At 68.7% G+C, this 56,613-nt stretch carries 50 protein-coding genes (2 of these 50 running past the window's edge); 37 read left to right on the top strand and 13 right to left on the bottom strand.

From position 1 onward, the window contains the following. The 5 genes from hmgA to ASC67_RS15860 all read left to right on the top strand — a co-directional run. On the top strand, positions 1 to 389 hold the final stretch of the coding sequence (gene hmgA, locus ASC67_RS15840; RefSeq protein ID WP_056323400.1) for a homogentisate 1,2-dioxygenase. It extends 925 nt beyond the left edge of the window; 389 of the gene's 1,314 nt are visible here — the last part of the coding sequence; its start codon lies off the left edge, out of view; its stop codon occupies positions 387 to 389. A gap of 220 nt (positions 390 to 609) precedes the next feature. Beyond that, positions 610 to 1,005, top strand: a complete 396-nt coding sequence (locus ASC67_RS15845) for a VOC family protein (protein ID WP_056323405.1) — start codon at positions 610 to 612, stop codon at positions 1,003 to 1,005. A gap of 110 nt (positions 1,006 to 1,115) precedes the next feature. Then, a complete protein-coding gene (gene gloB / locus ASC67_RS15850; protein WP_056323409.1) occupies positions 1,116 to 1,895 on the top strand; it encodes a hydroxyacylglutathione hydrolase in 780 nt (259 codons plus the stop codon). Between the two features lie 10 nt (positions 1,896 to 1,905). After that, positions 1,906 to 3,129 (top strand): PAS domain-containing protein, encoded by a 1,224-nt coding sequence (locus tag ASC67_RS15855; RefSeq protein ID WP_056323413.1) that lies wholly within the window; start codon positions 1,906 to 1,908, stop codon positions 3,127 to 3,129. Positions 3,130 to 3,159: 30 nt separating this feature from the next. After that, positions 3,160 to 4,203, top strand: a complete 1,044-nt coding sequence (locus tag ASC67_RS15860) for an NAD(P)-dependent alcohol dehydrogenase (RefSeq protein WP_056323420.1) — start codon at positions 3,160 to 3,162, stop codon at positions 4,201 to 4,203. 31 nt (positions 4,204 to 4,234) lie between these two features. On the opposite strand, the gene ASC67_RS15865 is transcribed toward ASC67_RS15860, so the two are convergent. From ASC67_RS15865 to ASC67_RS15910, 10 genes are all read right to left on the bottom strand, one after another. Next, complete coding sequence (locus ASC67_RS15865; RefSeq protein ID WP_056323425.1) at positions 4,235 to 4,462, bottom strand: hypothetical protein; 228 nt, start codon at positions 4,460 to 4,462, stop codon at positions 4,235 to 4,237. Between the two features lie 231 nt (positions 4,463 to 4,693). Continuing rightward, entirely contained in the window at positions 4,694 to 5,200 is a 507-nt protein-coding gene (locus ASC67_RS15870; RefSeq protein ID WP_056323430.1) for an SRPBCC family protein, read from the bottom strand. A 16-nt stretch (positions 5,201 to 5,216) separates the two neighbouring features. Beyond that, complete coding sequence (locus ASC67_RS15875; protein ID WP_056323433.1) at positions 5,217 to 5,717, bottom strand: SRPBCC family protein; 501 nt, start codon at positions 5,715 to 5,717, stop codon at positions 5,217 to 5,219. A 19-nt stretch (positions 5,718 to 5,736) separates the two neighbouring features. After that, on the bottom strand, positions 5,737 to 6,528 hold the full coding sequence (locus tag ASC67_RS15880; RefSeq protein ID WP_235566358.1) for a transporter: 792 nt from the start codon (positions 6,526 to 6,528) through the stop codon (positions 5,737 to 5,739). Positions 6,529 to 6,687: 159 nt separating this feature from the next. Beyond that, a complete protein-coding gene (locus tag ASC67_RS15885) occupies positions 6,688 to 8,013 on the bottom strand; it encodes a DUF1329 domain-containing protein (protein WP_056324194.1) in 1,326 nt (441 codons plus the stop codon). A 21-nt stretch (positions 8,014 to 8,034) separates the two neighbouring features. Beyond that, on the bottom strand, positions 8,035 to 9,621 hold the full coding sequence (locus ASC67_RS15890) for a DUF1302 family protein (RefSeq protein WP_056323437.1): 1,587 nt from the start codon (positions 9,619 to 9,621) through the stop codon (positions 8,035 to 8,037). A 92-nt stretch (positions 9,622 to 9,713) separates the two neighbouring features. Further along, complete coding sequence (locus ASC67_RS15895) at positions 9,714 to 12,089, bottom strand: RND family transporter (protein ID WP_056323442.1); 2,376 nt, start codon at positions 12,087 to 12,089, stop codon at positions 9,714 to 9,716. Between the two features lie 25 nt (positions 12,090 to 12,114). Then, the gene (locus ASC67_RS15900) at positions 12,115 to 13,125 is read right to left on the bottom strand and encodes a YCF48-related protein (protein ID WP_056323447.1); all 1,011 of its coding nucleotides are present in this window, start codon (positions 13,123 to 13,125) and stop codon (positions 12,115 to 12,117) included. Between the two features lie 132 nt (positions 13,126 to 13,257). Beyond that, the gene (locus ASC67_RS15905) at positions 13,258 to 14,826 is read right to left on the bottom strand and encodes a GMC family oxidoreductase (protein WP_056323452.1); all 1,569 of its coding nucleotides are present in this window, start codon (positions 14,824 to 14,826) and stop codon (positions 13,258 to 13,260) included. A 48-nt stretch (positions 14,827 to 14,874) separates the two neighbouring features. Next, positions 14,875 to 15,501, bottom strand: coding sequence for a twin-arginine translocation signal domain-containing protein (locus ASC67_RS15910; protein ID WP_235566359.1), 627 nt, complete (start codon positions 15,499 to 15,501; stop codon positions 14,875 to 14,877). 383 nt (positions 15,502 to 15,884) lie between these two features. On the opposite strand from ASC67_RS15910, the gene ASC67_RS15915 reads away from it, so the two are divergent. The 16 genes from ASC67_RS15915 to glcF all read left to right on the top strand — a co-directional run bounded on the left by ASC67_RS15915 (position 15,885) and on the right by glcF (position 33,213). After that, positions 15,885 to 16,904: a GTP-binding protein gene (locus ASC67_RS15915; protein WP_235566360.1), complete on the top strand. Its 1,020-nt coding sequence runs from the start codon at positions 15,885 to 15,887 to the stop codon at positions 16,902 to 16,904. A 31-nt stretch (positions 16,905 to 16,935) separates the two neighbouring features. Continuing rightward, entirely contained in the window at positions 16,936 to 18,060 is a 1,125-nt protein-coding gene (locus ASC67_RS15920; RefSeq protein WP_056323457.1) for a WD40 repeat domain-containing protein, read from the top strand. Next, on the top strand, positions 18,057 to 18,260 hold the full coding sequence (locus ASC67_RS15925; protein WP_056323461.1) for a hypothetical protein: 204 nt from the start codon (positions 18,057 to 18,059) through the stop codon (positions 18,258 to 18,260). Before ASC67_RS15920 ends, ASC67_RS15925 begins: the two co-directional genes overlap by 4 nt. 313 nt (positions 18,261 to 18,573) lie before the next feature. After that, complete coding sequence (locus tag ASC67_RS15930; RefSeq protein WP_056323465.1) at positions 18,574 to 20,241, top strand: aromatic/alkene/methane monooxygenase hydroxylase/oxygenase subunit alpha; 1,668 nt, start codon at positions 18,574 to 18,576, stop codon at positions 20,239 to 20,241. A gap of 65 nt (positions 20,242 to 20,306) precedes the next feature. Continuing rightward, positions 20,307 to 21,368, top strand: a complete 1,062-nt coding sequence (locus ASC67_RS15935; protein ID WP_056323469.1) for an NADH:ubiquinone reductase (Na(+)-transporting) subunit F — start codon at positions 20,307 to 20,309, stop codon at positions 21,366 to 21,368. Between the two features lie 13 nt (positions 21,369 to 21,381). Next, positions 21,382 to 22,479 carry an aromatic/alkene monooxygenase hydroxylase subunit beta gene (locus ASC67_RS15940; RefSeq protein ID WP_056323473.1) on the top strand — a complete coding sequence of 366 codons (1,098 nt, stop codon included), beginning with the start codon at positions 21,382 to 21,384 and terminating at the stop codon, positions 22,477 to 22,479. A gap of 34 nt (positions 22,480 to 22,513) precedes the next feature. Further along, entirely contained in the window at positions 22,514 to 22,873 is a 360-nt protein-coding gene (locus ASC67_RS15945) for an MmoB/DmpM family protein (protein ID WP_056323478.1), read from the top strand. Positions 22,874 to 22,976: 103 nt separating this feature from the next. Next, entirely contained in the window at positions 22,977 to 24,614 is a 1,638-nt protein-coding gene (locus ASC67_RS15950; protein WP_056323483.1) for a molecular chaperone GroEL, read from the top strand. Positions 24,615 to 24,674: 60 nt separating this feature from the next. Then, positions 24,675 to 26,147, top strand: a complete 1,473-nt coding sequence (locus tag ASC67_RS15955; protein ID WP_255353688.1) for an Nramp family divalent metal transporter — start codon at positions 24,675 to 24,677, stop codon at positions 26,145 to 26,147. A 108-nt stretch (positions 26,148 to 26,255) separates the two neighbouring features. Further along, complete coding sequence (locus ASC67_RS15960; RefSeq protein WP_056323492.1) at positions 26,256 to 28,292, top strand: sigma-54-dependent Fis family transcriptional regulator; 2,037 nt, start codon at positions 26,256 to 26,258, stop codon at positions 28,290 to 28,292. Further along, on the top strand, positions 28,279 to 28,479 hold the full coding sequence (locus ASC67_RS20680; protein ID WP_156466798.1) for a hypothetical protein: 201 nt from the start codon (positions 28,279 to 28,281) through the stop codon (positions 28,477 to 28,479). The genes ASC67_RS15960 and ASC67_RS20680 overlap by 14 nt, the downstream gene beginning before the upstream one ends. Further along, complete coding sequence (locus ASC67_RS15965) at positions 28,479 to 28,832, top strand: ribbon-helix-helix domain-containing protein (protein WP_056323495.1); 354 nt, start codon at positions 28,479 to 28,481, stop codon at positions 28,830 to 28,832. Before ASC67_RS20680 ends, ASC67_RS15965 begins: the two co-directional genes overlap by 1 nt. A gap of 31 nt (positions 28,833 to 28,863) precedes the next feature. Then, positions 28,864 to 29,349: a hypothetical protein gene (locus ASC67_RS15970; RefSeq protein ID WP_156466799.1), complete on the top strand. Its 486-nt coding sequence runs from the start codon at positions 28,864 to 28,866 to the stop codon at positions 29,347 to 29,349. A gap of 6 nt (positions 29,350 to 29,355) precedes the next feature. Next, complete coding sequence (locus ASC67_RS15975; protein WP_056323504.1) at positions 29,356 to 30,861, top strand: FAD-linked oxidase C-terminal domain-containing protein; 1,506 nt, start codon at positions 29,356 to 29,358, stop codon at positions 30,859 to 30,861. A 2-nt stretch (positions 30,862 to 30,863) separates the two neighbouring features. After that, on the top strand, positions 30,864 to 31,970 hold the full coding sequence (gene glcE, locus ASC67_RS15980; RefSeq protein ID WP_056323508.1) for a glycolate oxidase subunit GlcE: 1,107 nt from the start codon (positions 30,864 to 30,866) through the stop codon (positions 31,968 to 31,970). 7 nt (positions 31,971 to 31,977) lie between these two features. Beyond that, positions 31,978 to 33,213 carry a glycolate oxidase subunit GlcF gene (glcF, locus tag ASC67_RS15985; RefSeq protein WP_056323511.1) on the top strand — a complete coding sequence of 412 codons (1,236 nt, stop codon included), beginning with the start codon at positions 31,978 to 31,980 and terminating at the stop codon, positions 33,211 to 33,213. Here the strand turns inward: glcF and ASC67_RS15990 are convergent. Beyond that, positions 33,198 to 35,027 (bottom strand): sigma-54-dependent Fis family transcriptional regulator, encoded by a 1,830-nt coding sequence (locus ASC67_RS15990; RefSeq protein WP_056324209.1) that lies wholly within the window; start codon positions 35,025 to 35,027, stop codon positions 33,198 to 33,200. The genes glcF and ASC67_RS15990 overlap by 16 nt on opposite strands. 318 nt (positions 35,028 to 35,345) lie before the next feature. Here ASC67_RS15990 and ASC67_RS15995 point away from each other — a divergent pair, with 318 nt between their 5' ends. The 14 genes from ASC67_RS15995 (at position 35,346) to ASC67_RS16060 (ending at position 53,078) form a co-directional block, all read left to right on the top strand. Then, the gene (locus tag ASC67_RS15995) at positions 35,346 to 36,398 is read left to right on the top strand and encodes an aromatic ring-hydroxylating dioxygenase subunit alpha (RefSeq protein ID WP_056323514.1); all 1,053 of its coding nucleotides are present in this window, start codon (positions 35,346 to 35,348) and stop codon (positions 36,396 to 36,398) included. Positions 36,399 to 36,646: 248 nt separating this feature from the next. After that, complete coding sequence (locus ASC67_RS16000) at positions 36,647 to 38,356, top strand: DUF1302 domain-containing protein (protein ID WP_056323517.1); 1,710 nt, start codon at positions 36,647 to 36,649, stop codon at positions 38,354 to 38,356. An 11-nt stretch (positions 38,357 to 38,367) separates the two neighbouring features. Next, positions 38,368 to 39,747 (top strand): DUF1329 domain-containing protein, encoded by a 1,380-nt coding sequence (locus tag ASC67_RS16005; protein ID WP_056323522.1) that lies wholly within the window; start codon positions 38,368 to 38,370, stop codon positions 39,745 to 39,747. A 95-nt stretch (positions 39,748 to 39,842) separates the two neighbouring features. Continuing rightward, a complete protein-coding gene (locus ASC67_RS16010) occupies positions 39,843 to 40,931 on the top strand; it encodes a YCF48-related protein (RefSeq protein ID WP_056323527.1) in 1,089 nt (362 codons plus the stop codon). Between the two features lie 33 nt (positions 40,932 to 40,964). After that, positions 40,965 to 43,406 (top strand): RND family transporter, encoded by a 2,442-nt coding sequence (locus ASC67_RS16015; RefSeq protein ID WP_056323530.1) that lies wholly within the window; start codon positions 40,965 to 40,967, stop codon positions 43,404 to 43,406. A gap of 97 nt (positions 43,407 to 43,503) precedes the next feature. Then, entirely contained in the window at positions 43,504 to 44,547 is a 1,044-nt protein-coding gene (locus ASC67_RS16020; protein ID WP_056323535.1) for a LacI family DNA-binding transcriptional regulator, read from the top strand. A 109-nt stretch (positions 44,548 to 44,656) separates the two neighbouring features. Continuing rightward, positions 44,657 to 45,625 carry a tripartite tricarboxylate transporter substrate binding protein gene (locus ASC67_RS16025; protein ID WP_056323538.1) on the top strand — a complete coding sequence of 323 codons (969 nt, stop codon included), beginning with the start codon at positions 44,657 to 44,659 and terminating at the stop codon, positions 45,623 to 45,625. Between the two features lie 113 nt (positions 45,626 to 45,738). After that, positions 45,739 to 47,091 (top strand): glucarate dehydratase, encoded by a 1,353-nt coding sequence (gudD, locus tag ASC67_RS16030; RefSeq protein ID WP_056323542.1) that lies wholly within the window; start codon positions 45,739 to 45,741, stop codon positions 47,089 to 47,091. 131 nt (positions 47,092 to 47,222) lie between these two features. Continuing rightward, on the top strand, positions 47,223 to 47,984 hold the full coding sequence (locus ASC67_RS16035) for a FadR/GntR family transcriptional regulator (RefSeq protein ID WP_056323546.1): 762 nt from the start codon (positions 47,223 to 47,225) through the stop codon (positions 47,982 to 47,984). 115 nt (positions 47,985 to 48,099) lie between these two features. Further along, on the top strand, positions 48,100 to 49,062 hold the full coding sequence (locus ASC67_RS16040; RefSeq protein ID WP_056323549.1) for a tripartite tricarboxylate transporter substrate binding protein: 963 nt from the start codon (positions 48,100 to 48,102) through the stop codon (positions 49,060 to 49,062). Continuing rightward, on the top strand, positions 49,059 to 50,024 hold the full coding sequence (locus ASC67_RS16045; protein WP_056323553.1) for a 2-hydroxyacid dehydrogenase: 966 nt from the start codon (positions 49,059 to 49,061) through the stop codon (positions 50,022 to 50,024). The genes ASC67_RS16040 and ASC67_RS16045 overlap by 4 nt, the downstream gene beginning before the upstream one ends. A 44-nt stretch (positions 50,025 to 50,068) precedes the next feature. Further along, positions 50,069 to 50,857 (top strand): HpcH/HpaI aldolase/citrate lyase family protein, encoded by a 789-nt coding sequence (locus ASC67_RS16050; RefSeq protein WP_056323558.1) that lies wholly within the window; start codon positions 50,069 to 50,071, stop codon positions 50,855 to 50,857. Positions 50,858 to 50,882: 25 nt separating this feature from the next. Next, a complete protein-coding gene (locus ASC67_RS16055) occupies positions 50,883 to 51,782 on the top strand; it encodes a 2-hydroxy-3-oxopropionate reductase (protein WP_056323562.1) in 900 nt (299 codons plus the stop codon). Between the two features lie 6 nt (positions 51,783 to 51,788). Further along, on the top strand, positions 51,789 to 53,078 hold the full coding sequence (locus ASC67_RS16060; protein WP_056323565.1) for a glycerate kinase: 1,290 nt from the start codon (positions 51,789 to 51,791) through the stop codon (positions 53,076 to 53,078). A gap of 13 nt (positions 53,079 to 53,091) precedes the next feature. Here ASC67_RS16060 and ASC67_RS16065 read toward each other — a convergent pair whose 3' ends face one another. Both ASC67_RS16065 and ASC67_RS16070 read right to left on the bottom strand, forming a co-directional pair. Beyond that, positions 53,092 to 53,853 carry an ABC transporter permease gene (locus ASC67_RS16065; RefSeq protein ID WP_056323568.1) on the bottom strand — a complete coding sequence of 254 codons (762 nt, stop codon included), beginning with the start codon at positions 53,851 to 53,853 and terminating at the stop codon, positions 53,092 to 53,094. Positions 53,854 to 53,855: 2 nt separating this feature from the next. Then, entirely contained in the window at positions 53,856 to 54,785 is a 930-nt protein-coding gene (locus ASC67_RS16070; protein ID WP_056323573.1) for an ABC transporter ATP-binding protein, read from the bottom strand. 133 nt (positions 54,786 to 54,918) lie between these two features. Between ASC67_RS16070 and ASC67_RS16075 the strand changes: the two genes are divergently transcribed. Together ASC67_RS16075 and ASC67_RS16080 are read left to right on the top strand one after the other, a co-directional pair. Then, positions 54,919 to 55,995: a phosphotransferase gene (locus tag ASC67_RS16075; protein ID WP_056323576.1), complete on the top strand. Its 1,077-nt coding sequence runs from the start codon at positions 54,919 to 54,921 to the stop codon at positions 55,993 to 55,995. 12 nt (positions 55,996 to 56,007) lie between these two features. After that, positions 56,008 to 56,613, top strand: the 5' portion of a protein-coding gene (locus tag ASC67_RS16080; RefSeq protein ID WP_056323577.1) for a VOC family protein. Its footprint extends 81 nt past the window's final position; the window shows 606 of its 687 coding nt (coding positions 1-606); its start codon is at positions 56,008 to 56,010; its stop codon lies off the right edge, out of view.

Below are 56,613 nucleotides of genomic sequence, written 5' to 3' on the forward strand. Positions count from 1 at the left end.
CCAGCGCCATCGACTTCGTGGTCTTCCCGCCGCGCATCCTGGCGATGCAGGACACCTTCCGGCCGCCCTGGTTCCACCGCAACGTCGCCAGCGAGTTCATGGGGCTGATCCACGGCGTGTACGACGCCAAGGCCGAGGGCTTCCTGCCCGGCGGCGCGAGCCTGCACAACTGCATGACCGGCCACGGGCCCGACGCCGAGACCTTCGAGAAGGCCAGTCGCGCCGATCTGTCGACGCCCGATGTCATCCAGGGCACCATGGCCTTCATGTTCGAGGCGCGCCACGTGTGGCGCCCGACCGCGCGCGCGCTGGCCTCGCCGCTGCGCCAGCCGGACTACGCGCGCTGCTGGCAGGGCCTGCAGAAGCACTTCGATCCGGCGCGGCGCTGAGGGCACGCGGCCCATGTTCCCGGCCTGATGAACCGGGTCGTCTTCCCAGCGCGCCCGGAAGCGGCGCACGAGCTCCCGCCGTCGCTACCCGCGTACTACCCGCTGCGGGGCCGTTGATGAAAAACTGTCGACCATCCCCCGGGAGCGAGATCGCCGGATCCGCGTGCGTCCATCGACGTCTTCGACGCGCACTCGCGCCCCGCCAGTCACAGGAGTACACGTGGCAAAGCTCATTCACACCATGATCCGGGTCCGCGAGCTCGAGCGCTCGCTGAAGTTCTACGAGGCCGTCCTCGACATGAAGGAGTCCCATCGGCTGGACTTCCCGGAGTTCACGCTGGTCTATCTGCGGGCCGACGGCTGCCATTTCGAGATCGAGCTGACGCTCAACAAGGGGCGTGAGGACGAGTACACGCACGGCACGGGCTACGGCCATGTCGCCGCCGTCGTGCCGGACGCGAACTCGAAGCGCGCGCAGGTCGATGCGCTCGGCTACGCGCCGACCGCGGTCAAGGAGTTCAAGCGGGGTGAGGAACTGCTGGCCCGGTTCTTCTTCGTGCAGGACCCCGACGGCTACAAGATCGAGGTGCTGGAGCAGCACGGGCACTACCGCTAGCGATCGTCGAACGCCCGGGCCGACGGCCCGGGATGGATGCGTCGCGCGTCCGACCTCGATCAGGTCCCGCGCGGCTCCGTGAGATTGCTCAGCGCTGCCAGGAGAGCACCGTGCACGCCCTCGTGTCGATCAAGGCCTTTGCCGACAACTACATCTGGCTGTTTCGAGTCGGGAACCGCGCGTGGGTCGTCGACCCGGGCGAGTCGGCCGGCGTGCTCGGCTACCTCGACAAGCACCACCTGATCCTCGAAGGGATCCTGCTGACCCACCACCACGACGACCACACCGGTGGCGTCGACCACCTCCGATCGGTGCGTAACGCCAGGGTCTACGGACCCGCGCGCGAGCGCCTGCCCGAGCCCGTCATCCGGCTGCTGCACGGCGACGAGGTGGACGCCCTGGGCGTGCGCTTTCGCGTGATCGACGTGCCCGGGCACACCGCGGGGCACATCGCCTACTACGCGGAAGACTTCGACGGCCGTCCGCTGCTGTTCTGCGGCGACACGCTGTTCTCCGGCGGTTGCGGGCGCCTGTTCGAGGGCACGCCGGCGCAGATGTTCGCGTCGCTCGATCGGCTCGCCGGCTTGCCCGGCGACACGCTGGTGTGCTGTGCCCACGAGTACACGGTGGGCAACCTGCGGTTCGCTAACGCCGTCGAGCCCGGCAATCGCGACGTGATGGAGCACCTCGATCGCTGCCTGGCGCTGCGAGCCCGCGACGAGCCCACGCTGCCCAGCTCCATCAAGCAGGAGCGCCTGATCAACCCCTTCCTGCGCTGCCAGGATCCGGGCGTGGCGAGCGCGGCCCGGCGCCGGGCCGCGCTCGGCCATGCGATGGACGACGTGGCGGTCTTCGCCGCACTGCGGGCCTGGAAGGACCGCTTCGCATGAGGGCCCGACCATGGCGATGAGAGTTTCCTTCTTCCGCGCTCGCAGGGAAGCGCCGCAGGAACCGGACGAGAAGGGCGCCGAGCTGGAGCTGCTGCGTCGGCAGGTTGCGGCGTCGCAGGCCGAGATCGAAGGCCTGCGGATGCGCTTCGACCTGATCCGCCGCGCTTCGGGAGAAGGCCTGTGGGACATGGAAGTGCCCGCCGATGACGCGGCCGGTGCCGGCAACCCGTTCTTCTGGTCGGCGCAGTTCCGCAGGCTGCTCGGCTATCAGGACGAACACGACTTTCCCGACGTGCTGTCCAGCTGGTCGGACCTGCTGCACCCGGAGGACAAGCAGCGCACCCTGCAGGCCTTCGCCGCTCACATGGGTGACCGCTCCGGACGCACGCCGTACGACGTGACCTACCGCCTGCGCTGCAGGGACGGCGTCCATCGCTGGTTCCGCGCACGCGGCGAGACGCTCCGGTCGGCCGACGGCACGCCTTTGCGGGTGGCGGGCACGCTCATTCCCATCGACGACGACCTGAAGCTCCAGCGGGAGCTCGACGTGACGCACACGCGCTTCGAGCTGTCGCGGGAGATCGTCAACGACGGCGTCTGGGACCTGGCCGTCGTCGCCGGCGATCCGGTCAACCCCCGCAACGCGTTCTGGTGGTCGCCGCAGTTCCGCCGCTTGCTGGGCTTCGCCGACGAGGCCGAGTTCCCGAACGTGCTCGACAGCTGGGCATCGCGTCTGCACCCGGAGGACAAGGACGGGACGATGACGGCCTTCCTGCAGCACCTGACCGACAAGACGGGTCGCACGCCCTACGACGTCTGCTACCGGCTGCGATGCCGGGACGATCGGTACCGCTGGTTCCGGGCCCGTGGCCAGACCCAGCGGGCCGCCGACGGCACCGCGCTGCGCGCCGTCGGCGCCCTGGCCGACATCCAGGCCGAACGGGATCGGGAAGAGGCCGAGCGGCAGCGCCTCAAGTACAACGCCCAGCTCGAATCGAGCCTGAAGGACATCGGTGACATCGTCGGCACGATCCAACGGATCGCCCAGCAGACCAACCTGATCGCGATCAACGCGGCGGTGGAAGCCGCGCGGGCCGGCGATGCGGGCCGCGGCTTCTCCGTCATCGCCGGCGAGATCCGTGCGCTGTCCAAGCGCACCAGCGATGCGACGACCGACGCGACGCACATCCGGCAGAAGCTCGAAGACGGTCGACGCGAGTTGATCGAACGCTGACCGACTCAGACCACGACACCGGGAGACGCCATGAAGGCCGCCGTGCTTCACCAGTACAACGAGTCGCTGAGCGGCGACAGCTTCGTGCGCTACGGCGACGTGCCCGATCCGAAGATCGAGGGCCCGACCGACGTCATCGTGCGCATCGGCGGCGCCGGCGTGTGCCGCACCGACCTTCACGTGGTGGAAGGCCTCTGGCGCGGCAAGGTGAGCGTCGAGCTGCCCTACATCATGGGTCACGAGAACGCCGGCTGGATCGAGGCCATGGGTTCGGCGGTGAGCGGCATGAAGGTCGGCGACCCGGTGATCTGCCACCCGCTCGTGACCAGCGGCCACTGCTTGGCCTGCCGGCGCGGCGATGACATGCACGCCGACGGGAGCCGCTTTCCCGGCATCAATGCCGATGGCGGTTATGCCGAGTACCTGCGCACCGACCAGCGCTCGCTCATCAAGCTGCCGAAGACGCTGGCTCCCAAGGACGTGGCTCCCTACACCGACGCCGGGCTCACCGCCTACCGGGCGGCCAAGAAGGCGTCCCGTCACCTGCTGCCAGGGGAGTACGCGGTCGTCATCGGCGCCGGCGGATTGGGCCACATCGGCATCCAGGTGCTGGCGGCGCTGTGCGCCGCCGAGATCATCGTCGTCGACCGTGCCGACGCCGCGTTGCAACTGGCCAAGTCGTGTGGCGCCCACCATCTGGTGAAGGCGGACGAGCAGGCGTTGGAGCGCGTGCTCGAGCTCACGGCGGGCAAGGGCGCCCAGGCGGTCATCGACTTCGTCGGCGAGGGCGAGGCCATCCCCAAGGGCCTGGCGATGACACGCAACGCCGGCACCTATTACATCGTCGGTTACGGCGGCAAGATCGAGCTGCCCGCGATCGACATGATCACGAGCGAGAAGAGCATCGTCGGCAACCTGGTCGGCACCTATCCGGAGCTGGTCGAATTGATGGCGCTGGCCGATCGCGGGCGGGTGCACCTGGCGACGCGCGAGTACAAGCTGAAGGACGCCAACCAGGCGCTGCTCGACCTGCACCACGGCATGATCCAGGGGCGCGCCGTGCTCATTCCCTGAACGGGGCTCGCGGCCGCGGGCCGCGTCGGCGTCAGCAGGGGCGTCGGCGGGCGTACACGCGCGGCACGGCGAAATCGCGACCCACGAGCGCGCGCGCGTACAGGTAGCTGTTGCGCTCGTGCTCGCCGAGCCCGTCCATGCGCACCTGGCCCGCGGCGTCGCACGGGAAGGCGTAGGCACGGCCGGCATCGAACAGCGACTGGAATCGCAGCTGGTAGCGGGTGGCTTCGTCGGGGTCGTCGGCTGCGGGATCGGGCATGGTGGGCCTCCTGTCATGTCGGGTCGCCGGGTTTTCACCCTGAGCCGACCCGTGCGAATCGCATGCCAATGCTCCAGATGCCTAGGCGCGGTCCTGCTCAAGGGGAGGGCGCGCCGCGCGGCCGCGCTGCCTGCGGGGCGAGCGTCGTGTTCCAGGACGTGCTGCGGGTCCATCCGTCCGATTGCTGGACGCCGGCCATCGGCGCCGCAGGCGTCCGACCGACAAGCGGGCTTACGGTGCCTTCTCGAAATGGGTCGCCACCTTGCCCAGCCCGCCGTCGAAGGCGATGCCGACCCATTCGGTCGCGATGTCTTCGTCGACATCGACCGCATCGAAGCTGGCGCTCCAGGTCAGCAGCGTCTTGCCATCGGCCGTGGGACTCACCGAGAGGGTCGAGACGCAGTTCTTGATCGGGAACGGGCTCTTCAGCGTGGTGTAGGTGTAGCGGGTCTTCGCGGCGTCGTAGGCGAGCAGCTTCTCCACCATTTCGCCGTCGCTGACGAGTTTCAAGGTGCGGATCGCGCCCGGCCTGGTGCCGTTGCCCTTGAGCGTGCTGTTCCTGACCGAGGGGTGCCAGAGGTCGGTCGCGTTGAAGTCGCCGACGTACTTCCAGACCGTGGCCGGCGATCGATCGATCGTGATGTCGCGAGAGAACGAGATCGCGCCTTCGGCACGGCCGAGACCGGCCATGGCCATCAGCAGACCCGCCGCGGCGGCGTTGCGGAGGTGGGTGTTCATGTGCTGAGTCTCCTGATCATTGCGGCTTGAAGTTGGCACGCACCTTGGCCATCCCGGCGTCGTGGAGGCCGCCGATGATCGTGGTGGCCTCCTCGTCACTGACGCCGTTGGCGTCGAATGTCGCGCGCCACTTCATCAGGGTGCGACCCTCTTCGGCCGGTGTGAGCGTGAGGGTCGCCTTGTAGTTGGCGACCGGCAGGGCGCTCTCGACGATGGCGTAGCTGTAGCTGCGCTGCGCCGCGCTGTACGACAGCAGCTTCTCGAGCCGCGTGGCGCCATCGTCCAGCGTCAGGAGCCGCCGGGCGCCGGCCTGGCCGGCCTGGCCCTTGAGTTCGCTCTTGAGCACCGACGGGTGCCAGACGTCGATGGCGTTGAAATTGCCGACCAGCTTCCAGACGGTGGCCGGCGAGTTGTCGATCGTGACCTCGCGCTCGACCGACAGGGCGCCTGCAGCGAAGCAACTGCCGGTCGCGAGCAGGAAGCCCGCGACGCTGAGGGGGAGGGTGCGTATCTTCATGAGGAAGCAGTCTCCTGGGTTAGAACTTGATCGACAGTCCGGCACCGAACTCCCAGTCCGGTGAGGTGTGGGTGATCCCGCGCGAGACCACGGCATCGACCTGGACCGAGGGGCTCAGGAGATACGCGGTGCCCACGTCGAAGCTCACCACCGACCCCCCGTGGCGCGAGGAGGCGAGCTGCCGGCCCGCCAGTTCGACAAACGTGCGGAAGCGATCGGTCCAAGACCTGCCCACGGTCACTGCGAGGATGCCCGTAGCGAACCGCCCGCTGTCGGGGTTGCGATCCACCGCGAAACCGCCCATGGCGCCCACCGACAGTTCGTCGGCAAGCTCCCATTCGCCGACCACGCGCAAGGAGGGGCGGAGCCCGTTGCCGCGGAACGCGGCCGATCCCGTGTCCACGTCGACATGCAGAAGCCAGGCGATGGCGGGGCGCCCCGACGCCTGATCGCCATCCTGCATGTGCCACTTGATGCCGAGCGACGTGTCCGCAACGCCCCGTTCGCGCGTGACGCGCGAGGGGGCCGCGTCCACGGATCGGGACCTCTGGTAGCCGTCGGTCTCGATCCGCAGTTCGACCGTGTCGCTGACACCCAGGCGCAGCAACGTCGGTGTCGAGTCGACCCTCAGCCGGGTCCCCGACGCATCGTCGCTGCGCTCCCGGGCGAGTCCCGTCTCCAGCTGGAACCGGCCTTTGCCGACCACCTGGCTGGATTCGACGAAATCGGGCCGATCGGTGCTGATGCCGTCGTCGGCGTGTGCCGGCACCAGGTAGCACAGCAAGGCGGCTGCGGCGGTCAGGGGCTTCACGAAGTCTCTCTGTCTCATGTTCGGTCGTTGTGGCGCGGTGCCCGGCGCGCCGTGCGGCGGACGCCGGAGCCGTGCGCGAAGTGCAAAGGCCGCCGGGCCGGCGTTCGAGGCAGAGCCTGAACGCGGCGACCCGGCGGCCCCTGGCAGCAACGGAGCTGCTTACTTCCCGGTCCCGGTCGCGACCTCTTCCAGGATGTTCAGCGCCACGTCGGTTTCCTTGACGCCCTTGGGGTTGGACTTCATGTTCGACGACCAGTTGGTGGCATGACCGCGCTTCACGTCGATGATGTGGCCGATGACGGGCATGACCGCCTTGTAGCCGTCGTCGCCGACGTCGGGCCGGTTCTGGAAGATGAACATCTTCCAGAACTCACCCTTGCGGTCCAGCGCATAGCCGAGGTAGGGGCGCGGGAAGTCGACTTCCATGTACACCACCTTCTTGCTGTACGGGTGCTCGTCGGGGCAGGTGCCCTCCACCACGTACACCTCGCGCGGCTCCCAGCCGATGTCCGGTGCCGGGTTGAAGTGCGGCGGGATGTCGATGCCGATGCGCGGGAAGCGCTTGGCCGGATCGGTCCAGGGCTGCTTGACGTCCACGCTCATCTCCGGGCTGTGCGCGATGGCCAGCACCCAGCGCTTCTCGATCAGCTTGTTCGACTTGTACTTGGTCGGGGCGGCGTCCCAGATGTCCCAGTCGTCGTACAGCTGGTCGGTGCCACCGATCGGGTCCATCCACGCGCCGCCGGAGAGACGGCGTGTGCGGCGCACCGACTTCAGGTAGGCGTAGGAGTCGTCGGGCTTCTTCGAGTCGGCCTGGTTGTAGCGGACCGAGAAGAGCCCGAGCCCGCGGATGTCCTGCGGGTAGGTCGCGACGAAGTAGGTCTTCTGCGCGACCGTGCCGTCGCCCTCGGAGACCGGCCCGCCGTCGAGCCGGCCTTCCATGTAGTAGCGCCGCGACTGGAAGGCCTGGACGCGCTCGTAGCCCTTCTTCGCATCGAGGAAGGCCCAGGCGATGTCGCGCAGGTCCATCGTGGCGCCGTAGGTGGCGGCGCGCAGGTTCCAGATCACCTTGTCGCCCGCATGCGGGTCGTCCATCTTGATGGACTCGGGCGGGAACATCATGCCCGCCTTCCAGCCCGACACGGTGCGGTCGGCGGTGTTGAACTTCACGTCCTTGGCGCCGTCCTTGGTCGCCTGGACGTACTTCGGGTCCATCACGATCTTCTTCGAGTTCGCCAGCTTGATGGTCAGGTCGTAGTTCCTGATCATCCACTCCAGCTTCTCGGGGACCATGCTCGCGATGGTCTTGCCTTCGAAGGTGTCGTTCTTGATGCTGTCGAAGTTGCCCTTGTTGATGACGAAGCCTGCCTCGAGCTCCTTCGCCATCGCGGGGGTGGCCACCAGGGCCGCCGCCAGGGCCACGGCGCCGCCGAAGCCGGTGCGCAGCACGCTGCGTCGATTGGTCATGTTCGTTCCGGTTTTCATCTTCATGTCTCCTGTCTGTGATCAAAACTGCCGGGTCAGGCGGAACACCAGCTGACTGGCCTTGCTGAAGTAGCCGAACAGCTGCGAACCTTCGCCGCTGAACTGCGTCTTGTTGCTCTTGCCGCCGTCCCAGAAGAGGTCGGCTTCGACCTTGGCCACCCACTTGTCGGACAAGGTCATCGCCACGCTCGGGATCGCGAAGCCGCCGCCGTTGCTCAGGTCGAAGCCGATGGCGAAGCCCGGGTTGATCTCGTCGTTCTTGTAGTTCAGCACCGTGAAGGCCGTCAGGATGGTGCTGTGTTCCTTGATCTTCGAGCCGTACGCGAACAGCCGGACCAGGTCATCGCTGTCTTCGTAGTTGAGGATCTGCGTGTCGAACAGCTGAATGGACGAGAACGACGGCCGGCTCGTGCCCAGCAGCCCCTCGAACTTCAGGTTCTTGTCGATCCGCAGCATCGTGGTCAGCGTGTCCTTGAGCTTCACGCCGTTCAGGCCGATGCCCGGATTGCCGACGCCCGAGGCGAAGTTGCCGGCGTTGAAGGCCCCGCTGCCCACGTTGTACGGCTGGTCCTTCGTGTAGGCGACCTCGGCGCTCAGCACCGCGTCGAGCGTGTCGCTGTAGCCGCTCACCGTGGCGCCGAAGACGTCGATCTTCGGGTGGATCAGATCGAACACGCCGCCGGTGGCCGCCACGCCCTCGTAGCTCTTGCCGGGCGAGGCCGAATTGGCCACCGGGTCGGCCGAGAAGGTCTTCAGGTAGGCCAGCGAGTAGCTCAGGCCGAAGGCCTCGCCGCCCCATCGCACACCGCCCGTTGCATCGCGGAAGTCGCCCGCCGGGTGGCTGCAGTTCTTGTTGGTCACTTCGTGCAGGTCGAAGCCGCGGTAGGGCTGGAAGAACCAGCGACCGCCGCCGACGTCGTAGGTGTTGCCGATGTCCTGGCAACGGTCCCAGCCCGGGCGGATGTAGGCCGCCAGCATGCCGTTGGCCTCGGGGACGCGAATCTTGGTCGACAGCAGGATCAGCGGTTTGCGCCACTCCTCGTTCTCGCCCTCGAAGAACAGGCGCCAGCTCAGGTCGTAGCCGTGCACCAGGTCCATCGCGTGGAAGAAGTCGGACTCGCCCCACACCAGCTGCTGCTTGCCGAACTTGACCGTGGTGCGGTCACCGAGGTTGGTCTCGGCCCAGAACTCGCGCACATCGAAGTTGTTGTAGTTCTTGATGATGCTTTCGCCACCGGTGGTGCCGTTGGTGGCGCGCAGGTCCTCGAGGTCCTCGAGGTAGTTGGTCTTGTACTCGCGGTCCAGGCGGGTGATCGCCTTCCACTTGATCGGGCCGGTCTTCGCGTCGGCGTCGAGCAGCACGGAGCCGCGCACCATCGAGAGCTTGCCGCGGCTCTTCTTGCCCTGCTGCTCCAGCTCGGGCTGGTTCTGCAGGTTCATCGACACCCAGCCACGGGCGTAGCCGGACAGCGCGAAGGAGTAGTCGCCGTCGTCGGCATTGCTCTTGGCCTCCTCGGTGGCGGCGTGCGCCGTCGAGGTCGCCATGCCACCCAGTGCCGCTGCGAGAGCGATCCCCGGGATTTGCTTGAAGCGCTTGTTTCGTTTCATGTCTCCGTTCCTTTCGTCTTTTCACTAGAAATTAGCCAGCACGAATCCGCACGGCGCCGTCGGAGCGACGCCGTCGCGAGTGGCTGGCGCCCTCACACAACCACTGCGGAATCGGCGCGCTCGATCGGGCGCTGCTTGCTGCCCACGATGAAGGCGGGTCGGAACACGTAGACGATCGCCGGCATGATGAAGAGCGCGCTGAAGGCCGAGATGAACAGCCAGAGCGCGATCAGCAGGCCCATGTCGGCCTGAAGCCGCAGCGACGAAAAGCTCCAGAGCCCGACGCTGGTGATCAGCGTCAATGCGGTGATGAGCACACCGCGGCCGGCACTGCCGAGCGCCTTGATGATGGCGGCCTCGACGTTGTCGGAGTGGTGAAGCTCCTCGCGGATGCCGTCGACGATGTAGAAGGTGTAGTCGACGCCGAGGCCGATGCCCAGTGCGACGACGGGCAGGGTGTTGATGTTCATCCCGATGCCCTGCCACGCCATGTAGCTGAACGTGATGGTGTTGGACAGCATCACGGGGATCATGAAGAACACGCCGGCTACCGTGGAGCGGTAGGTCACCGTGCAGCACACCACCAGCACCAGCAGCGCCAGCGCGATGGCCTCGATCTGCCCGGCGAGGATGACCTCGTTCACCGCCGCCAGCACACCCACCAGGCCGCCGGCCAGCAGGTAGTCCGCCTTCTGCATCGCGTTCTGGGCCACGTAGTCCTGCACCCGGGCGATCGCGGTGCGGATGGTCTCGCCCTGGTGGTCGCGGAAGAACAGCGTCACCGCGCCGTTCTTCGCGTCGGCATCGGCGTAGCGGTCCATGTCGCCGGGGTCGGAACCGGAGACGAACATGTAAGTCAGCTCGCCGTTCTCGTTGGCGTCGTTGCCGAGCTCGGCGTACATCGGGTTGCCTTCGCGCAGCACGCGGCGCACCTGCGGCAGCACGTCGGCCAGCGAGATGCTGCCGCCGACCTCCGGCTGGGCCTCCATGTAGCGCTGGAAGTCGCTCATGCTCCTGAGCACTTCCGGCTCGCGCAGCGCGCCCTTCTCCTTGCCGGCGACCACCACGAACATGCGGTCCGAACCCTGGAACTGCCGGTTGATGTCGGTGGCGTCGCGGTTGTAGGAGGAGTCCGGCCACAGGATCGGCGAGCCGGGGTTCGCGTCACCCACCTTGAGGTTGAAGGCGTACCAGCCCGAGACGAAGAACACCACCAGCGCGGTGCCCAGCACGCCGTAGCGCCAGCGCGTGGTGACGATGCTTGCGCAGACGCGCAGCACGCCGTCGAGCGCCGGGCGGATGTTCAGCGGGTGCACGAAGCTCTGCTTCGGCTTGAAGTAGGACAGCATCACCGGCGTCAGCAGCAGCGCGCTGACGAGGATCGAGAAGATCCACACGGTGCCGATGTAGGAGATCTTCTCCAGCATCGGAATGGGCGTCAGAGCCACCACCAGCACGCAGCCGGCGTCGGCCACGATCGCCAGCATGCTGGGCTTGAACAGGTTCTTCGCGCTCGCCATGGCCGCCGCGGCCGAGCTGGTCGCGCCGTTGGCGATCTCGTCGTCGTAGCGGGAGATCAGCTGGACCGAATTCGAGATCGCCTGCGCGGTGATCAGGAAGGCCACCACGATGACCAGCGGGTCGAGGTGGAAGCCCATCAACTTGGCGGCCCCGAGCGCCCAGATCGCGCTCACCACGCCAGCCAGCAGCGGCAGCAGGGTGCCGTGCCAGGTGCGCGTGATCAGCATGAGGATGAGCACTAGCGAGGCGATCGCGGCGAAGAAGATCTGCAGCGTCTCGTCGAGGTAGAAGTTGACCCAGCCGTACAACACCGGCTCACCGACGACACGCACCTTCACGCCGTCGGCCGAGGCGTCCTTCACCAGCGACATGATCTGGTCGAAGGCCTTGCTGTAGTTGATCTCGCCGTCGAGGAAGTCGGCCGTGATCAGCGTGGCCTTGAGGTCCATCGAGACGTAGGGGCCGTAGATCAGCGGGTTGTTGAGCACCGCCTCCTTCAGCACGGCCATCTCGGCCGGCGACTGCGGCAGGTTGGGCCACATGATCGGGCGCGACTCCACCCCTTCGGTCGATGCACGCACCTCCTTGATCTTCTTGGAGGCGATCGAGACGATCTGGTAGGTGTCGACGCTGTCGACCTGCTGCAGGCCGACGGTCAGCTTCTGCACTTTCTGCAGCACCTTCGGGTCGAAGATGTCGCCGTGCTCCGTCTCGACCATGATGCTGACCATGTTCGAGCCGCCGAAGGTCGACTTGAACTTCTGGTTCACCGCCACGTAGGGGTGATCCTTCGGCAGCAGATCGCTGAAGATCGTCTTGACCTCGACGTGGGTGGCCAGGTAGCCCATCACCGCCGTCAGCAGCGCCACCGTCAGCACCACCCAGCGGCGGTAGCGGATCAGGCGCTCGAACGCCTTCTCGATTTTTCCGAACGTTGCATTCTTCACAGCCGTCTCCTCGGTTCTTTTCTTGTCAGCGACCGGCGACGGTCAGTGTTTCGCCCTCGAGCACGGCGAGGTTGGCGCCGGCCAGGTAGTAGCGCGGGCCGGACTTCGCGATCTGGGTGCGCCACGAGACGTCGCCGTCCGCGAGGCGGCGCGCCTTCCAGGCTTGCGCAGCGGCGTCGGAGCTCACCACGACCCCCTTGTCGCCGACCGCGGTCCAGCGGTTCTCGTCCCAGATGACGTCGAGCAGGTGCTCGCGCGTCGGGCGCTCCACGTCAGTCCAGGTCAGTCCACCGTCGTTCGTGACGAGCAGCGTTCCCGTCAGGCCGACGGCGACGCCGTGCTGCGCGTCGCGGAAGCTCACCGCCATCAGGCTGATCCTGTTCTTCGCCTCGATGTCGGTCCAGGTGGCGCCGCCATCGGTCGTGCGCATCACCGCGCCGAACTCGCCGACGAGCCAGCCGGTCTGGCCGACGAAGTGGACGGCGTTCCACGCGCGGTCCTTCTCGGGCAGCGCGCGCGTCCAGGTCTTGCCCTTGTCGTCGGAGCGCAGCAGCGCGCCGAACTCGCCGACCGCCCAGGCCACGCCGTCGAAGATGCGCACGCGGAACAGCTTGTTCGGGTTGCCCGAGCTCGGCAGCGTCGCGGCGGACCAGAGGCTGCCGCCGTTGCTGGTGACGAGGATGACGCCGTTGTTGCCCACCGCCACCGCATGCATCGCGTCCCACGCGGCGATGCCCTGCAGGTTCTCCAGCGTCGCGGTCGACTGCCGCTGCCAGCTCTTGCCGCCATCGACCGTGTGAACGATCTTGCCGCCGCTGCCCGCCGCCCAGGCCACCTGGTCGTTCGGCGTGGCGATGCTGAAGAAGTTGTCGCGGCGTTCGACCGCCTTCGGCTCGACCTTCTTGATCACGGCCTCGGCTTTCACGAAGAAGCCGGCGTAGAGCAGCCCGCCGATGATGGCGATGGGCAGGGCCGAGGTCAGGAGGTTGACTGCGCCGCGCGCGCCCCCTCCGAACTTCTCAAACTGGGAAAGCATGGTTCTGTCTCCTTGGAGCAGCGTGGCGCGCCAGGGCGCGTCCGATGTCATTCGTGTGGGGTCCGGGGGCCGGACCGGTCGGTAAGGCGGGCGTGTCGGTCCTGGTCGACGCGCCCGCCGTGCGGCTGTCGCTCAGATGGCCCGGGCGCTCATCTGCTTGGCGATGTACTCGGCCTGCCGGATCGCGAGCGTCACGATCGTCAGCGTCGGGTTCTCCGCGCCGCCGGTGGTGAACTGGCTGCCGTCCGAGATGAACAGGTTCGCGATGTCGTGCGTCTGCCCGTACGAGTTGCAGACGCTGGTGCTGGCGGAAGCGCCCATGCGGCAGGTGCCGAGGTTGTGCGTCGACGGGTAGGGCGGCGTGCGGAAGGACTTGCGGGCGCCGGCCGCCTCGTACACGCGCTGGCCCTGCGTGAAGGCGTGCTCGCGAAGCTTGACGTCGTTCTCGTGATCGTCGAAGTGGACGTTGGGGATCGCGCTGCCCCACTTGTCCTTCAGCGTCTTGTGCAGCGTGACGCGGTTGGTCTCGCGCGGCATGTCCTCGCCGACGATCCACATGCCGGCCAGCTGCGTGTAGTTCTCCATGTACTCGGTGAAGTCGGCGCCCCAGCCGCCCGGGTTCAGGAAGGCGGCCATGAACGGCAGTCCGAGCGACAGCGTCTCCAGCTCGTAGCCGCCGACGAAACCGCGCTTCGTGTTGTTGTGCGCCTCGTCGCGCACGATCCCGGCCATCGTCGTGCCACGGTACATGTGGACGGGGTTCTCGAACAGGCCGTACACCGAGCCGGTCACGTGGCGCATGTAGTTGCGGCCCACCTGGCCCGAGCGGTTCGCCAGTCCGTCCTTGAACATCTTCGAGGCCGACAGCAGCAGCAGGCGCGGGGTCTCGATCGAGTTGCCGGCGACGGCCACGATGCGGGCCTTCTGGCGCTGTTCCTTGCCGTCCTTGTCGAAGTAGACGACGCCGCTCACCTTGCCCTTCGCGTCGTGCTCGATGCGCGTCACGTGGCTCTCGGGGCGCAGTTCGAAGTTGCCGGTCGCCTCGGCCTTGGGCAGTTCGGTGTAGAGCGTGCTCCACTTCGCGCCGCTCTTGCAGCCCTGGAAGCAGAAGCCCAGTTGCAGGCAGCGCGCGCGATCGTCGCGCGGCTGGCTGTTGATCGCCATGTTGCCGGTGTGAACTTCCTTGTAGCCGAGCTTGGTGGCCCCGCTGTACATCACCTTGAAGTTGTTGTTGCCCGGCAGCCCCGGGATGCCGTGGGTGCGCGTCACGCCCATCTTGTCCTCGGCGCGCGCGTAGAAGGGCTCGAGCTCGGACAGCGTCAGCGGCCAGTCCTGCAGGTTCGCGCCGGCCACGTTGCCGTAGGTCGTTCGGGTCTTGAACTCGTGTTCCTGGAGACGCAGCGACGCGCCGGCCCAGTGGGTGGTCGTGCCGCCGACCGTCTTGCAGATCCAGGCGGGCAGGTTCGGAAAATCCTTGGCGACGCGCCAGTTGCCCGAGGTGGTGCGCTTGTCCAGCCAGGCGAGCTGGCTGAAGGACTTCCATTCGTCGTTGATGAAGCTGGCGTTGGACTGCATCGCGCCGGCTTCCAGGACCACGACCTTGATGCCCTTCTGGCACAGCTCGTTGGCCAGCGTGCCGCCGCCGGCACCGGAGCCGATGATGACGACCACCGCGTCGTCGTTGAAATCGAATGTCTTCATGGGGGTTCTTGCCTCGCGTTAGCTGGGATGTCTTGGCGACGAGCGAGCTCAGCCCATGTAGGGCGGCGGGCTCGCTTCGGTGGGAGGCGCAGGCAGCCAGGTCAGGTCCTGGAAGCCGCGCGTGATGTAGCCGCCCTTCTCCCAGGCGGAGCCGGGGTAGCCCAGCGCGGCGAAGGCCATGTCGTTGTCGTACAGCGAGGTGACGCACTGGCCGCGCACGGTGATGAAGAAGGGCGTCTTCTCGATCGAGCGCACGATCGACAGCTGCTTCTCCGCCGCGGCCTTCTCGAAGCGACCGCCGGCGAGCCGATCTAGGTTCGCGACGCCGTCCTTGAGCAGCTTGGCGAACTTCGGGTCGGCGGCCGCCTTGGCATCGAGGTCCTTGACGAGCAGGGCGTACACGGCGTCGTCGAGCTTCTTGTGCGGGTACAGGACGCGGCCCAGCGTCAGCAACGTGCGGCCTTCCGCCTCGTTGAGCTTGCCCATCGGAACGGCCCACACGGGGGACGGAGCCAGGGACGCGAGCAGGGTGCCGGTGGCGAGCGTGCCCATCAGCACGCCGGAGCCCTTCAGGAGCTCGCGCCGCGAGAGCGGCAGATCGAGCTTCGGGACGCGCCCGTCCTCTTCGTTGCACTCCCCGGTCGGCACGATCAGCGAGATAGCGATGGTCTTCATGGATGTGTCTCCTTCGTCGTTTCGTGCGAATCGCCGCACGACGCGAGACGAGTTTTCCAGCGCCCATCCGCCAGCAGGTGGTGGTCCGTTAATTACTAGGGAAAGCACCTTCGGAGAGCCCGCCGGAGGTGACCCGGCCGAGTGTCCGAAAACGCGACACGCATGCGACCCGGGGTCTAGGGGGAAACCGCGGGGCCCCGTGCGAATCCTGAGATCGATCAAGCACTTATCGCGCGATCGCCGCTGCGGGCGGCGGATGGCATAGCGATTGCGCATTGGGGCCGACCCTCGGCTTGCACAACGTGTGCCGACGGTCGACTGAAACGAAGAACGTGGCAAGCGGACGCACGACGCCGCTGTCCGGCAGACAAGGACCCCACAGCATGAGCATGAACTCGAGAATCCCCGTCACCGTGATCACCGGCTTCCTCGGTGCCGGGAAGACCACCCTGCTCAACCGCATCCTGCACGGCACCGTCGGCGGGCGCTACGCCGTGATCGTCAACGAGTTCGGCGAACTCGGGATCGACGGCTCGCTGGTCGTCGGCGCCGAAGAGGAAGTGCACGAACTGAACAACGGTTGCGTCTGCTGCCGCGTGCGCGGCGACCTGATCCGCGTCATGAGCGGGCTCATCCGGCGGCCCGGACGCTTCGACGGGATCATCATCGAGACCAGCGGGCTGGCCGACCCCGCGCCGGTCATCCAGACGCTGCACTTCGACGACTTCCTGCGCCAGCACACGCAGCCCGACAGCGTGATCTGCGTGGCCGATTCGCGCCACCTCGCGGCGCAGCTGCGCGCCGCCCCGGAGGCCGCCGCGCAGCTGGCGCAGGCCGACCTGGTGCTGCTGAACAAGTGCGACCTCGTCAAGGCGGACGAGCTCGCCGTGTCGGAGATCGCCGTGGAACGCGTCAACCCGACGGCCGAGCTGGTCCGATGCGAGCGCGGCAACATCGATCTCGACCGACTGATCGGACGCGGTGCCTTCGACCTCTCGCGCCTGCGCATTCCGCCACTGCAGATCCAGCGCGGCCGCATCGGTCGTGTGCCACACGCCTACGTCGAGGTCGAGGAGGGCCAGCACGGCGACGGCCTGCGCTGCGTGTCGCTCAGCATCGAGCAGGCGTTCGACCCGAGCCTGTTCGTCGGATGGCTGCTGCGTTTCGTTCGCGAGAACGGCGAGCACCTGCTGCGCGGCAAGGGCATCGTGTCGCTGCGCGGCAGCGAGAAGCGCTTCGTCTTCCAGTCCGTGCACATGACGGTCGACAGCGGCATGGACCGCGCCTGGAAGCCTGGCGAAGCGAGGGGATCGCGGCTGGTGTTCATCGGTCGCGACCTGAACTCGATCGCGCTGCGCGAGCAGCTGGAGCAGTGCCTGGCCCAGGTGGAGGTGACGCCGTGATGCCGACGATGCCACTCCGGAGGACGAAGCGATGAATCCGCCGCTGCTCGACGTGCTGGGCACGCAGTGGGACCTGAAGGCTCCGATCGTGTCGATCTGCTGGGGTCCGGACGGCCGCACCGCGGCCTACGCGATGGGAGACGGCCGCGTCGCGTTCGCCGATGCGCACTGGCCCCAGGGTCCGCGTCTCGAACCGCGCCAGGGCGGCGGCGTGAGCCTGGTGCCGGCCGACGCGGCGGCCGTGGCTCCGGCCGTCGTGACGGCCCATGCAGGAAGCTGCCACGCGCTCGCTTCCGATGGGTCGGGGGGCTTCGTGACCGGCGGTGACGATGGTCGCGTGGTGCGCGTGCGGCCCGGCGCCGAGCCCGAGGAGCTGGCGCGCATGGAGGGTCTGTGGATCGACGCCGTGGCCTGCGGACGCTCCGGCGACGTGGTCTATGCCGGGGGCAAGCGCGTGGCGCGCTGGCGCGACGGCGGCATCGACGAGATCGAGTTGCCGGCGTCGGCGACGGCGCTCGCGTTCTGTCCCGACGGGCGCACGCTCGGGGTCGCCCATTCCGGCGGGGTGACGCTGTGGCACGAGGCCTCGCTGCCACGCCGCCTGGTCTGGCCCGGTTACCACCGCGCGATCGCGTGGAGTCCGGACGGGCGCTACGTGGTCACAGGCATGCAGGAGAACGCGCTGCATGGCTGGCGCGTGCAGGACGGCGGCGACATGGAGATGGCCGGCTATCCGGGCCAGCCGCTGTCGCTGGCGTTCACGCCCGACGGCGAGCAGTTGGCCACCAGCGGGGCGCTGCGGCCGGTGTGCTGGGACTTCGCGCGGCCCGGTTCGTCACAGGCACCGCGCGAGTGCGGCATCCAGAGCAAGGCGCCGGTCGCGTGCGTCGCCTGCCATCCGCGCTTTCATGTGATCGCCGCCGGCTACCACAGCGGCGCCGTCACGCTGTGCCAGCCCGACAGCGACAGCTTCCTGCTGCTCAAGGGCGCGGGCGGCGGCGCGCCGTCGGCGCTGGCCTGGTCGCCCGACGGCCAGCGGCTGGCCTTCGGCACGCAGGACGGCTGGCTGGGCTGGATCGAACTGCCCGACCCCGTGTTCAGCAATCACCGGTCCGCAATGGCGCGGCCGCCATCAGAGAAGGAGTCATCGACATGAACGACGAACAAGAGACGCAATCGAAGGACAACTACTTCCAGCAGATCGCCGAGATCTCGAACGCGATGAGCGCGGCCCACGGCCGCGACTTCGCCATCGGCACGCTGGTGCTCGCGGCGCGCTATGTGGCACAGCATGCGGCGCCGGACGGCAGCGACAAGGCCGCCGAGGCGCCCGCCGGCGTCGTGGCCACGATCTGAAGGTCGTCGTCGTGCCACGCGCTGTCCCGCCGGCCGGCCTCGGGTGTCGCGCGACCCTGATGACGGCGCGTCTCACGCTCGGACGCACCGCGGTCGTCTCTGACCCAGAACGAAACGGCCGCGAAATGTCGAACGGCGCGCCGCTGGCGCCTTCTACGGGGAAGAAGGGCGGCTCGCTAGGGATTGCGAGCAGTGGCACAGCGATCGCTATGGAGAGGAGGGGCCGAGGCCCCAGGACAGGCTGGCGGCACGACCGCGCAGCCTCGACGCACAGCAAACCGATCCGAACGGATCAGCAGTAAAGGAGACCTTCATGTCAGCAGGTTTGACGCTCAACAAGATCACGTCCCAGAAAGGGATCAGCGTGGCCGAGGCGGCTCGGCGCATCGCCGACCTCGGATGGCAGCCCAGCTATGTCCAGGAGGCGATGACCTTCCCGACCGACTACAAGATCGGCAAGGCCCCTCGCGACCCGATGAAGCAGGTGCTGCGCTCCTACTTCCCGATGCAGGAAGAGAAGGACAACCGTGTCTACGGCGCGCTCGACGCGGCGCTGCGCGGCGACATGTTCCGCAATACCAAGCCGCGCTGGGTCGAGTGGATGAAGCTGTTCCTGGCGATCATCCCCTTCCCCGAGATCTCGGCGGCGCGCTCCATGTCGATGCTCGGTCGTCTTGCTCCGGGCGAGGAGCTGCGCACCGGCTTCACGATGCAGATGGTCGACGAGTTCCGCCATTCCACGATTCAGATGAACCTGAAGAAGTGGTACATGGAGAACTACATCGACCCGGCCGGCTTCGACATCACCGAGGCCGCGTTCGGCAAGTGCTACGCCACCACCATCGGCCGCCAGTTCGCCGAGGGCTTCCTGACCGGTGACGCGCTGACGGCGGCGAACATCTACCTGCAGGTCGTGGCCGAGACGGGCTTCACCAACACGCTGTTCGTCGCGATGCCGTCCGAGGCGGCGCGCAACGGCGACTACGCGCTCTCGTCGGTGTTCCTGTCGGTCCAGTCGGACGAATCGCGCCACATCGGCAACGGCCACTCGCTGCTGATGTCGGTGGTCAACGATCCGGACAACCACCTGCTGCTCGAGCGCGACATCCGCTACGCGTTCTGGCAGAACCATGCGATCGTCGACGCCGCCATCGGCACGATCATCGAGTACGGCACCACCGACCGCAGCAAGAACAAGGAGTCCTACGCCGAGCTCTGGCACCGCTGGATCTACGAGGACTACTACCGCACCTACCTGCTCCCGCTCGAGAAGTACGGCGTCAAGATCCATCACGACGACGTGTCGGCCGCGTGGGACCGCCTGGTCAAGAAGAACTACGTGCACAAGGTCGCGCAGTTCTTCGCGGTCGGCTGGCCGGCCAATTTCTGGCGCATCGAGGCCCAGACCGAGAAGGACTTCGAGTGGTTCGAGCACAAGTACCCGGGCTGGTACGCGGAGTTCGGTGACTTCTGGAAGTGGTACGAGCGCAAGAGCGTGCCGGGCGAGACCAACATGCTGTTCGACCAGGAGAACGGCTACGTCTACCCGCACCGTTGCTGGAGCTGCATGGTGCCCGCGGTGATTCGCGAGGAGCTGGTGGTCGACGAGGTCGACGGCAAGCTGTTCACCTACTGCTCCGAGCTGTGCCGCTGGACGCACAAGACCGCGTTCGCTGCCGAGTACGAAGGCCGCCCGACGCCGGCGATGGGCCGCTTCAGCGGTCGTCGCGAGTGGGAGGAGTGCTACCACGGCTGGGACCTGGCCGATGCGATCAAGGACCTCGGCTTCGTCCGTTCCGACGGCAAGACGCTGGTCTCGCAGCCCCACCTGCGCTTCGACGACAAGCACATGTGGACGCTGGACCACGTCAAGGGCCATCAGCTCCAGAGCCCGCTGGTGCTGCTGCGCGAGATGACGCCCGAGGCGCGCGAGAAGCACATCGCCTCCTACCGCGCCGGTTTCAAGATCAAGCCGTTCTGACGCGGTTCTCAGTGGTCCCGGGCGGCAGCGCCGCCCGGGACGGACAAGATTATTCGGGGACAGACATGTCTGCAAAAACAGTCCATACCGTTCGTTTCGAGCCGGTCGGCGTCGAGATGGAGGTGGAAGAGGGGGAGTGGGTCCTGGATGCGGCGTTCCGGCAGGGCATCGCCTTGCCCCACGGTTGCCGCGAAGGGCGTTGCAGCAGTTGCAAGTGCGTGGTGCTGGACGGCGACGCCGAGGTCGAGGGCCATTCCACGTTCGCCTTGCCCGACTACGAGCGGGATGCCGGCCAGGTGCTGCTGTGCCGGACCTATGCCTACAGCGATCTCACGGTCGAACTGCTGAACTACGACGAGGACGCGATGCGTCGCTCGATCGCGATCAAGTCCTTCGACGGATCGCTGGTGTCGGTGACCGCGCTGACGCACGACATCCGCATGCTCGAAGTGAAGATCGAGCAGCCGATCAAGTTCTGGGCGGGCCAGTTCGTCGAACTGACCGTGCCCGGGGCCGGTGTGACGCGCTCGTACTCGATGGCCAGCACGCAGAGCTCGGAAGACACCGTGCGCTTCATCATCCGCAAGTATCCGGAAGGGGCCTTCTCGTCGCTGCTCGACGGCGACCTGAAGCCGGGCACGCCCGTCACGCTGAAGGGGCCCTACGGCAGCTGCTTCCGTCGGGAAGAGCGTCCGGGTCCGATGGTCCTGGTGGGGGGCGGCTCCGGCATGTCGCCGTTGTGGTCGATCCTGCAGGACCACATCGAGAGCGGCGAACAACGGCCGATCCGCTTCTACTACGGCGCCCGCACGCGCAAGGACCTCTTCTTCGTCGAGGAGTTCGCGGCCATCACCGAGAAGCTCACCGACTTCGAGTTCATCCCGGTGCTGTCGCAAGCGACCGAAGAGGACGCCTGGCAGGGCGAGACCGGCTTCGTGCACGAGGCCGTCGAGCGCATCCAGCGCGAGCGTCCCCAGCCCGGCGAGGTCGATGCCTACACCTGCGGACCGCCGCCGATGGTCGACGCCTTGCTGCCGGTCCTGCAACGCCTCGGCGTCGCGCTGGACCGCACCTACGTCGACAAGTTCACCCAGGCCAGCGCGAGCGCACCCAACAACGTTCATTGATCAGGAGAGAGACATGAGCCAAGCCACCAGCAACACGACCCCCGAGACCCCGTCGACCGCGACGGGTGCCGCCGGCTCCGCGCGCTTCGCGGGCTGGGACAGCCGCAAGTACAACTACTTCACCCCCAAGGGCCGCAAGGCGACGCACTACGAGGACATGACCCTCGACGTGCAGCCCGACCCCAAGCGCTACCTGCTGCAGGACTGGATCATGTCCTTCGGCAACGGCGACACCACCTACACGGAGTCGTGGACGGCCGCGCGTTCGAGCGACTGGCACGTCTACCGCTCGGTCGACGAGGAATGGGAGCGCACCCACTACCAGCGCCAGTCGACGATCGTCGGGATGATCTCGCAGGCCATCGAGAACGCGCGCCGCTCGGGCGCCGCGCAGCGCTACGACAAGACCTGGGTCAAGGTCCTGGAGAAGCACCTCGGCGCGTACAAGCACGCCGAGTTCGGGCTCGGCACGTCGCTGATGCACGCCCAGCGCTACGGCTACACGCAGATGATCAACTCGGCGATCCTGACGAACTCGTCCTACAAGCTGCGCTTTGCCCAGGACATCACGCTCTACCTCGGCGACATCGGCCTCGACATCGAGGGCTTCGACGCCGAGATCGGGAAGACGCAGTGGCTGGAAGATCCGATCTGGCAGCCCACGCGCCAGCTGATCGAGGCCATCGGCGGTGCGACGGACTACCTCGAGAAGTACTTCGCCGTGAACGTGGTGTTCGAGCCGCTCATCGGCGAGCTGTTCCGCAGCGGCTTCTTCATGCAGGCCGCCGCCGCGCAGAACGACTTCCTGACGCCCACCGTGGTGTCCTCGGCCGAGGGCGATTTCCAGCGCAACCTCGCCAACTCCGTCGAGCTGTTCCACATGCTCACGGCGGATGCCGCTCACGGCAACCACAACAAGGCCTTGTTCGCCGACTGGCTGACGCGCTACGGCGATCTCGCGGTGCATGCCGCCAAGAACCTGCAGCCGATCTGGTCGCTGCCGCGGACCAAGGTGGCGCAGTTCGAGGAGGCCTATGCGGCGGCCGTCGAGCGCATGAAGGCCATCTCGCAGCAGATCGGCGTGGCGCTGCCGGCCTCGCTGTCCGCCTGACGTTCTCCGACCCCACTGAATCAAGGACAACACCATGTCAGCTACCACGAACAGCGGTTCGATCTTCAAGGCCTTCAAGGATCTGGCCTTCGAGGAAACCGTGTCCCACCAATGCGGTGTGACGATGAACGACAGCGTCGAGGCACGCGCGATCGCCGAGCTGATGGCTTCCAAGCCGGGCATCCGCGTGACCTACATGCCCGCGATGATCCGCATCGACGGCGAGGGGCGCATCGAGTTCAAGATGGACGAGATCGCCGAGACGCTGGGGCGCGAGATGACGCCGCACATCTTCGAGATCTCGACCTCGACCCACTACGGGCGCATGGTCATGGTCGACGAGAACACCGTGGTCCTGTTCGGGAACATGGAAGAGGCGATGCAGTACGAGTAAGCCGTACCGGATCCCCGCGCCGGCGCGTGCTGCGCGCGGGGACCGAGGCGATCAGCCAGCCACGAGAGACAGCCAGCCACACGAGAGACAGAGGAGACGAGCCATGCCCAACATCATGTTGCACGACGAAGAAGCCCGCCTGGCGCTGGGCCGGGGCGTAGCCAAGCTGGCGCGAGCGGTCCGCGGCACCCTGGGTCCGCGCGGGATGAACGCCATCATCGACCGGCCGATCGGCACGCCGATCATCTCGCGCGACGGTGTCAGCATCGCCGCCGAGATCGAACTCGAGGATCCGTTCGAGAACATCGGCGCCCAGGTCGTTCGCGAGGTGTCGAAGCAGACCAACGAGATCGCCGGCGATGGCACGACCACGGCCACGGTGCTCGCCGATGCGCTGGTGCAGGACGGCCTGGCCTGCCTGGCCAAGGGTGCGAATCCGGTGGAACTGGTGGAAGGCCTGGAGCGCGGCGCGGCCGCAGCGATCGCGCTGCTGAAGGCGGCGGCGACGCCGTTGGCCGGCGCGGAGGCTCTGCGGGCCGTGGCGGTGGTCGCCGCGAACGACGAGATCACGGGCCACCTGGTCGCCGAGGCGCTGGAGCGCGTGGGCGCCGACGGCATCGTCGATGTCGAGTTCGGCACCACCGTCGAGACGGTGCTGGACGTGGTGGACGGCATGGCCTTCGACCGCGGCTACCTGTCGCACCACATGATCACCGACGTCGAGAAGATGCAGGTGGTGCTGGATCAGCCGTTGATCCTGATGACGGACCAGAAGCTCCAGACGCAGGAAGAGGTGTCCTTGCTGCTGGCCCTGGCCGCCGAGGCCAAGCGCCCCTTGCTCATCATCGCCGACGAGGTGGCACCCGCCTGCATCGTCACGCTGCTGGCGTGGCGCGAGAAGTCCGGCATCACGGTCGCGGCCATCCATCCGCCCGAGTACGGTCACTGGCGCAAGGCGATGCTGGAGGACATCTCCATCCTGGCCGGCGGCCGCGTCATCGCACGAGACCTCGGCGGCAGCCTGGGCGCGGTGGAACTGCGCGATCTGGGGCGTGCGCGCCAGGTGCGGATTTCGTCCAACCAGACGGTCATCAGCGCCGGCGGCGGCGATCCGGCGCTGATCGCCGCCCGGCGCCAGCAGGTGGCCCGCCAGCACGAGCTGGCGCCGCCGAACATCGACAAGGACAAACTCAAGGAGCGGCTGTCGAAGCTGTCCGGCGGCACCGCGCTGCTGCAGGTCGGCGGCGCGACACCGGTCGAGCAGAAGCGTCGCCTTCACCTGGTGGAGGATGCGATTCACGCCGCGCGGGCCGCCGTGGCCGAGGGCGTGGTCCCGGGCGGCGGTCTGGCCTTGCTGCGGGTGTCCAGCGGACTGGATGCCGAAGTGGCGCGGACCGAAGGCGCGGTGCGCGAGGGGATCCGCCTGTTGCAGCGCGCGCTGCAGCAGCCGCTGCGGCACATCGCCGCCAATGCAGGGATCGACGGTCCGGCCGCGGTGCGCAAGGCGCTGGATTCGGCGCCCGGCGTGGGGCTCGACGCCCGTGACGGACGCTTCGTCGACCTCGCGGCCGTCGGGATCATCGATCCGGTGAAGGTGAGCTACAGCGCCGTGCGCAACGCGGTCTCGGTGGCGGCGCTGATCCTCACGACGCAGACGCTGATCGCCAAGAAGCCGGAAGACATGGATCCCACCGCAGGACCGGCGCTGGGAGGGGGCGCCGAGCGGCTGGGGCGGCAATGACGGGTCGCCGGCGCACCCGGCTCGTCTGCGGATTGGCGATCACGGGCGCAGGCCTCGTGATTGCCATCGTGGGGGCCGTCGGGCATTGGTTCTGAGCGCCGCAACGTCGAACGACGAACGAGACAAGAAGAAGGAGGGGACATGACGAACCTCGAGCAAAGCGTGGACATGCGTTGGCGTGTCCCGGGGCAATGGCGGATGTTCGGCTTCATCGGGCCGGCGGCGATGGTGAGCGTCGGCTACATGGACCCGGGCAACTGGGCGACCGATCTGGAGGGCGGCGCGCGCTTCGGCTACCAGCTGCTGTGGGTGCTGCTGGCATCGAACGTGATCGCCGTGCTGCTGCAAAGCCTGGCGGCGCGGCTGGGGATCGTGGGGCGCCTCGACCTGGCCCAGGCCTGCCGGGCCGGCTACTCGCGCCCGGTGTCGCTGTCGCTGTGGGTGCTGTGCGAGCTGGCGATCATCGCCTGCGACCTGGCCGAGCTGCTGGGCAGCGCGATCGCGCTCAACATGCTGTTCGGCATCCCGCTGATCTGGGGCGTGGTCATCACCGCCTTCGACGTGATGCTGATCATGGTGCTGCAGCACTACGGCATCCGCAAGCTCGAGGCCGTGGTCGCCGCGCTGGTGCTGACCATCGGCGTGTGCATGGCGATCGAGATGGTGCTGGTGCAACCCGTGCTGGGCGACATCGTCGGCGGCCTCGTGCCGAAGATCGACGCGAACAGCCTGCTGGTCGCGATCGGGATCCTCGGCGCGACGGTGATGCCGCACAACCTCTACCTGCACTCGTCGCTGGTGCAGACGCGCCGCATCTCGCACACGCCGGCGGGTCAGCGCGAGGCCATCCGCTACAACTTCGTCGACACGCTGCTGGCCTTGAACATCGCGTTCATCATCAATGCGTCGATCCTGGTGCTGTCGGCCTCGACCTTCTTCACCCACGGCATCGAGGTCAACGAGCTGCAGCAGGCGCACACGCTGCTGACACCGCTGGTCGGCACCACGCTGGCCGCGACCGTGTTCGCGATCGCGCTGCTGGCCGCCGGCCAGAGCTCCACGCTGACCGGCACGCTGGCCGGCCAGGTGGTGATGGAGGGCTTCCTGTCGCTGCGCATGAGCCCGCTGGCCCGGCGTCTGCTGACCCGGGGCCTGGCGATCGTGCCGGCCGTCGGGGTGCTGGCCTACCAGGGCGATTCGGGCGTGCTGCAGCTGCTGATCCTGAGCCAGGTCGTGTTGAGCCTGCAGCTGCCCTTCGCGATCGTGCCGCTGGTACGTTTCACGAGTGATCGTCAACTGATGGGGCAGTTCGCCAGCCCGACCTGGGTCCGCGTCGCAGCCTGGTCGGCCGCGGCGGGCATCGTGTCGCTGAACGCCTGGCTGGTGTGGCGCACCCTGACTGCGGGCTCTTCGGGCGGCGCACCGTGGTATGCGTACCTCCTGGTCGGCTCGCTGACCACCTTGCTGTTGTGGATCTCGTGCGTGCCGCTGAAACTGTCTGCGCCGGTGGCGCTGGAGGAGAGTCGGGCCTAGGGTGCGGCCCTGATGGCAATGGAGGGGTGCATGACGCCCAATCCCGGAAGAACCAAAGGACGCTGAGGCATCACGCCCGGACGTCCTAGCAGGTCGGAGGAGACAGCCATGGTGACCAGCCATTCCCCCAAGCCGCTGTCGACAACGCAGTTGTCGGCCGGGCCGCAGGGCGAGTTCGAGCCCCTGGGCGTTCGGGAGACCACGCAGGCCTGGGAGCAGTTCGTCACCGGACAGTCGCTCGTCCAGTCGGCCGTGCCCAAGCACGTGCTGTCGTCATGGCAGCGCAGCCGGCGCTTCGGCGTCGAGCCGGGGTCGCGCAAGGCGCCGCTCGCGATCCGAGGTGACGACGAACTCGAGCAGCTCCGCTTGCGCAACCGCGATCTGGTCTGGGCCGCGCAGGGCATCTTCATGTCGTCGGCGCACCTGCTCGCGAAGTCGGGCTCGATCATGCTGCTCACCGACGCCGCCGGCATCGTGCTCGAGTCGTCGGGCGATGCCCGCACGCTGGATGCGGCGCAGGACATCCACCTGACCAACGGCGGCAACTGGAACGAGAGCGTCGTCGGCACCAACGGCATCGGTACGGCCCTGGCGACCGGGCGGCCGATCCAGGTGCACGCAGCGCAGCATTTCTGCGAAGGCATCAAGAGCTGGACCTGTGCTGCCGCTCCGGTCTACCTCTCGGGGACCGACCAGCTTCTCGGGGTGATCGACATCTCGGGCCCGCCGGCGACCTTCCAGCTCAACAACCTCGCCCTCGCCGTGGCGTGTGCCCGGCAGATCGAATCGGTGCTGGCCGAGCGCATCAGCCGCGAACACAACGTCCTGCTGGAGGCCTGCCTGAACCACCCGGGACGGGTCGGCGCCGCCGCCATGGTCGTGATCGACCGCAACGCGCGGATCGTCCACAGCAGCGGCTGCCTCACGCCGGATCTGGCGGTGCGACTGGCGGACGGCCTCAAGGGGCGCCAGATCGCGGCCTGGAACAACCGCCTGCCTGACGGGCTGCTGGGCGAATGGATGAACCCGGTGCGTCTGGACGGCAGTCCGATCGGCGCGCTGCTGATCGTGCCCAAGCGCTCGATCGGCCGCATCCTGCAGCGCCCGGAGGGCGATGTGCCGCAGCTGCCGGCACCGGCGGCGCCGAGCCTGGCCGCCGCCCCGGCGCCGGAGTGCCTGCCGGGCGTGGTGGGGGCCAGCACGGTCTTCCTCGGCGCGATCGAGCGTACCAAGCTGCTCGGGCGGCGCCGGGTCTCGGTGCTGATCCAGGGCGAGACCGGGGCGGGCAAGGAGTTGTTTGCCCGCGCACTGCACGAGGAGGAGCGCAAGGGCGGCAGCTTCGTGGCCTTCAACTGCGGCGCGACGACCAAGGAGCTGATCGGCAGCGAACTCTTCGGGCACGTGCGCGGCGCGTTCACCGGCGCCACCAGCGAAGGGCGCGCCGGACGCTTCGAGCTGGCCCACGGCGGCACCCTGTGCCTCGACGAGGTGGGCGAACTGCCGCTGGACCTGCAGCCGGTGCTGCTGCGTGCGCTCGAGGAGGGCGTCGTCTACCGGCTCGGCGACACCACGCCGCGCCCGGTCGACGTGCGGCTGGTGGCGATGACCAACCGCGATCTGCTGCAGGAGGTCGAGGCGGGCCGGTTCCGTCGCGACCTCTTCCATCGCATCGGCGTCACGCGGATCCAGGTGCCGGCCCTGCGAGAACGCGATGGCGACGTCGACCTGCTCGTGGACCACTTCGTGCGGACGCTGTCGGTGCGCCACGGGGTCGCGAGCCGCGAGATCGGTCCGGACGTTCGGCAGCTGTTGCGGGCCTATGCCTGGCCCGGCAACGTGCGCGAACTGCGCAATGTGATCGAGTCGCTCCTGCTCACCTCCGATGAAGAGGTCGTGCGGAGGGAGGAACTGCCCGTGGAATTGCTGGCGACGATCGACGGCGCCAAGTCACCGACGCTCGACGCCGACCTCACGAGCCTGGAAGCCACGGAACGCCTGACCATCCTGCAGGCGATCCAGCGCGTGCACGGCAACCTGGCGCTGGCGGCACGCATCCTCGGCATTTCGCGCAGCACGCTGTACAGGAAGGTCGAGCGTTACCAGCTCGACGATATCGTGAAGGCGAGCAACGATGGCGAAGGCTGAAGCGGGCGCGGCGCGCGACGCGAGGCCGGGCATCGATGCAACGGAAGGCGAAGTTGCGACCGGCAACGCCACGGCGAGAGCCGATGCCGACCGGGCGCGTCATGCCTGCGTATTACCGATGACCGCCTTCGTCGTGAAACACTCAATCAAGCGGCCCGCATTCCATGCACCGCGAAGGATCCCGTGATGTGCAAGCTCTATGTTCAGGCCGATCCCCTCCACTACGAACCTCGGCAGCGATCCGTGCGCATCCACGGGGTCATTACCAGCATCCGGCTCGAGAACCTAATGTGGCGGGTGCTGTCGGACATCGCCTCGGAGCAGAAGTGCACGACGAACGCATTGATCACCAAGCTCTACGACGAGGCGACGACGCATCGATCGGAGTCGGCCAACTTCGCGTCCTTCCTGCGTGTCACCTGTGTCCGCCACCTGATCGACTCGGGCCGGCTGGTCCGGGAGCGCAGCGTGATCCGTTCCGAGGCGGACGAGGAAACCTGGGACGTCGAGGAAAGCCAGGCGGTGTCGTTCGCGCACTAGACGTCCAGTGAGCGCCGTGGAGGGCCATGCGATGCCGTCGGTGAGCGCTGAGCAGCGGGATGCGCTCGCTCGGCCGCAGCGTGCCGGACCGCCGCGCAGCTTCGACGAGTTCGAGCAGCGCCTGCCGTGCATCGCGGGCCGGGTGCCGCTCGCGCCCGCGGACTGGACCGGGCGGCGCGCCGCCACGCTGGCGCGCCGCGCCGGCGCCTGCGATCACCTGATCACCGCGGCGCTGGTGCACGACTTCGCGCGCTACTTCGACGGCCGCGAGGAGGCCTGCGTGGCCCGGCGCAGCGCGGACCTGCTCGTCGCGGTGTTCCCCGAACCGGTGCTCGAGCCGATGCGCTGTCTCGACGGCAGGCCGTCGGATCCCGGCGCCGCGCCGGCGCCGCGTGCCGTCACGCAGGGACGCCGGCTGCGTGCCTACATCGATTCGGCGAGCACGTGCAGCGACGACCTGCTGCTGCCGTGGCAGACGCTGCTCGGCATCGCGCGGCGCGCTTCCTTCGACGGCTGATTCGCGATGTCCGGATCTCCTTCGAGCCGGGCGGCCACCGCCTCGGCCTCTCCTGCTGCGCTCCAGGCGCAGGTCGTCGAGGCCCTGGCCGCGGTGCTGCCGCGCCACGCCATCCTGTTCCGCAAGGAAGAGACCGGGCCGTTCGAGTGCGACGGCCTGACCGCCTACCGCGCGGTGCCGCTGGTCGTCGTGCTGCCGGACAGCGAATTGCAGGTGGCCGACGTGCTGCGCACCTGCCACACGCTGGGGGTGCCGGTCGTGACGCGCGGGGCCGGCACCGGGCTGTCCGGCGGGGCGCTGCCGCACGAACGCGGGGTGACGCTGTCGCTGGCGCGGCTGAACCGCATCGTGTCGGTCGACCGCGCGAGCTGCACGGCGACAGTCCAGTGCGGCGTGCGCAATGCGGCGATCAGCGAGGCCGCGGCGCCGCACGGCCTCTATTACGCGCCGGACCCGAGCAGCCAGATCGCCTGCACCATCGGCGGCAACGTGGCCGAGAACGCCGGCGGCGTGCATTGCCTCAAGTACGGCCTGACGCTGCACAACGTGCTGCGCGTGAAGGGCTATGCGGCCGACGGCGAGCCGGTGGAGTTCGGTTCCGCTGCGCTCGACGCGCCGGGCCTCGACCTGCTGGCCGTGATGGTGGGCAGCGAGGGCATGCTGGCGGTGGCGACCGAGATCACCGTCAAGCTGGTCCCGAAGCCGGCCGTGGCGCGCTGCATCGTGGCGAGCTTCGCCGACCTCGAGACGGCCGGCCGGGCGGTCGCGGCGATCATCGCCGCCGGCATCATCCCGGCCGGTCTCGAGATGATGGACAAGCCGATGACCGCTGCGGTCGAGGACTTCGTTCACGCCGGCTACGACCTCGATGCCGCGGCCATCCTGCTGTGCGAGAGCGACGGCACACCCGAGGAGGTGGAAGAGGAGATCGCGCGCATGGTGGCGGTGATGGAGGGTGCCGGCGCGACGCGCTTCGACATCAGCCGCAGCGAGGCCGAACGGCTGCGGTTCTGGAGCGGGCGCAAGAACGCCTTCCCGGCCAGCGGGCGCATCAGCCCCGACTACCTGTGCATGGATTCGACCATCCCGCGCCGCAAGCTGGCCGAGATGCTGGGCCGCATCGCCGAGATGGGCGTCCGCTACGGCCTGCGCTGCTGCAATGTCTTCCACGCCGGCGACGGCAACCTGCATCCGATGATCCTGTTCGACGCCAACGACCCCGACCAGTTGCACCGCGCCGAGCGCTTCGGCGCCGAGATCCTGGAGACCAGCGTCGATATGGGCGGCAGCATCACCGGGGAGCATGGCGTGGGCGTCGAGAAGCTCAACTCGATGTGCGTGCAGTTCACGCTGGAGGAACGCGAGCAGATGCTGCGCCTGAAGGAGGCCTTCGATCCCCGCTCGCTGCTCAACCCCGGCAAGGCCATCCCGACGCTGAACCGTTGCGCGGAGTACGGGCGCATGACGGTGAGGGGCGGGCGCCTGCCTTTCGCGGACCTGCCGCGCTTCTGACGATGGACCCGCTCTCGCCAACCGATGCGGCCGAGCTCCGCCTGGTCGAGCAGGTGCTCGAGGCTCGCAGCGAAGGCCGCTGCCTCGAGGTTCGCGGCGGCGGCACGAAGCGGTTCTACGGCGGCGAGCCGCGCGGCGATGTGCTGGACCTGCGGGCGCTGTCCGGCGTGCGGAGCTACGAGCCGACCGAACTGGTCGTGACGGTGCGCGCCGGCGAACCGCTCGCAAGGCTGGAGGCGCTGCTGGCCGAACGGGGCCAGCACCTCGCCTTCGAGCCGCCGCGCTTCGCGCCCGGCGGCACCGTGGGCGGCGTGGTCGCCGCCGGACTGAGCGGACCGGGCCGGATCGCGGCGGGTGCGCTGCGCGACCATGTCCTCGGCGTGCGCCTGCTGAACGGTCGGGGCGAGTGCCTGAGCTTCGGCGGGCAGATGATCAAGAACGTCGCCGGCTACGACGTGTCGCGCCTGATGGCCGGGTCGCTCGGCGTGCTCGGCGTGCTGCTCGAGGTGTCGCTGAAGGTGCTGCCCCTGCCACCGGCCTCGGTCACGATCAGCCTCGACTGCGCGACGCAGGTCGACGCACTGAGACGGCTCTCCGTCTGGGCCTCGCAACCCTTGCCGATCGGCGCCACGGCCTGGCACGACGGGCAGCTGTGGGTCCGGCTCGACGGCGCCGCCGCGGCGCTGCGGTCGGCCCGCGCCGCGTTGGGCGGCGAGGCGCTGGACCCCCGGGCCGGCGCCTCGTGGTGGACCTCGGTGCGCGACCAGACACATCCCTTCTTCGACCTCGATGCCAACGCGCGGCTCCGTGGCGTGCGGCTCTGGCGCCTGTCGGTGCCGCGAGGCGTGCCGCCGCTCGAGCTGTCCGGCGAGACCTTCGTCGAATGGGGGGGCGCGCTGCGCTGGCTCCGGTCGAGGGAGCCGATCGCCTGTGTGCGGCAGGCGGTTGCCCGCGTGGGCGGCCACGCCACGCTGATGCGCGGCGACGGCCGGGAAGCCGGCCCGTTCTCACCGCTCTCGCCGGCGCTGCTGCAACTGCACCGCCGGCTCAAGCAGGCCTTCGATCCGGAACGGCTGTTCAACCCGGGCCGGCTCTACGAAGGCCTCTGAGACCGTCATGCAAATCCAGTTGAGTCCCGAGTTCCACGGCAATCGCGAAGCCGCCGAAGCCGAAGCCATCTTGCGCAGTTGCGTGCACTGCGGCTTCTGCACGGCCACCTGCCCGACCTACCAGCTCGAGGGCAACGAGCTCGATGGCCCGCGCGGGCGCATCTACCTGATCAAGCAGGTGTTCGAGGGCGGCGAGGCCAGCCGCAGCACGCAGCGGCACCTGGACCGCTGCCTGACCTGCCGCAACTGCGAAACCACCTGCCCGAGCGGCGTGCGCTACGGCCGGCTGGTCGACATCGGCCGCCAGGTCGTCGATGCCCGGGTGCAGCGGCCGGTGGCCGAGCGCGCGATCCGCTGGGTGTTGAAGGAGGGCCTGACCTCGCCGCTGGTCGGGCCGGCCGTGCGCCTGGGGCAGCTGCTGCGGCCGGCGCTGCCCGGGGTGCTGAAGAAGAAGCTGCCGCGGCGTGCGGGCGCGCGGGCGTCGGACTGGCCTCGCACCGAGCGTGCGCGCAAGGTGATGCTGTTGCAGGGCTGCGTGCAGCCGGCCATGCTGCCGAACATCAACGCCGCGACCGCGCGCGTGCTCGATGCGGCCGGGCTCCAGACCCTCGTTGCCGCAGAAGCAGGGTGTTGCGGCGCCTTGCGCACACACCTGGGCGATGCCGAAGGCGGGCTGGCGGACATGCGTCGCAACATCGACGCATGGTGGCCGGCCATCGAATCCGGCGCCGTGGAGTGCATCGTCGTCAATGCCTCCGGCTGTGGCGCGGTGGTCAAGGAGTACGGCGAGGCGCTCGCGCACGAGCCGGCCTATGCCGAGCGGGCCGCCCGGATCAGCGCCCTGGCCAAGGACCTGAGCGAACTGCTGCCCGAGCTGCTGCCGGCCCTGAAGGACAGGATGTCGCCGCAGGCGGCCGGGCGCAGGATCGCGGTGCACACGCCCTGCACGCTGCAGCATGCCCAGCGCCTGCGCGGCGGCGTCGAGGCCGCGCTCGTGATGCTCGGCTTCGACGTGACGGCCCCGGCCGGCGACGGGCACCTGTGCTGCGGCTCGGCCGGCGCGTACAGCGTGCTGCAGCCCGGCATCGCAACGACGCTGCGCGATCGCAAGCTGTCGAGTCTGGGCTCGCAGGAGCCCGACGTGATCGTCTCGGCCAACGTGGGCTGCATCCTGCACCTGCAGTCCGGCACGGCCGTGCCGGTGCAGCATTGGGTGGAGGTGCTGGATCAGGCTCTCGCCTGAGTCGTCGCGCCCTTCTTGTGCATGCGGTAGACCACCTGCGTCCGTGTCATGCCGATCAGCCGCGCCGCGGCGGCCATGTTGCCGTTGCAGCGCTGCACCGCTTCCTCGACGAGCTGGGTCTCCAGTTCGTCGAGCCAGGTGTCGGCCGCCTGCGGGCTCCGCACCGCGCCGCGCAGGCGCAGCACCCGGTCGAGCAGTGTCGCGTCGCCTGACGACTCCGACTGCGGCACGGAGGGCGCCGGTCCCTCGGCGCCGGCCAGCCGGCCCTGATCGCTGACGGCGAAGGTCGATTTCGCGTTGAACAGCTCATCGCGAAACAGGTGCACGGTATCGATCTGCGACTCGTCGCTGGCGGCGATCACGGCCCGTTCGATCATGTTCTGCAACTCGCGCACATTGCCGGGGAAGGTGTAGGTCAGCATCGCGCGCATCGCCCGCTGCGTGAAGCCGTGGATCTGACGGCCGTAGCGGGCGCCGTAGAGCTTGAGGAAATGCGTCATCAGCAGCGGCACGTCCTCGCTGCGGGCCCGCAGCGGCGGCAGGTGGATCGGGTAGACGTTGAGCCTGAAGAACAGGTCCTCGCGGAAGCGTCCCTGCCGCACTTCCTCGCGCAGGTCGACGTTGCAGGCCGCCACGACGCGCAGGTCGAGCGGGATCGGGCGCGTGCCGCCGACCCGCTCGACCTCGCTCTCCTGCAGCGCGCGCAGCAGCTTGCTCTGGGCGACCAGGCTCAGCGAGGAGATCTCGTCGAGAAACAGCGTGCCCCGATGGGAGCGTTCGAAGCGGCCCGGCCGTGAGGCATGGGCGCCGGTGTAGGCGCCGCGCTCGACGCCGAACAGCTCGGCTTCGACGAGGTTCTCCGGAATCGCCGCGCAGTTGACGGACACGAAGGGCCCGTCGCGCCGCTCGCTGATCTCGTGCAGCATCTTGGCGAACAGTTCCTTGCCGACCCCGGACTCGCCGAAGAACAGCACCGTGGCGGTGGTGGTGGCCACCTTGCGCAGCGAATGGCAGGCGGCGTTGAAGCTCGACGACACGCCCACCATGCGCGGAGCCGCTTCGGCCTCGGCGTCGTGCGCGCCGACGCGCGGGGCGCCGCGCTTCGGCGGAGCCGCGCTCGGGCGCTCGCCGACGAAGCCCTCGGCCTGCATGTAGCGCAGGTCCTCCTCGACGTTGTCCCAGTCCCTGGCCGCCTTGCCGATCACGCGGCAGACCGACGCACCGGTCGAGCGGCACTCGAGCTCGCGGAAGATGATCGACGTGCCCAGCAGCGTGGAGACATAGCCGTTCGCGTAGCCGATCGGCAACCAGCAGCCCGCATCGGTGCCGACGCCGAAGGCGTTGATGTGCTCGTCGTCCTCCAGCGAGTGATGCCAGAAGAACTCGCCGCTGAAGGCGATGCGCTCGGGGTCGTAATCGAAGTGCACCGCCTCGACGCGGGCCAGGCCCTGCAGGCCGAACAGGCGCGTTCCTGCCAGCAGCTTGCCGACCGGGTCTTCCTTGGGCCAGTGCGAGGCCACGAAGCGCGCATCGCGCATGCCGGCGATGTAGCCGCTGCGCGTGAGGATGCCGCGCGCCCGCTCGACACCGACGCCCTGGATCAGCTCGCTGCGCAGCGAGCCGAGCGTCTGGTGGTTCAGCATCACCATGCGTTCGTCGTCGAGCCAGATGCGCCCGGTGTCCGGGTCGAAGGTCAGCCATTCCGCCAGCTCGCGGTGGGTCGGCCGCAACTCCGTGGCCGACGAGCCGCTGCGGCTGGCCAGGTAGTGCGCGTGGAGAAAGTCGGCGGCGTTCGGTGCAGGTGAAGCATTCATCGGCGTGATCCCGTGCGCATGCGAATGGAGAGGATTGCTCATCGAGTCCTCGATGAGTGATGAATTTTGTTCGCTGGTGGCGTGTGCCCCGGGCAGCGCTTTCCACTACGAACGCGCTGCTGCGACGCAGCATCCGGTCATCGATGGCAGTGAGCGCCAAGACGCGGCGCCCCATGAAAGAACACCGATCTCGGTGAACGATGCGGTGCAACAGCCGGCACCCCCCGTGACCGCTTCGCGGCCGATGGCCTGCGCCTTGCGGTTGCGCTGCCTCGGACGGCCTTCGCGCCGCCGATGGACAGCCAACGAGGAGACGCAATGTTTGTGAAGAACGCGTGGTACTGCGCGGGGTGGGACAAGGACCTGAGCCTGGGCCGCGATGGCCTGCTGGCGCGGCGTATCGCCGGCGAGTCGCTGGTGCTCTATCGCCGGCCCGACGCCACGGTGGTCGCGATGGAGGACCGCTGCTGCCACCGGCACGCCCCGCTGTCGCTGGGGCGCAAAGAGGGCGACTCGATCCGCTGCATGTACCACGGCATGAAGTTCGGGCCCGACGGGCGCTGCACCGAGATCCCGGGCATGAGCCGGATCCCCGAGAAGGCCTGCGTGCGCACCTACCCGGTGACCGAGCGGGACAACTGGATCTGGGTCTGGATGGGCGAGCCCGCGAAGGCCGATCCGGCGCTGATCTGCGAGGCCATCGGTCCCGGCGACCCGGCCTGGAACCTGCGGCTCGGCTACGTCCGCGTCGACACCAACTATCGGCAGGAGATCGCGAACCTGGCCGACCTGAGCCACGTGGCCTGGGTGCACAGCCTCACGCTGGGCGGATCCGATGCGTGGTCGAACGTCAAGCCGCGCCACGTGCTGGGCGAGCGCGGGATCGACACCACCTACTGCGTGCGCCGGACGCCGGCTCCCAGCTTCGCCAAGCACCTGTTCCCGGAGGGCGCGCTGTTCGACATCCAGGTGCATGTCCGCATGAGCGTGCCGTGCAACTTCATCCTGCATTTCTCGGTGCACGAGGTGGGCAGCGCGACGGAGGGGCCGACCAACGGACGCCTGGTGCTCGACACCTTCTCCAGCCAGGCCGTCACGCCGCGCGATGCCCATTCCTGCGACTACTACTACTCCTGGGGCTGCAGCCGCGCCACCGACATGCCGGGTCTCACGGACCTGATGCACGAGGCCAACAACGTCGCCTTCCTCGAGGACAAGGTGATGCTGGAAGGGCAGTACCAGCGGATGCGCGAGCGTCCCGATGCCCCGAGCGTGGACATCGTCCACGACGCCGGGCCCGGCAAGTTGCTGTGGGTGCTGGACAGGCTGCTCAAGGAGGAAGCGCGTGCGATCGAGATCGTGCCGGCCTGAGCGACGCGCGCGCGGGGCCTCTTCTGTAAATGCAGAGATCGGCCCCGCGGCGATTCGACAAATGGCGAAGCGACGAGGGGCTTCGAGAGGCTCGGGTTTTCACTGAAGTTCGGCAGAAGCTCTTTGAAATCAAGCGCTTGCGATCGCCCTCCGGCATGGCATCGCGATTGCAATCCACGCCCTCACGCACCGGACGAAGTGCGGCGGTGATGCGTCAGTCAACAACACCCATCGACAACGGAGACAAGATGAGAAAGAAATCGACATCGGCCTTTCGGCGGTCGTGCGCGGCGTCGCGCGCGCTGTGCACGCGCTGCACCGCCGCGGCGGTCCTGGCCCTGCCGTTCGGCCTGCCGGGCGGCGCGGCGCACGCCTTCGAGATCCGGACCGACAACCCGGACCTCAAGCTGCGCTGGGACAACACCTTCAAGTACAGCAATGCGTTTCGCGTCAAGAGCCAGTCCGAGCGGCTGCTCCAGGACGTGAACCTCGACGACGGCGATCGCAACTTCGACAAGGGGCTGATCTCGAACCGTCTCGACCTGCTGTCGGAGGTCGACGTCGGCTGGAAGAGCCTGGGCTTCCGCGCCAGCGGGGCCGCGTGGTACGACAGCGTCTACAACCGCCGCAACGACCACGACTCGCCGGCCTCGGCCAATTCCACCAGCGTCGGCTACAACCGCTTCACCGATGCCACGCGCGAACTGCACGGGCGCAAGGCCGAGGTGCTCGACTTCTTCGCCTTCGGAAAGGCCGACCTCGGCTCGATGCCGCTGACGGTGCGCCTCGGGCGCCACACGCTGATCTACGGCGAGAGCCTGTTCTTCGGTTCGAACGGCATCGCGGCCGCGCAGGGTCCGGTCGACCTGGTCAAGCTGCTCACCGTGCCGAGCTCGCAGTTCAAGGAGATCCTGCGGCCGGTGGAGCAGGTCTCCGGCGTGCTGCAGATCAATCCGCAGATGACGCTGGGCGCGTACTACCAGTTCAAGTTCCGCGAGAGCATCATCCCGGCGGCCGGCAGCTACCTCAGCGCCTTCGATTTCGTCGGCGACGGCTCCGAGCGCTTCATCGTCGGCGCGCCGATCACGCCCGGCGGTGGCGCGGCGGCGTTCTGGCGCGGCCCCGACGTCGAGGCCAGCAATTCGGGGCAGGGCGGCCTGCAGTTCCGCTGGGCCCCGGCGGGCAGCGAATGGGAGTTCGGCGTCTACGCCGCGCGCTATCACGACAAGGGGGCGGCGCTGTACCTCACGCCGTCGGCCGCGCCCGACGTGGTGAGCGGCCGGGTCGGCGCGATCCAGCAGGTCTATCACGAGGGCATCAAGACCTACGGCGCCAGCGCGACGACCTCGATCGGCCAGCTCAACCTGGCCTTCGAGGGCTCGATCCGCCGCAACGCCTCGCTGGTGAGCGACCCGCAGGTGGTGCTGCCGGGGGTGCTGGCCGACAACGATGCCCGTCCGCTCTACGCCGTCGGCAACACGGCGCATGCGCAGGTGTCCGGCATCTACGTGCTGTCGGAGACGCGGCTGTGGGATGCGGGCGCCTTCCTCGGCGAGGTGGCGTGGAACCGCCGGCTCAGCATCGACAAGAACCCGGGGGCGCTCGATCCCAACACCACGCGCGACGCCGCGGCGCTGCGCTTCATCTTCGAGCCCTCGTACTTCCAGGTGGTCGACGGCATCGACCTCTCGCTGCCGATCGGCGTGGGCTACAACTTCTACGGGCGTTCGTCGGCGATCTTCAACTTCAACGGCGGCAGCTCCAAGGGCGGCGACTTCTCGATCGGCGTGAAGGCGACCTACCGCACCGTCTGGCAGGCCGGCCTCACCTACACCGGCTACTACGGCGGCGAGGACACCTTCCTCACGCCGGCCAACTCGCCCACGCCGGTGCTGTCCTACAAGCAGTTCTACAAGGACCGCAACTTCATTTCCTTCTCGCTGCAGCGTGCCCTTTGATGGAGACCGGCATGAACAAGAACCCCAAGATTTCGTTCGCCGTCGCGCTCGCGCTGGCGTCCTTCGCCGCGCAGCCGGCCCTCGCCGCGGTGAGCGCCGAAGAAGCCGCCAGGCTCAAGACCACGCTCACGCCACTGGGTGCCGAGAAGGCCGGCAACGCCGACGGCTCGATCCCGGCGTGGGACGGCGGCTACACCAAGGTGGCACCGGGCTGGAAGAACGGCCAGCCGAGACCCGACCCGTTCGCGGCGGAGAAGCCGGTGGCGTCGATCTCGGCGAAGAACGCCGCGCAGTACGACGCAAAGCTGAGCGACGGCGTCAAGACGCTGATGAAGAAGTACCCCGACTTCCGCATCGACGTCTACCCGACGCACCGCAGCGCGGCGGCGCCGGCCTGGGTCTACGAGAACACCTTCAGGAACGCGACTTCCGCGAAGGTGGCCGACAACGGCTATGGCGTCGTGGATGCCTATGGCGGCATTCCGTTCCCGATCCCCAAGACCGGCATCGAGGTGATGCTCAACGCGCGGCTGGCGTGGGAGGGCGTGGCGCAGAAGTACCAGCTCAACACCTGGGTGGTCACCGGCGACGGACACCGCACGCTGTCGTCGGCCGGGCTGATGTCGTGGCTGTGGCCCTACTACTACAAGGACGCGCGCGACAGCTATCTGGCCAAGCCGGCCCATTACAAGATGGGTTCCTTCGTCAAGTCCGATCCGTCGGCGGTGGCCGGTGAAGTGATCCTGCTGCATGAGACCGTCAACGAGGAGAAGGTGCCGCGTGGTGTGTGGCAGTACCTGGTGGGCCAGCGCCGCGTGCGCAAGGCACCCTCGATCGCCTACGACACGCCGGACACCGTGACCTCGGGCACCGGGCTGTTCGACGAGTCCTTCGGCACCATGGGTCCGATCGATCGCCACGAGTACAAGATCGTCGGCAAGCAGGAGATGTACATCCCGTACAACTCCAACAAGACGGCACTGGCCAAGGTCGACGAGCTGGTGACGCCGAAGTTCCTGAACCCCGACCACGTGCGCTGGGAGCTGCATCGCGTGTGGGTCGTCGAGGCGACGCTGCTGCCGGGCAAGCGCCATGTGATGACCAAGCGCCGCTACTACATCGACGAGGACGGCTGGAAGATGGTCATGGCCGACCACTGGGATGCGCAGGGGCAGCTCTACCACCTGCAGTACACGCTGCCCTACCTGGCACCCGACATTCCCGCCGTCGTCAGCACGGTGCAGTGGGGAATCATCAACCTGCTGACCGGCCAGTATTACTACAACTGCAACTTCAACGACCTGCCGCAGCACTTCCCCGTTCCGGAGGTGCCGAAGCAGCTCAACGAAGCCATGTTGAGCCCCGAGGCCATCGCCACCGGGGCGCGCTGAGGTCTCCTCGCTTCGGTCCGGCAGCAACAGGCACCCACGGGGTCCGGCCGGGCCGTCTTTTTCTTCTGCTTCTCTAGATATCCAGGGGTCTGCCGATGTCTTCATCGCGCTCGCTGATCGCGCTCGCCTGCACGCTGTGCCTGGCGATCGCCACCCTCCCGGGCAGCGCCGCGACGGCCGGGGCGCAGCGCTTCGGCGTGCTGCAGCAAGCGGCGCTCCAGTCGCCCCGAGCGCTGTCGTCCACGATGCTCGCGATGGCGGTCGCCGGGCAGCGGCTGGTCGCCGTCGGGGAGCGCGGCATCGTGCTGCTCTCCGACGACCGCGGCGCCAGCTGGCGCCAGGCGGCCACGCCGGTGCAGACCAGCCTGACGGCGGTGCAGTTCGTCGACGAACGCCACGGATGGGCCGTGGGGCATCTCGGCGTGGTGCTGCATTCCGGCGACGGCGGCGAGACCTGGACCAAGCAGCTCGACGGGCTGCAGCTGCCGGCGCTGTTCGAGCAGTCGGCGCGAGCCGACGCAGCGGCCGCGCCGGCCTATCTCGATTACGTGCAGCTGCTCGCCGACGACGGCCCCGACAAGCCCTTCCTCGCCCTGCATTTCCAGGACGCGAAGCGCGGCATCGTCGTCGGCGCCTACAACCTTGCGCTCACCACCGAGGACGGCGGTGCGACCTGGGTCCCGCTGAGCGCGCGGCTGCCCAACCCGAAATCCCTGCACCTCTACGGCATCGCCGTCAGCGGCCGTTCGATCGTGATGGCCGGCGAGCAGGGCCTGCTGCTGCGCTCCGACAACGGGGGCCGGGACTTTGCCGTGCTCGAGTCGCCCTACAAGGGCAGCTGGTTCGGCCTGCTGGCCACGCGCGGCGATCGCTTGCTGGTGTACGGGCTGCGCGGCGCGGCTTACGTGTCGGCCGACCGCGGCTCGAGCTGGACGCAGGCGAGCACCGAGCTGCCCGTCTCGATCAGCGGGGCCGCCGAACTGGCCGACGGCACGCTGGTGCTCGGCAGCTCGGCCGGCGACCTGTTGATCAGCCGTGACCAGGGCCGCAGCTTCCAGCGCCGCGGCGGGCCGCAGCAGCCGCCGATCACGGGCCTGGTGCCGACGCAGGACGGCGCCCTCGCGCTGGCCGGACTGCGCGGCCCGCAGCGCCTGGACCTGACTGCCCCGGTCGCTGCCCGCTGACGCCGCGACGCTGTTCTCTCACCGACGAATGCCATGCACGCAGACTCCAGCCTCGACCCGCATCCCGTGATCGCGCGCGTCGAAGACTTCGACCGCCGCTCGGGCACGCTGCTCGAACGCGCGTTCTTCAACTTCCGCCCGCTCGTCGTCATCGCCTGCCTGCTGGTCACGCTGCTGCTCGGCTGGCAGGCCGGCAAGCTGCAGCTGAATGCCAGCTTCGAGAAGATGATCCCGACCACGCATCCCTACGTGATCAACTTCCTCGAGTACCGCGGCAAGCTCAGCGGCCTGGGCAATTCGGTGCGCATCGCGGTCGAGACGACCTCGGGCGACATCTACGACAAGACCTACCTCGAGACGCTCGCCAGGATCAACGACGAGGTGTTCCTGCTGCCCGGCGTGGACCGTGCCTACATGAAGTCGCTGTGGACCCCGGCGGTGCGCTGGACGGCGGTCACCGAGGAGGGCCTCGAAGGCGGCACGGTGATCTCCGAGGACTACGACGGATCGCCGCAGGCGCTGCAGAAGGTGCGCTCCAACATCGAGCGCTCGGGGCAGATCGGGCAGCTCGTCGCGAACGACTTCAAGTCCAGCATCATCTACGTGCCGCTGCTCAGCCGCATCGAGGCGACCGGCCAGGCGCTCGACTACGCCGAGTTCGCGCGCCAGGTCGAAGCCCTGCGCGCGAAGCACGAGTCGGACACGATCCGCATCCACATCACCGGCTTCGCCAAGATCATCGGTGACCTGATCGACGGGCTGGCGGAGGTGCTGAAGTACTTCGCCGCCGCGATCGTGATCGCCGCGGCGATGGTCTACGCGTACAGCCGCGACCTGCGCAGCACGCTGCTGGTGGTGTCGGTCTCGCTGGTGGCGGTGGTGTGGCAGCTCGGCCTGCTGCCCACGCTGGGCTTCCGGCTCGATCCGTTCTCGATGCTGGTGCCCTTCCTGGTGTTCGCGATCGGCATGAGCCATGGCGCGCAGAAGATGAACGGCATCATGCAGGACATCGGCCGCGGCACGCACAAGCTGGTGGCGGCCCGCTACACCTTCCGCCGCCTCTTCCTCGCCGGCCTGACGGCGCTGCTGGCCGATGCGGTGGGCTTCGCGGTGCTGCTGGTGATCGACATCCCGGTGATCAAGGAGCTCGCGCTCGCGGCGAGCCTCGGCGTCGGCGTGCTGATCTTCACCAACCTGATCCTGCTGCCGGTGCTGCTGTCCTACACCGGCGTCAGTCGCAAGGCAGCCGAGCGCAGCCTGCGCACCGAGGTGGCGGACAGCGCCGGGGCCGGACGGCACGTTCTCTGGCACTCGCTGGTGCGCTTCACCGAACGCCGGTGGGCGCTGGGTGCGATCGCCGTGTCGGCCGGGCTGGCGGTGCTGGGTTTCGCGGCGAGCCTGCACCTGCAGATCGGTGACCTGGACCCCGGCGCGCCGGAGCTGCGCCCCGAGTCGCGCTACAACCGCGACAGCGCCTTCATGGTCGCCAACTACGCCGCCAGCGCCGACATCCTGGTGGTGATGGTCAAGACCGAGGACAAGGGCTGCGTGCGCTATCCGGTGGTCTCGCGCATCGACGAACTGGCGTGGGCGCTGGAGCAATTGCCCGGCGTCGACTCCACCAGCTCGGCCCCCGCGCTCGCGAAGCTGTCCTCGGTGGGCTACAACGAGGGCAATCTCAAGTGGTACGAGCTGGTGCCGAACGAGGCCGCGCTCGGCACGCTGCTCACCTATGCGCCGCGCGAGCTGCTGCCGGCGAGTTGCGACCTGCTGCCGCTCTACGTCTACCTCAAGGACCACAAGGCGGCGACGCTCGGCCGCGTGGTCGAGACGGTCGAGGCCTTCAAGGCGCGGCACGACTCGGACGAGGCGCGCTTCCTGCTGGCCGCCGGCAGCGCCGGCATCGAGGCGGCGACCAACATCGTCGTGCAGCGGGCCTGGTACGAGATGCTGGCGCTGGTCTACGGCGCCGTGGTGGTGCTGTGCTTCGTGACCTTCCGGTCCTGGCGGGCCGTGGTGGTGGCGGTGCTGCCGCTGATGCTGACCTCGCTGCTGGCCGAGGCGCTGATGGTCATGCTGGGCATCGGCGTCAAGGTCGCGACGCTGCCGGTCATCGCGCTCGGCGTGGGCATCGGCGTGGACTACGCGCTGTACATCCTGTCGGTGATGCTGGCCCGGCTGCGCGCCGGCCACACGCTGGCCGAGGCCTACTACGGGGCGCTGCTGTTCACCGGCAAGGTGGTGATGCTGACGGGGCTGACGCTGGCCCTGGGCGTGGCGACCTGGGCGTTCTCGGACATCAAGTTCCAGGCCGACATGGGCCTCCTGCTCGCCTTCATGTTCCTCTGGAACATGCTGGGCGCGCTGATCCTGCTGCCGGCGCTGGCCTGCTTCATGTTGAAGCCCACTGGCGTGATCGAGAGCCGGACGGTCGACCCCGCGGTGCCTGTCGAGCCGCACAAGCTGGCGGCCTGACGGCGTGAGTCCTGTTCCCGGCGCCGCGGCTGCGGTGGGCGGGTGGGCCCTGCGCCGCAGGTTTTGGTAGCGTTGTCATCTCCAATACACTCGGCGAATGGACACGCCCGACGTCACCGTTCCCCGCCGTTCACGCCGCGGCGGCGGCATCACGCTCGGTGACGTGGCGCGCATCGCCGGGGTCTCGCCGATCACGGCCTCGCGCGCGCTGAACACGCCCGACCAGGTGGCGCCCGAGAAGCTGGCGCGCGTGCGCGAGGCGGTGGCGCGCACCGGCTACGTGCCGAACCGGCTCGCCGGCGGCCTGGCGTCGGCGCGCAGCCGGCTCGTCGCGGCCGTCGTGCCGACGATCGCCGGGCCGGTGTTCATGGAGATGGTGCAGTCGCTGACCTCGGCCCTTGCCGACGCCGGCTACCAGCTGATGCTCGGCCAGAGCGGCTATGCCGAGTCGCGCGAGGACGCGCTGCTCGAGGCCATCATCGGCCGGCGCCCCGACGGCATCGTGCTGACCGGCATCCTGCATTCGCCGGAGGGCCGGCGCCGCCTGCTGGCGAGCGGCATCCCGGTCGTCGAGACCTGGGACCTGACGCCGACGCCGATCGACATGCTGGTCGGTTTCTCCCATACGGAAGCGGCTGCCGCCGTGGCCCGCCACCTGCACGCCAAGGGCCGGCGCCGCCCGGCGCTGCTGAGCGCCGACGACGAGCGCGCGCTGCGCCGCAACCGCGGCTTCGTGGACGAGGCGTTGCGGCTGGGCCTGGTGCGCGACGCGGCCGAGATCCCGGTGCTGCGCGTGCCCGCGCCCACCACCCTGGGCAGCGGCCGCACCGGCCTGGCACGCCTGCTGGCCGAGTGGCCCGAGGTCGATGCGGTGTTCTGCAGCTCCGACATGCTGGCGCTGGGTGTGCTGATCGAGGCCGCCGCGCGTGGCATCGCCGTGCCGCAGCAACTGGCGGTGGTCGGCTTCGGCGACCTGGGCTTCGCCGCCGACACGCAGCCCGCGCTCAGCACGGTGCGCATCGACGGCACCGGCATCGGCCAGCGTGCGGCGCGCTTCATCGTCGACCGGGCCGACGGCCGGGCCACGGGCGAGAAGGTCGTCGACCTGGGTTTCCGCGTCATCGAGCGCGGCAGCAGCTGATCAGGGTTTTCGCGCATCTGTGGTGTCTTGCAATCCAAAAAGGTAGCGCTACCATTGCAAGAAGATAGCGCTACCAAATGGCGCTCTGGCTCACAAGGAGACTGTTTCGATGAACAAGCTGCTGACCACGCTGTGCCTCGCGCTCGCCGCGCTGGGCCCCTTTGCCGCGCAGGCCGCGGCCTGGCCCGACAAGCCGGTGACGATCGTCGTGCCCTTCCCGCCGGGCGGCTCGACCGACACGCTGGCGCGTGCCATCGCGCCCAAGCTGCAGGAGCAGCTGGGCCAGACCTTCATCGTCGACAACAAGGCCGGCGCCACCGGCACCATCGGTGCCGGGCAGGTCAAGCGCGCGGCGCCCGACGGCTACACGCTGCTGCTGTCCTCGCTGGGCCCGTTCGTCATCGCGCCGCACCTGATCAAGGGCATGCCCTATGACGCGCTGAAGGACTTCGACCTGCTGACCGTCGCGGTGCAGGCGCCCAACGTGTTGGTGGTGCCCGCGGCCTCGCCGCTGAAGACCGTGGCCGACGTGATCGCCGCCGCGAAGAAGGAGCCCGGCAAGATGACGCTCGCGTCCTCGGGCAACGGTTCGCCCGATCACCTGACCGCCGAACTGTTCTGGCTGCAGACCGGCACGAGCGGCACGCATGTCCCGTACAAGGGCGGCGCGCCGGCGATCCAGGACCTGCTGGGCGGCCAGGTCGATGCCTCGTTCCAGAACGTCAACGCCGTGCTGCAGCACATCAACGCGGGCAAGCTGCGCGCCATCGCGGTCACCGGCGACAAGCGCTCGGCGGTGCTGCCGAACGTGCCGACGCTGGTCGAGAGCGGCGTGAAGGGCGTGGACGTCTACTCGTGGCAGGCGGTCGCCGCGCCCAAGGGACTGCCGGCCGACGTGAAGGGCAGGCTGCACGCCGCGCTCGTCGCCGCGCTCAACGATCCGCAGGTGAAGCAGAAGCTCGCCGAGATCGGCATCGAGGTGGTGGCCAACACGCCGGAGCAGTTCGCCGCCTTCCAGCAGGCCGAGTACGCGCGCTGGAAGAACGTGATCGAGACGCGCAAGATCACCGCAGACTGAATCACCCACCCCCGTTGCGCCTTCGGCGCTCCCCCTCGAGGGGGCGACGCTGGCGGGCCGGCGGAGCCGGACCCGCGGCGTCTGCTGGATGACTCTCCCTTGACCGGACCACGATGCCTAACGCCACCTTGTCTTCTACGCCGCGTGTCACTGCGATGCGCGTCATCCCGGTCGCGGGGCGCGACTCGATGCTGATGAACCTGAGCGGCGCGCACGGGCCGTTCTTCACCCGCAACCTGGTGATCCTGAGCGACAACGCCGGGCGCAGCGGCGTCGGCGAGGTGCCGGGCGGCGAGAAGATCCGCCAGACGCTGGAAGACGCGCGTTCGCTGGTCGTCGGCCAGCCGGTCGGCGACGTGCAGCGCGTGCTGCGTACGGTGCGCGAGCGTTTCGCCGACCGCGACGCCGGCGGCCGAGGGCTGCAGACCTTCGACCTGCGCACCACCATCCACGTCGTCACCGCCGTCGAGGCGGCGCTGCTCGATCTGCTGGGTCAGCACCTGGAACTGCCGGTTGCGGCACTGCTCGGCGAAGGCCAGCAGCGCGAGTCGGTCGAGATGCTCGGCTATTTGTTCTTCGTCGGCGACCGCAGCAAGACCGGCCTGCCGTACGCGACGCCCGCCGGCGAGCCGGCCGACGCCGACGACTGGCAGCGCCTGCGCCACGAGGCGGCGATGACGCCCGAGGCGGTGGTGCGGCTCGCCGAGGCGGCGCGCGCTCGCTACGGCTTCAACGACTTCAAGCTCAAGGGCGGCGTGCTGGCCGGCGAGGCCGAGGTCGAGGCGGTGAGGGCGCTGCACGCGCGCTTCCCCGAGGCCCGCGTCACGCTCGACCCGAACGGCGGCTGGCTGTTGAAGGATGCGGTGCGCCTGATGCGCGACCTGCACGGCGTGGTCGCCTATGCCGAGGACCCTTGCGGCGCCGAGGAAGGCTACTCGGGCCGCGAGGTGATGGCCGAGTTCCGCCGTGCCACCGGCCTGCCGACCGCGACCAACATGGTCGCCACCGACTGGCGTCAGCTCACGCACGCGCTGTCGCTGCAGTCGGTCGACATCCCGCTGGCCGACCCGCATTTCTGGACCATGGCCGGCTCGGTGCGCGTGGCCCAGACCTGCCGCGACTGGGGCCTGACCTGGGGCTCGCATTCCAACAACCACTTCGACGTCTCGCTGGCGATGTTCACGCACGTCGGCGCCGCGGCGCCGGGCCGCGTGACCGCGATCGACACGCACTGGATCTGGCAGGACGGCCAGCGCCTGACGAAGGCGCCGCTGCAGATCGTCGGCGGCCATGTGCAGGTGCCGAAGCGGCCGGGCCTGGGCATCGAGCTCGACATGGCCGAGGTCGAGAAGGCCCACCGCCTCTACCTCGAGCACGGCCTGGGCGCGCGCGACGACGCGGTGGCGATGCAGTCGCTGATCCCGAACTGGACCTTCGACCCGAAGCGGCCCTGCATGGTCCGCTGAGCGGGGGTGCCGGCCGAGGTGCTGTCGGCGATGATGTCGCCATCACTTGCTTTTGATCATCGGTTGTCATACAACTGATGCCGAATCATCCCCACCAGCCGCCGAGGCGGCCGTTTCCGGGCCTTGCCGACATGGACATGCCTTTCGCACCGCGCCGCCGCCCCCGCACCCTTGCGCTCGAACTGGTCGACGCGCTGGGCGACCGCATTCGCGACGGCCGCCTGGCCCCCGGTGCCAAGTTGCCCACCGAGGCGGCGATCATGGCGGAGTTCGGTGTCAGCCGTACCGTGGTGCGCGAGGCGATCTCCAAGCTGCAGGCCGGCGGGCTGGTGGCCACGCGGCACGGTGTCGGCACCTTCGTCGCCGGGCTGGGCGACGCGGTGCCGTTCCGCATCGCGCCGGAGCAGTTCGCGACGCTGCGCGACGTGATCGCCGTGCTGGAACTGCGCATCGGCGTCGAGACCGAGGCCGCGGGCCTGGCGGCGCTGCGCCGCAGCACCGACAACCTGGCGACGATGCGGGGGGCGCTCGACGCCTTTGCCGACGCGGTGGAGGCGGGCCGCGATGCGGTGGGCGCCGATTTCCAGTTCCATCTGGAGGTGGCGCGCGCGACGCAGAACCACCATTTCGCCGAACTGATGGGCACGCTGGGCTCGATGATCATCCCGCGCGCGCGCCTGGACGCGCCGGAGGCCGAGAGCGCGGCGCGGCGCGACTACCTGCGCCGCGTCAATGGCGAGCACGAGAGCATCTACGACGCCATCGTCAGCCAGGATGCCGAGGCGGCCCGCGCCGCGATGCGCACCCACCTGGCCAACAGCCGCGAGCGTCGGCGTCGGGCCAGCGCGGCGGCTTCGGTGGGTGAGGGCAGCAGCGGGGCCGCCCGCGGCTGAACGATCCGAGGGCAATTCCCAGTTGACGCCGTCGGCCTATGTTGTACGATGACGTACAACTAGTGAGGCGCAATCGCTGCGCGACCCGATCCGCTCAACGACCGAGGAGACCCCGATGATTCGACGCATCTTTGTCCGTACCCTGGCCGCCGCGATGGCGCTGGCCGCCGGTGGCGCTCAGGCCCAGGCCTGGCCTACCCAGACGATCCGCATCGTCGTGCCTTATTCGCCCGGCGGTTCGTCGGACATCATCGCCCGCGCGATCTCGGGGCCGTTGTCCGAGGCGCTGAAGCAGACGGTGATCGTCGAGAACAAACCGGGCGCCAACGGCAACACCGGCACCGATTTCGTCGCCAAGGCCAACGACGGCCACACGCTGCTGCTGTGCGACGTGGGCGCGCTGGCGATCACCGCCTCGGTCTATGCCAAGCTGCCCTTCGATCCGAGCAAGGACCTGCGCGGCGTCGGCATGCTGGCCTACTCGCCGCACCTGCTGGTGGTGCATCCGTCGGTCAAGGCCAACAACCTGCAGGAACTGGTGGCGCTGTCGCACAAGGAGCCGCTGAACTTCGCTGTCACCGCCATCGGCAGTGCGCCGCACCTGGCCGGCGTGGCCGTCGAGAAGGCGACGAAGGCCAACTGGACCTACATCCCCTACAAGGGCGGCGCCCAGGCGATCGGCGACACGGTGGCCGGCCAGACCCAGGTGCTGATGAACGGCATGCTGGCGACGCTGCCGCAGGTGCAGGCGGGCAAGCTGAAGGTTCTGGGCGTCTCCAAGGCCACGCGCGTGCCGCTGCTGGCCAACGTGCCGACCATCGCCGAGCAGGGCGTGAAGGGCTTCGAGTCGGGCACCTGGCAGGGTGTGCTGATGCCGGCGGCCACGCCGCCCGCGGTGGTGGCCAAGGTGGCGGCCGAGCTGTCGCGCATCATCCGTTCGCCCGAGGTGCGCGAGCGCCTGGTGTCGCAGGGCGCCGAGGTTTACACGATGACGCCCGCCGAGTTCGCCACCTTCTTCGAGCGCGAGCGCAAGAACTGGGCAGGGGTGGTCGCCCAGGGTGGAGTGAAGATCGAATGACGACCACGAAGCCCCGCGTGCTGCAGATCGGTCGCCTGCTGCCCTGGCTGGAGACGCGGCTGGCTGCGGACTACGAACTGCACCGCTTGGCCGACGAGGCCGACCCGCAAGCCTTCCTGGCGGCGCGCGGCGCCGAGTTCGTGGGCCTGGTCACTTCGGCCGGCGGCACCGGTGCGAATGCGGCGCTGATCGACGCGCTGCCGTCGCTGCGCGTGATCTCGAGCTTCGGTGTGGGGCTCGACAAGATCGACCTCGCGGCGGCTGCGCGGCGTGGCATCGCCGTCGGCTACACGCCCGACGTGCTGAACGACTGCGTGGCCGATCTCGCGATGGCCCTGCTGCTCGACGTGGCGCGCCGCACGCCCGAGGCCGACCGTCACGTGCGTGCCGGCCGCTGGGGAGCGCCCGGCGTGCCGGCCTTTCCGCTCGGGCGCCGCGTCAGCGGCGCGAAGCTCGGCATCGTCGGGCTGGGTCGCATCGGCCGCACCATCGCCCGGCGCGCGCTCGGTTTCGACATGGCGATCCGCTACCACGCGCGCCGGCCGGTCGCCGACGCGCCCTGGCCGCACGAGCCCTCGCTGGTGGCGCTGGCGGGCTGGGCCGACTTCCTGGTCGTCATCGCCGCCGGGGGCGCCGGCACGCGCCACCTCGTCGACGCGGCGGTGCTCGACGCGCTCGGCCCCGAAGGCTTCCTCGTCAACGTCTCGCGCGGCTCCGTCATCGACGAGGCGGCGCTGGTGAGCGCGCTGGTCGAACGACGCATCGCCGGGGCGGCGCTCGACGTGTTCGAGCACGAGCCGCAGGTGCCGGCGGAGCTGCTGGCGCTGGACAACGTGGTGCTGCTGCCGCACATCGGCAGCGCCACGCGCGAGACGCGCCAGGCAATGGGCCAGCGCGTGCTGGACAACCTCGCGCTGTTCTTCGCCGAGGGCCGGCTGGTGACGGCTGCGCCGCTGGACTGATCGATCAACCAACGAACGAACCATCCAACGCCGAGAGGAAGACCATGAGACCCAACCGCCTGCGCGAGATCTGGAAGAGTGGCGGCGCCGCCCTGAACGGCTGGCTCGCCATCCCCAACAGCTTCTCGGCCGAGACCATGGCCCACCAGGGCTGGGACGCACTCACCATCGACCTGCAGCACGGTGTGGTCGACTACCAGGCGATGGTCCCGATGCTGCAGGCCCTCTCCACCACGGCCACCGTGCCGGTGGTGCGCGTGCCCTGGCTCGAGCCCGGCGTCTTGATGAAGACGCTGGACGCTGGCGCCTACGGCGTGATCTGCCCGATGGTCAACACCCGCGAGGACGCGCAGAAGCTGGTGGCCTGGACCCACTACGCGCCGCGCGGCACGCGCAGCTTCGGACCGGTGCGCGCGCTGCTGTACGGCGGCGCCGACTACGCGCAGCATGCCAACGACACCATCGTCACCTTCGCGATGATCGAGACCGCGCAGGCGCTCGACAACCTGGACGCGATCCTGTCGGTCGAGGGCCTGGACGCGATCTACATCGGCCCGTCGGACCTGTCGCTGGCGCTCGGCTGCACCCCGACCTTCGACGACGTCGATCCGCCGGTGGCGCAGGCGATCGACCACATCCTGGCGCGCGCCAAGGCGCACGGTGTGGTGGCCGCCATCCACAACGGCAGCCCCGAGGCGGCGCTCGCGCGCATCGCCAAGGGCTTCCAGTTCGTGACCGTGAGCTCCGACGCGCGACTGATGGCCGCGGGCGCGCAGCAGGTGGTCGCGAAGATGCGCGCGCGCCCGGCGCCGGGCAGCGCGCAAGGCTATTGATCCCCAAGCAAAGAAGGACCACACCATGAAGATCGGATTCATCGGCCTGGGCATCATGGGCGCGCCGATGGCGCTGCACCTGGCGGCCGCCGGCCACACGCTGTTCGTCCACACCCGCGGCAAGCTGCCCGAGGCGATCGCCGCCTCGGCCGCGCAGGCATGCGCCAACGCGGCCGACGTGGCGCGCAAAGCGGAGGTGGTGTTCACCATGGTGCCCGACACGCCCGACGTCGAGGCGGTGCTGTTCGGCGACAACGGTATTGCCGCGGGGCTCTCGGACGGCGCCGGCGGCACGCGCAAGGTCGTCGTCGACATGAGCTCGATCTCGCCGATGGCCACCAAGGCGTTCGCGCAGCGGATCAACGCGCTGGGCGCCGACTACATCGACGCGCCGGTGTCCGGCGGCGAAGTGGGGGCCAAGGCCGCGTCGCTCACCATCATGTGCGGCGGCGACCCGGCGGTGTTCGAGCGCGTGCGCCCGCTGCTCGAGACGATGGGCAAGAACATCACGCTGGTCGGCGGCAACGGCGACGGCCAGACCACCAAGGTGGCCAACCAGATCATCGTCGCGCTCAACATCGCGGCGGTCGGCGAGGCGCTGCTGTTCGCCAGCAAGGCCGGCGCCGACCCGGCCAAGGTGCGCCAGGCGCTGATGGGCGGCTTCGCGGCCAGCCGCATCCTCGAGGTGCATGGTGAACGCATGATCAAGCGCACGTTCGCGCCGGGCTTCCGCATCAAGCTGCACCAGAAGGACCTGGGCCTCGCGCTGCAGGGCGCGCGCGAACTCGGCGTGTCGCTGCCGCAGACCGCCAGCGCGGCGCAGCTGATGCAGGCCTGCGCCGCCAACGGCATGGCCGACCTCGACCACTCCGCGCTGGTGCGGGCGCTGGAGCTGATGGCGGGCCACGACGTGGCCTCGGCCTGAGCGAGTGTGAGCGCTCCGAACAACGGCGACCGCCGGCCCCTGCTGCGCGCGCTGTTCGACGCGGCCGTGGCCGCGGCCCAGCCGGCGCTGTGCCTGCCGGCCCACCTGCCCGAGAAGCCGGCCGGCCGCACCTTCGTGATCGGCGCGGGCAAGGCCTCGGCCGCGATGGCCCGCGCGCTGGAGCAGCACTGGGACGGCCCGCTGCAGGGGCTGGTGGTCACCCGCTACGGCTACGGCGTGCCCTGCGAGCGCATCGAGATCGTCGAGGCCGCCCACCCGGTGCCCGACGCGGCCGGGCTGCGCGCGGCCGAACGCATCCGCGCGCTGGTGAGCGGTCTGCGCGCCGATGACCTGGTGATCGCGCTCATCTCCGGCGGCGGCTCGTCGCTGCTGGTGGCGCCGGGCCCCGGGCTCACGCTGACCGACAAGCAGGCCGTCAACACCGCGCTGCTGGAGAGCGGCGCGACGATCTCCGAGATGAATTGCGTGCGCAGGCACCTGTCAGCGCTGAAGGGTGGGCGGCTGGCTGCCGCCTGCCACCCGGCCCGGCTCGTGAGCCTGCTGATCTCCGACGTGCCGGGCGACAAGCCGATCGACATCGCATCAGGCCCGACCGTGGCGGACCCGACCACCTGCGCCGACGCGCTGGCGATCGTGCAGCGCTACCGGATCGCGTTGCCGCCGAGGGTGCGCGCGTTGCTCGAGAGCGGCGCCGGCGAGACCGTCAAGCCGCACGATCCCCGCCTCGCCCGCAGCGAAACACGCCTCATCACCGCGCCGCAGATCGCGCTCGAGGCGGCGGCGAAGGTCGCGCGCGACGCCGGCATCACGCCCTACATCCTGGGCGACAGCCTCGAGGGCGAGGCGCGCGAGGTCGGCAAGACGATCGCCGGCATCGCAAGGCAGGTGGCGCTGCACGGCCAGCCGTTCCGCCCGCCCTGCGTGCTGCTCTCGGGCGGCGAGACCACGGTCACCTTGAAGGGCCGGGGCCGCGGCGGCCGCAACGTCGAGTTCCTGCTGTCGCTCGCCATCGCGCTGGACGGCCTGCCCGGCGTGCATGCGATCGCGGGCGACACCGATGGCGTCGATGGTGTCGAGGAGATCGCCGGCGCCTGCGCGGCACCCGACACGCTGGCGCGCGCCTGGGCCCTGGGCCTGAACCCGCGCGCCAGCCTCGACGACAACGACGGCCACGGCTTCTTCCAGGCGCTGGGCGACTCGGTCGTCACCGGCCCGACGCTGACCAACGTGAACGACTTCCGGGCGGTGCTGATCGACGGCCCGGCCGCGGGCTGACGCACAGGCCTCGTCAGGCCTTCAGCCGGTAGCCGGTCCGGAAGATCCAGGCCACGACGGCCAGTGACCCGGCGAGGAATGCGAAGGTCACGCCCAGGCTCAGCGCGATGTGGACGTCGGCCGTGCCATAGAAGCTCCAGCGGAAGCCGCTCACCAGGTAGACCACCGGGTTGAACAGTGCCACCGTCTGCCAGAACGGCGGCAGCATGCTGATCGAATAGAAGCTGCCGCCCAGGAAGGTGAGCGGCGTGACGATCAGCAACGGCACCACCTGCAGCTTCTCGAAGCCGTCGGCCCAGATGCCGATGATGAAGCCGAACAGGCTGAAGGTCACCGCCGTCAGCACCAGGAACAGCAGCATCCAGACCGGGTGCTCGATGCGCAGCGGCACGAACAGCCAGGCGGTGGCCAGGATGATGAGCCCGAGCACGACGGACTTGGTGGCCGCGGCGCCCACGTAGCTCAGCACGATCTCGAAGGCCGAGACCGGCGCCGACAGCAGCTCGTAGATCGTGCCGGTGAACTTGGGGAAATAGATGCCGAACGACGCATTCGAGATGCTCTGCGTCAGCAGCGACAGCATCACCAGCCCCGGCACGATGAAGGCGCCGTAGCTGATGCCGTCCACTTCGGGAATGCGCGTACCGATCGCAGCGCCGAACACCACGAAGTACAACGAGGTGGAGATCACCGGCGAGATCACGCTCTGCATCAGCGTGCGCCAGGCGCGCGCCATCTCGAAGCGGTAGATGGCGCGCACGGCGTGCAGGTTCATGCTCATGGGTTGTTGTCCTCGATCAGGCCGACGAAGATGTCTTCCAGAGAACTCTGCGTCGTGTGCAGGTCCTTGAAGGCGATCCCCAGCCCGCTCAGCGCGTCCAGCAGCGCGGCGATGCCGGCGCGCCCGCTCTGCGCGTCGTAGGTGTAGGTCAGCTCCAGGCCGTCGGCCGACAGCGCGAGCGCGTAGGCGGCCAGCGCGGGCGGCACCTGCGCCAGCCGCTCCGCCAGCTGCAGCGTCAGCTGCTTGCGGCCGAGCTTGCGCATCAATTCGGTCTTCTGCTCGACGAGGATCAGTTCGCCCTTGTTGATCACGCCGATGCGGTCGGCCATCTCCTCGGCTTCCTCGATGTAGTGCGTGGTCAGGATGATGGTCACGCCGGTGGCGCGCAGCTCGCGCACCAGCTGCCACATGTCGCGTCGCAGCGTCACGTCGACGCCGGCGGTGGGCTCGTCCAGGAAGAGGATGCGCGGCTCGTGAGACAGCGCCTTGGCGATCATCAGCCGCCGCTTCATGCCGCCCGACAGCGCCATGATCTTGCTGTCCTTCTTGTCCCACAACGACAGCGCCTTCAGCACCTTCTCGATGTGCGCCGGGTTCGGCGGCTTGCCGAACAGGCCGCGGCTGAAGGACACCGTGTTCCACACCGATTCGAAGGCGTCGGTGGTCAGCTCCTGGGGCACGAGGCCGATCAGCGAGCGCGCGGCGCGGTAGTCGCGAACGATGTCGTGCCCGTCGACGACGATGCGGCCGGTGCTCGCGTTGACGATGCCGCAGACGATGCTGATCAGCGTGGTCTTGCCGGCGCCGTTGGGCCCCAGCAGCGCGAAGATCTCGCCGGGGCGGATCGCCAGGTCGACGCCCTTGAGCGCGTGGAAGCCCGAGCGGTAGATCTTCGAGACCCCCGTGGCCGTGAGGATGTGCTGCATCGGGACGAGGATAGCCGCAGGCGTGCGTCTTGCGCCTGTCATGTCTGGGCAAGACCGATGTCCTGTATGAGCCATCTTTCGGCAGGAGGGCGCCCTAGGCTCTGCACCGAGCATTCCGGAGGAGACCCGCCCCATGAGCCAACCCGTTGCCATCGTGCCGCCCGAGGCGGTGACCCCTGCGTGGATCACGGCCGCGCTGGCCGCCGGTGGCGTGAACGCCCGGGTCGCCGGACTGGTGATGGAGTCGGTGGGTACCGGACAGCTCGGCGAGACCCGGCGCTTCCATCTCGAATACGCCGGCACGCCGCCGCCCGACGCGCCGAAGTCGGTGGTCGGCAAGTTCCCGTCCGCCAATGCCACGGCGGCGGAGACCGGGCGGTCGATGGGCTTCTACCGCTCGGAGGTCATGTTCTACCGGGAGGCGGCCGCGAAGGCCGGCATCCACGTGCCGCGTACCTACGTCGCGGAGATCGATGCCGCCAACGATTTCGTGCTGCTGTTCGAAGACCTGGCGCCGGCCCTGCCCGGTGACCAGATGCGCGGCTGCAGCGTCGACGAGGCACGCCGTGCGCTGTCGGAGGCGGCCCGGCTCCATGCAGCGTACTGGAACGACCTCGAGCTGATGAAGCAGCCCTGGCTCTACGTGCCCGAAGGCGCGCAGGGCTTCTACACCACCGAGCTGATCGAGTCGTCGTGGGACTACTTCAAGCGCACCTACGACGGCATGCTGTCCGCCGAGGTCACCGATGTCTGCGAGCGCTACGTCCGCCACCACGCGCACTGGAACCGGCCGCGGCCGCTGCCGAAGTGCTACTCGCACTGCGACTTCCGGCCCGACAACATGCTGTTCCATCCCGCGGGAGGCCGGGTCGCGATCGTCGACTGGCAGACCAGCAACTTCCTCGGGACCGGCATGGACACCGCCTATTTCCTGGGGGGGGCGTTCGACCGCGACACGCGCCGCAAGCACGAACGCTCGCTGCTCGCCGGCTACCACGAGGCACTCTGCGCCCACGGCGTGCAGGACTACAGCTTCGACCATGCGATGGACGACTACCGGCACTACAGCTTCGCGGTGCTCGCGGTCGCGATCGCCGCGACGGTGATCGTCAAGCGCACGGAGCGGGGCGACCGCCTGTTCGCGCACATGATCACCGGTGGCGCGCACCAGGCGATCGACAACCAGGCGCTCGATACGCTGACCGCCTGAAGGGACCGGCTCATGCGCCTGCTCAAGCCGCACCTGGACATCGGCCTGTTCACCAACCAGATCGCGCAGCAGCGCAGCTTCTGGTCGGACACCGTGGGTCTGCGCCTCGACCATGAGCTCGACTTCGGCAACGGCACCGTCCAGCACCGCTACGACGCCCACGGCTCCGTCGTCAAGGTGAACCACTACCCCACGCCACTGCCCGAGCAGCCGCCGACGGGCTACGTGGGCCTGACGATCGCGGGCCCCGATGCCCGCCGCTACGAAGGCCGGCACCCGGACGGCGACACCGTTCGCGTGGTGCCGAGCGGCACCGACGGCGTGGTGGGCATCGGCATCACGGTGCGCACGCCGGACACCGCGCGGCTGATGCGCTTCTACACCGAGGCGATGGCGTTCGAGCGCGTCGCCGACGACGTGGCGCGCTGCGGCGACACGCTGCTGTTCGTCACACCCGGACCGGGCGGGCGGCCCTGCAACGATTTCGTCGGCCTGGCGTTCCGCTACCTCACCGTCCAGATCGACGATGCCGACCTGGCGATGCAGGAAATCGTCGCGCGCGGCGGGAGCGTCGCGCGCGACCCCGTCACCTTCGGCACGGTCGCGCGCTACGGTTTC

The sequence above is a fragment of the Methylibium sp. Root1272 genome (assembly GCF_001425905.1).
Classification (GTDB): Bacteria; Pseudomonadota; Gammaproteobacteria; order Burkholderiales; family Burkholderiaceae_C; genus Methylibium.

What these genes read in the sequence shown, in the direction of transcription:
- ASC67_RS16050 (WP_056323558.1), top strand. Translation starts at nt 50,069, where the DNA reads ATGAGACCCAACCGCCTGCGCGAGATCTGGAAGAGTGGCGGCGCCGCC.
- ASC67_RS15930 (WP_056323465.1), top strand. Translation starts at nt 18,574, where the DNA reads ATGTCAGCAGGTTTGACGCTCAACAAGATCACGTCCCAGAAAGGGATC.
- glcE (WP_056323508.1), top strand. Translation starts at nt 30,864, where the DNA reads ATGGACCCGCTCTCGCCAACCGATGCGGCCGAGCTCCGCCTGGTCGAG.
- ASC67_RS16000 (WP_056323517.1), top strand. Translation starts at nt 36,647, where the DNA reads ATGAGAAAGAAATCGACATCGGCCTTTCGGCGGTCGTGCGCGGCGTCG.
- ASC67_RS15935 (WP_056323469.1), top strand. Translation starts at nt 20,307, where the DNA reads ATGTCTGCAAAAACAGTCCATACCGTTCGTTTCGAGCCGGTCGGCGTC.
- ASC67_RS15900 (WP_056323447.1), bottom strand. Translation starts at nt 13,125, where the DNA reads ATGCTTTCCCAGTTTGAGAAGTTCGGAGGGGGCGCGCGCGGCGCAGTC.
- ASC67_RS16035 (WP_056323546.1), top strand. Translation starts at nt 47,223, where the DNA reads ATGGACATGCCTTTCGCACCGCGCCGCCGCCCCCGCACCCTTGCGCTC.
- ASC67_RS15950 (WP_056323483.1), top strand. Translation starts at nt 22,977, where the DNA reads ATGCCCAACATCATGTTGCACGACGAAGAAGCCCGCCTGGCGCTGGGC.
- ASC67_RS15860 (WP_056323420.1), top strand. Translation starts at nt 3,160, where the DNA reads ATGAAGGCCGCCGTGCTTCACCAGTACAACGAGTCGCTGAGCGGCGAC.
- ASC67_RS15975 (WP_056323504.1), top strand. Translation starts at nt 29,356, where the DNA reads ATGTCCGGATCTCCTTCGAGCCGGGCGGCCACCGCCTCGGCCTCTCCT.
- ASC67_RS15855 (WP_056323413.1), top strand. Translation starts at nt 1,906, where the DNA reads ATGGCGATGAGAGTTTCCTTCTTCCGCGCTCGCAGGGAAGCGCCGCAG.
- ASC67_RS15890 (WP_056323437.1), bottom strand. Translation starts at nt 9,621, where the DNA reads ATGAAACGAAACAAGCGCTTCAAGCAAATCCCGGGGATCGCTCTCGCA.
- ASC67_RS15960 (WP_056323492.1), top strand. Translation starts at nt 26,256, where the DNA reads ATGGTGACCAGCCATTCCCCCAAGCCGCTGTCGACAACGCAGTTGTCG.
- ASC67_RS15920 (WP_056323457.1), top strand. Translation starts at nt 16,936, where the DNA reads ATGAATCCGCCGCTGCTCGACGTGCTGGGCACGCAGTGGGACCTGAAG.
- ASC67_RS16070 (WP_056323573.1), bottom strand. Translation starts at nt 54,785, where the DNA reads ATGCAGCACATCCTCACGGCCACGGGGGTCTCGAAGATCTACCGCTCG.
- ASC67_RS15865 (WP_056323425.1), bottom strand. Translation starts at nt 4,462, where the DNA reads ATGCCCGATCCCGCAGCCGACGACCCCGACGAAGCCACCCGCTACCAG.
- ASC67_RS16010 (WP_056323527.1), top strand. Translation starts at nt 39,843, where the DNA reads ATGTCTTCATCGCGCTCGCTGATCGCGCTCGCCTGCACGCTGTGCCTG.
- ASC67_RS15970 (WP_156466799.1), top strand. Translation starts at nt 28,864, where the DNA reads ATGCCGTCGGTGAGCGCTGAGCAGCGGGATGCGCTCGCTCGGCCGCAG.
- gudD (WP_056323542.1), top strand. Translation starts at nt 45,739, where the DNA reads ATGCCTAACGCCACCTTGTCTTCTACGCCGCGTGTCACTGCGATGCGC.
- ASC67_RS15945 (WP_056323478.1), top strand. Translation starts at nt 22,514, where the DNA reads ATGTCAGCTACCACGAACAGCGGTTCGATCTTCAAGGCCTTCAAGGAT.
- ASC67_RS15940 (WP_056323473.1), top strand. Translation starts at nt 21,382, where the DNA reads ATGAGCCAAGCCACCAGCAACACGACCCCCGAGACCCCGTCGACCGCG.
- ASC67_RS16055 (WP_056323562.1), top strand. Translation starts at nt 50,883, where the DNA reads ATGAAGATCGGATTCATCGGCCTGGGCATCATGGGCGCGCCGATGGCG.
- glcF (WP_056323511.1), top strand. Translation starts at nt 31,978, where the DNA reads ATGCAAATCCAGTTGAGTCCCGAGTTCCACGGCAATCGCGAAGCCGCC.
- ASC67_RS15915 (WP_235566360.1), top strand. Translation starts at nt 15,885, where the DNA reads ATGAGCATGAACTCGAGAATCCCCGTCACCGTGATCACCGGCTTCCTC.
- ASC67_RS15875 (WP_056323433.1), bottom strand. Translation starts at nt 5,717, where the DNA reads ATGAAGATACGCACCCTCCCCCTCAGCGTCGCGGGCTTCCTGCTCGCG.
- ASC67_RS16065 (WP_056323568.1), bottom strand. Translation starts at nt 53,853, where the DNA reads ATGAACCTGCACGCCGTGCGCGCCATCTACCGCTTCGAGATGGCGCGC.
- ASC67_RS16075 (WP_056323576.1), top strand. Translation starts at nt 54,919, where the DNA reads ATGAGCCAACCCGTTGCCATCGTGCCGCCCGAGGCGGTGACCCCTGCG.
- ASC67_RS16015 (WP_056323530.1), top strand. Translation starts at nt 40,965, where the DNA reads ATGCACGCAGACTCCAGCCTCGACCCGCATCCCGTGATCGCGCGCGTC.
- ASC67_RS15925 (WP_056323461.1), top strand. Translation starts at nt 18,057, where the DNA reads ATGAACGACGAACAAGAGACGCAATCGAAGGACAACTACTTCCAGCAG.
- ASC67_RS16005 (WP_056323522.1), top strand. Translation starts at nt 38,368, where the DNA reads ATGAACAAGAACCCCAAGATTTCGTTCGCCGTCGCGCTCGCGCTGGCG.
- ASC67_RS16045 (WP_056323553.1), top strand. Translation starts at nt 49,059, where the DNA reads ATGACGACCACGAAGCCCCGCGTGCTGCAGATCGGTCGCCTGCTGCCC.
- ASC67_RS16020 (WP_056323535.1), top strand. Translation starts at nt 43,504, where the DNA reads ATGGACACGCCCGACGTCACCGTTCCCCGCCGTTCACGCCGCGGCGGC.
- ASC67_RS16025 (WP_056323538.1), top strand. Translation starts at nt 44,657, where the DNA reads ATGAACAAGCTGCTGACCACGCTGTGCCTCGCGCTCGCCGCGCTGGGC.
- ASC67_RS20680 (WP_156466798.1), top strand. Translation starts at nt 28,279, where the DNA reads ATGGCGAAGGCTGAAGCGGGCGCGGCGCGCGACGCGAGGCCGGGCATC.
- ASC67_RS15905 (WP_056323452.1), bottom strand. Translation starts at nt 14,826, where the DNA reads ATGAAGACATTCGATTTCAACGACGACGCGGTGGTCGTCATCATCGGC.
- ASC67_RS15965 (WP_056323495.1), top strand. Translation starts at nt 28,479, where the DNA reads ATGTGCAAGCTCTATGTTCAGGCCGATCCCCTCCACTACGAACCTCGG.
- ASC67_RS15885 (WP_056324194.1), bottom strand. Translation starts at nt 8,013, where the DNA reads ATGAAAACCGGAACGAACATGACCAATCGACGCAGCGTGCTGCGCACC.
- ASC67_RS15990 (WP_056324209.1), bottom strand. Translation starts at nt 35,027, where the DNA reads ATGAATGCTTCACCTGCACCGAACGCCGCCGACTTTCTCCACGCGCAC.
- ASC67_RS15910 (WP_235566359.1), bottom strand. Translation starts at nt 15,501, where the DNA reads ATGAAGACCATCGCTATCTCGCTGATCGTGCCGACCGGGGAGTGCAAC.
- ASC67_RS16040 (WP_056323549.1), top strand. Translation starts at nt 48,100, where the DNA reads ATGATTCGACGCATCTTTGTCCGTACCCTGGCCGCCGCGATGGCGCTG.
- ASC67_RS15995 (WP_056323514.1), top strand. Translation starts at nt 35,346, where the DNA reads ATGTTTGTGAAGAACGCGTGGTACTGCGCGGGGTGGGACAAGGACCTG.
- ASC67_RS15870 (WP_056323430.1), bottom strand. Translation starts at nt 5,200, where the DNA reads ATGAACACCCACCTCCGCAACGCCGCCGCGGCGGGTCTGCTGATGGCC.